Here is a 56973-nt window from a genome sequence, read left to right on the forward strand (position 1 = left end):
CTCAGCGGGAAGTTCAGGATGCTGTAGCCAAGGCCGTTGGCAACCATCCCCCGCACCACTTCGGGCTGGGATGAACGAAAGGCCGGCACGGGCCGGCTGCCTACGGCATCGAAGAGCGCGGCGAAATAGTCCCGGCTGTGCGGCAGGTCCAGCATCACGTAGGGTTCGTCGATCAGGTCCTGCAGCGATACCTTGCGCGCGCGTGCGAGCCGGTGCGTGGCTGGCAGGATCGCGTAAGGCGGCAAGGGGAGCAACGGAGTAAACGCGATGTCTTCGGTCAGATCGAGGCTATAGGTGAGCACGATGTCGAGCGAACCGTCGTGCAGGCCCTTTAATAGCTCGTCCTGATGCGCCTCGATGGTGCGAAAACTGATGCCACTGTGCTCGCTCGTAAAACGGCTGATCAGCCCCGGCATGAGCGGCGGCGCCAGAGAAACGAGGCAGCCGAGCGCAATCGATCCCGTCATCCCGCCGTCCATTTCGGTGGCGGTCATCTGCAGTTCTTCCGCAATCTTCAGCAGATTGCGTGCCTGGCCGAGAAGATCGCGCCCCGCCTGAGTGAGCGACAGGCCGCTCGCGTGATGCCGGATGAACAGCTGCACGCCGAACGAGATCTCGAGATCGGCCAGAGCGGTCGAGATGGACGGCTGCGAAATATGCAGCCGCTTTGCAGCGGCCGTGAAAGACAGGACTTCGGCAGTCACTACAAAGTACCGCAACTGGCGCAGCGAGTAACGCAGCGGCTGACTTTCCATAAGCTTCGCTCCCGGTTGACGTCCTCAGATGGATCGCATTGTGAAGTGATCAAAAATCACTGCATAGCCGAATCCAATGCTCTGCATTTTTTTAATATATTTTTCGGATTCTGCAAGCCGGCGTAGATTCCTATCCGAAAGATCACGCAGGGTGTCTGGAGGCCGCGCGAGGTCGATTCAAGCACACCGAATTTTGCTCCTTCGAAGGACTCAGCCATGACAGTCGAAATAAAGGCAACGGACACGCTCGTTGTGGGCGCAGGGCAAGCTGGCATCGCCATGAGCGAACACCTGGGCAAGCTCGGCGTCCCGCATATCGTGCTCGAGCGCGATCGCATCGCCGAACGCTGGCGCACCGGGCGATGGGACTCGCTCGTCGCCAATGGACCTGCCTGGCACGATCGCTTTCCTAACCTCGAATTCGCCGATTTCGATCCCGACGGCTTCCCGGGCAAGGAGCAGATCGCAGACTATTTTGTTGCCTATGCGAAGAAGTTCGACGCGCCGATTCGCACCGGCGTCGAAGTAAAGAAGGTCGTGCGCAATGTCGGGCGGCCCGGCTTTACCGTCGATACATCGGCCGGAACGATCGAAGCGCAGCGCGTTGTTGTCGCGACCGGGCCGTTTCAGCGGCCCGTGATTCCGCCGATCGCACCGACCTCGGATCGACTCACGCAGATCCACTCCGCCGACTATCGCAATCCGCAGCAATTGCCCGAAGGCGGCGTGCTGGTGGTCGGCGCGGGGTCGTCGGGCGTGCAGATCGCCGATGAATTACAGCGCTCGGGCCGGCGCGTTTATTTGTCGGTGGGCGCGCACGATCGTCCGCCGCGCGGGTATCGCGGACGCGACTTCTGCTGGTGGCTCGGCGTGCTCGGCGAATGGGACGCGGAAGTCATGAAGCCCGGCCGCGAACACGTGACCATCGCGGTGAGCGGCGCGCGCGGCGGTCATACGGTCGACTTCAGGCGTCTCGCGCAGCAGGGCATCACGCTAGTCGGCCTGACGAAATCGTTCAACGATACGACCGTCGCGTTCGAAGCCGATCTCGCCGATAACATCCGCCGCGGCGACGAGAACTATCTGTCGCTGCTCGATGCAGCCGATGCCTATGCTCGACGCAACGGCCTCGATCTTCCTGAGGAACCCGAAGCGCGCATCATTGGCCCCGATCCTGAATGCATGACGCATCCGCTTGCCGAACTCGATCTGGCGAAGGCAGGTGTAACGTCGATTATCTGGGCCACCGGTTATGCCGTCGATTTCAATTGGCTCAAAGTCGATACGTTCGACGAGAAGGGCAAGCCCAAACATCAGCGCGGCGTCGCGAAGGAGCCGGGCATCTATTTCCTCGGCCTGCCGTGGCTTTCGCGCCGTGGCTCCGCGTTCATCTGGGGTGTATGGCATGACGCGAAACATATTGCCGATCACATCGTCACGCAGCGCAAATACCTGACCTATTACGATACGCCGCAACAGCATGTGGAAGACAAGCGCGCGGGAAGCGCCGGAAGCGCACCTGACGAGTCGTGCGTGCGCAAGGTCAGCGAGATGGGCGTGAATTGATTTCAAAACTATCCAGTAAGGTACATCGATGAGTCAACCTACGCATACCCGTATCCGCATGTTCAACACCAAGGATACGTACCCCAATCAATCGCTCGACAATGATCTTTGCCAGGCCGTGCGTGCCGGCAATACCGTTTATGTGCGCGGCCAGATTGGCACGGACTTCGATGGCAATCTCGTCGGTCTCGGCGATCCGCGCGCGCAGGCCGAGCAAGCGATGAAGAACGTGAAGCAGTTGCTCGAAGAGGCGGGCAGCGATCTCTCGCATATCGTCAAGACGACGACCTATCTCACCGACGTGCGCTTTCGCGAGCCCGTGTATCGCGAAGTCGGCAAATGGCTCAAGGGCGTGTTTCCCATTTCCACCGGTCTCACTGTCGTGGCGCTGGGGCAGCCGGAATGGCTGATGGAAATCGACGTGATCGCCGTGATTCCCGATGGATGGGTGCCGCCGCAGGCCTGAAAGGCGTTAAAGAGACGTTAAAGGAGTGTTAAAGGAGTGTTAAAGGAGTGTTAAAGGAGAGGACATGACTTTTTCTATCGTCGGGCGTTGCGAGCGGACCGGCCAGCTTGGCATCGCGATCAGTTCATCGAGCATCGCGGTGGGCGCGCGCTGTCCGTGGGTACGCGCGGGCGTTGGCGTGGTCGCGACGCAGAACGTCACGCTGCCCGCGCTCGGTCCGCGGGTCCTCGATCATATGGAGAGTGCGAAGCTCGATCCGGCCGCAGCGCTGGATCGCGCGTTGGGCGAGAGCGAATGGAGCGAGTACCGGCAGGTGACGGTGGTTGATGCACAAGGGCGCACCGCGTTTTTCAGCGGCAAGCAAGCGCTCGGCACGTATCACGCGGTCGCGGGCAAGCAGTGCGTCGCGGCGGGCAATATGCTCTCGGGCGTTCACGTGATCGAGGCGATGATTCCCGCATTCGAGAGTGCGTCGGGTCATCTTGCCGATCGATTGCTTGCGGCGATGCATGCGGCGCTCGCGGCGGGCGGCGAAGCAGGGCCCGTGCATTCGGCCGCGCTGAAAATCGCCGGGGAGCAGAGTTGGCCGCTTGTCGATTTGCGCGTCGATTGGGCCGATGACGATCCCATCGTCAAGCTCGATGGTCTCTGGCAGGCGTATCAGCCGCAGATGCAGGACTACGTCACTCGCGCATTGAACCCGACCGCCGCGCCAAGCTATGGAGTGCCTGGCGATGAGTGAATTGACGAGCCGCGATCTGCTCGAAAGGCTGATCGGCTTCGCGACGGTCAGTCGCGATTCGAATCTGAAGCTGATCGAGTTTATTCGCGACTACCTCGCGCAACTGCACATCGAGTGCGAGCTGTTCTACAACGCGGAGCGTACGAAGGCGAACCTGTTCGCGACCATCGGGCCGCGCGATCGTGGCGGCATCGTGCTGTCGGGGCATACAGACGTCGTGCCGGTCGACGGACAAGCGTGGAGTGTCGATCCGTTCAGGCTCAGCGAGCAGGACGGGAGGCTCTACGGACGTGGTACGGCCGATATGAAGGGCTATCTGGCTTCGGCTTTAGCGGCGGTGCCGTTGTTCCTCGAGAGCGAATTAAAGATTCCGGTGCATCTCGCGTTCTCATACGATGAAGAAGTCGGATGCCTCGGCGTGAGGCCGATGCTTGCCGAGCTGGAAAAGCGGCCGCACAAGCCACTGTTGTGTCTGATCGGCGAGCCCACCGAACTTAAGCCCGTGCTTGGCCACAAAGGCAAACTCGCAATGCGCTGCCAGGTGAAGGGCGCGGCTTGCCATTCCGCTTATGCGCCGTATGGCGTCAACGCCATTCAGCATGCGGCGCGTCTGATCAATCGTCTGGAAGAAATAGGCGAGCGGCTGGCGCGGCCTGGGCATCATGACGATCGCTTCGATCCGCCGTATTCGACCGTGCAGACAGGTGTCATCAAAGGTGGCCGCGCACTCAATATCGTGCCAGCGGAATGCGAATTCGATTTCGAAGTGCGCGCGCTGCCGGGTTTCGACGCGAACCAGGTTGCCGACGATTTGCAGACGTATGCGCAAACGGAACTGCTGCCGAAGATGCGCGCAGTGAAGCCCGATACGGAAATCCGCTTTGAGTTGCTGTCCGCCTATCCCGGACTCGCGACGCCGCCAGACAGCGAAGCCGCGCGTATTCTGGCGATGCTCAGCGGCTCCCAGGAGTTTGGTACGGTCGCGTACGGATCCGAGGGCGGGCTATTCAACTTCGCAGGCATTCCTGCTGTCGTGTGCGGCCCGGGCAGCATGGACCAAGGGCACAAACCCGACGAATATCTGACGGTCGAACAACTTCACGGCTGCGATTCGATGATGAAACGCGTGGCGCGGTACGCTGTTGACGCGGGTTGATGCGTCTCGTCACGTCTCTTGCCGTCGATCAACGGGCCTAAAAACACCGAAGTCTGCCGATCGGCCGATTGCCTCGCGTTTACACGCAATTGGCCTCGGCCAAATGTTGTCGGCCGCACATACCACCATGCCGTCATTCGTACGGCTGATCACTCCTTAACCCGCCGAACGCCCAATCGCGACGTTTCTGCCAAAGCGATGGTTGGCTGCGCAACGTGTCAACTGTCGAAACGGCGGGCTTCCTGAGAACGCGTGGTCCAGCGCTCGTCTGTCGGATTCTTTATTTCGGATTTCCTCCCGCTTTCAATCGCTCAGTGAGGTAGCGAACGGTTTGCTCTCTGTGTCGCGGATACCTTAACGACACGTAAAAGGGAGGCGGCCGCGCTGAGCAATCAGCGGCGCTGCTTGAGATGACGTCCACGGTCCACGGTCGGCGTCGAGGAATGATTAATTTGGAATCCAAAATGAAAACGAAGACCCGGGGGGGGAAGGAATGGGTGCCACTGAAAGTTCTGGCGATGCTGGCGGTTAGTCTGCAAGCGGGGACGGGGGTGGCTAGTCCATCTACTGCAGGGAACGCGCCGGACGTCCTCGCAGATGGCACAGGTCTGTCATTCCGGCAAGGCGGCATCGATTCGCCCATGGGCGCAGCTGACGCTTTGGCTGCGACCGGTCAGCAGATGCCAGGCGGCGCGCGCGGCGCGGGAGTAGGCGTCGGCTCGGCTGCGAGCCCGGGGCCGGGCGCGGGCGATGGCAGCGGGTCGGGTGGGCCCGGCACGGCAGGCGTTGCGACGGACGGCGGCACGGGCGCCGGCACCGGAAATACGGGTATTGGCAGTGGGGGTGGCCTCTCTGGCCGCGTCGGTGCCAACGTGGGGGCAACCACCGCAGGAACTGCAAACGGTGGCAGAGGTGACGCTGGAACGTCGGGCGGTGGCGTGGGAGGTTCCACCGCGGGTAGTTCAAGCAGCGGTGGCGCAGGTGCTGGAAGCACGGGTAGCCAAAGCAACGGTGGCCAGCAGGGTGTCGGTGGTCAGGGCGCGGGAGCGCAGGCCGGCGGTGGCCAAGGTAGCGGTGCGCAGGGTGGCGGTGCGCAAGGTGGCAGTGCTCAGGGTAGTGGTTCGCAAGGTACCGGCGGTCAAGGTGGCAGTGGTCAGGGTAGTGGTTCGCAGGGTGCCGGCGGTCAGGGTGGCGGTGGTCAGGGTAGCGGTTCGCAAGGTGCTGGCGGCCAGGGTGGCAGTGGTCAGGGTGGCGGTTCGCAAGGTGCTGGCGGTCAAGGTGGCAGTGGTCAGGGTAGCGGTTCGCAAGGTACTGGCGGTCAAGGTGGCAGTGGTCAGGGTAGCGGCGGCCACGGTAACGGTGGTCAGGGTAACGGCGGCCAAGGAAGCGGCGGCCAAGGAAGCGGCGGCCACGGTAACGGTGGTCAAGGTAACGGCGGCCAAGGAAGCGGCGGCCAGGGAAGCGGTGGTCAGGGAAGCGGAGGCCAGGGTAGTGGCGGCCATGGCAACGGCGGTCAGGGAAGCGGCGGCCAGGGAAGCGGAGGCCAGGGAAGCGGAGGCCAGGGAAGCGGAGGCCAGGGAAGCGGAGGCCAGGGAAGCGGAGCMASGGWARCGGMGGCCAAGGTAGCGGTGGCCAGGGTAACGGAGGCCAAGGGAGCGGAGGCCAGGGTAGTGGCGGCCATGGCAACGGCGGTCAGGGAAGCGGCGGCCAGGGAAGCGGCGGCCATGGCAACGGCGGTCAGGGAAGCGGAGGCCACGGTAGCGGTGGCCAAGGTAGCGGCGGCCAAGGTAGCGGTGGCCAAGGTAGCGGCGGCCAAGGTAGCGGCGGCCAAGGTAGCGGAGGCCAAGGTAGCGGAGGCCAAGGTAGCGGCGGCCAGGGTAGCGGTGGTCACGGTAGTGGTGGCCAGGGTAACGGCGCCAACGGTAACGGAGGCCAAGGGAGCGGAGGCCAGGGTAGTGGCGGTCAGGGCAACGGTGGTCAAGGTAGCGGCGGCCACGGCAACGGCGGTCAAGGCAACGGCAACGGCGGCGGGCACGGCGGTACGCACTAGAAATCAATCGGCTGCGGGCGCCTGGAATGCCCTTGCAATGAACAGTCACACCTCGCGACTGCCTGCTCCAGGAATCCTCCCCCCTTCACGGGGCGGAGGATTTTCAGCCTGAAAAAGCGCATTCTCTCCGTGTGAAAGCGGGGCTGAGTAAACGGTGAAAATTCCCGAAAGTCACAGGTCCAGGCGACGCCTATACGGCTGGCTATCCCAACAGGGCAAGCCCATCTGCCGCCACAAAACGCGATTTCCATTAATCCGCAAAGTCGGAGCCACGTAGCCTGTGCGTGCGGCACGACCTTGTCGCTGGCATGCCCCGCTCGGTAATTCTGTCCAGGTTAATGCAGTGGACCTGATGCAGCGGGCCGACCCCGACCGAATCTTGACTTACTGATTACCGTCGAACGGGGAACATCGTGAAAGCCATGTTAGATACGACGCTGTATGTGCTCGCGCACGGACACGCCCCGCGCGGACATGCAAACATTTCACGTCCCCGCCGCGTAATGCGGAAATTGATGACAATTTTTGTTCACGCGATGATGCACAGCGACGCGAAGAAAGCGACAGCAGAAGCAAAGCGACGCAATGTAACCCTCATCATGCTGTGCTCATGATGAGCGCATTCACTTTCTGGCTGTCGAGCGTGATGGCAGGTGCTGGATTCGGTACGTCCAATCTGTTTGGAGATCTGTTCATCTGGTCGTCCGTACTGCTGCTGCTTGTGTCGATCGCACTCGATATCGAATAGCCCGGCCTGTAACCTCGTTCTCGTCGGCGACCACGAGCAGCCGTTTCGCGATCTCGTCGTGCTCAACACGTCCGCTCCAACGGCCCAAAAACTCGGCCGATGATGAAGCCCGCGAGTGCATCGAGCATGAAAGCTATTGTGCCGAAATGAATCCGCTATTTTGGCGATGAACGACCATCGTGGCCGTTCTCGACGACCCGGCTGCGCGACGCACGGCGATTACCAGCAGCGCGATCAGGACAAACGGAGCAATTTGAACATGCAGCCCGGTCGCCACCGGGTCCATCGCCAGCGGTAATAGCCACGCCGCCACGAGGACTTCCCGTTCACCGCGTAGCCAGCTTGTGCGCAAGCCAGCCAGTGCTAGCCAGCCGATTGGAAACGCTAACCATGCGAGGTCATAGTCATATATGTAAGGGCTGCAAAGGAATGTCGCTGCAAACAGGGCGGCGCCGCGCAGTTCGCAGTCAGCGCAACGGCGCCAGACGTACCACACGGCAAACACGGCGCCCGCAGCGACCAGGCCATGCACGGCGTACGCGCCGATGACGGGCGTGCCGAGTAATCGCAGGAACGCGAAGACGCTCGGCATCTTGGCCCAGGGGAGTACGCCGCTTTCGAGAAAGTGCCGCGCATCACCCAGGCTGGAAATACATCCGCTGATCGTGGCGGTCCCCAGCACGGCGGTACCGAGACCGAAGAAGCACAAGGCAGTCAAAGCGGCGGAGATCAATGTCCGCCATGCGCCGATCGCGAGTAATGCGACCGGAAATAACACGGCAAGTTGCGGCTTCAGGGTGAGCAGTCCGATGAACACGCCGGCCACGATGGGCCGCCGCCTGAGGCAAAGCATCGCGGCCCCGGCGAGCGCCGCCGTGAGGAATGCGTTCTGCCCATGAAAGACGTTCATCCACAAGCCGGGGAACGCCGCGAGACACCACCTCGCTGTCGTGTTGAAGGCGATGCGACGCAAGACCACCAGATAACAGATCAGCGTCGACAGAATGAAGGTCAAATATGCCGCCAGGTAGGGCAATAGTGCCAGTGGCAGTACGACCAGATAGAAGCTGGGTGGATAGTACCAGGCGAAGATTGACTGCGAAGCAGGCACCGCGACCTGCACGGCCTTGAATAGCGACGGGAGGTTATAGGCATCCTCAGCATGCCCGGCAAGTGCGATATGAGAGGCAGCCCAAAACGCAATAAAGTCGGCGCCGAGAGGTTTGCCTTGCGGGTCCAGCCTATCCTTCGACAGGAGCACCCAGGCAATGAAGACGACCACAATCAAACCCAGCACGATTCGTGGGTAGATTTTGATTCGCTCCCGATTCAGCCAGTGCGTACTGCGGCCCATGAACGACTCCTCCGCAATTCCTGCTTCTGCATTGATTCCACCAACGGTGGAATCGTGACAGTTTGGGGGCGTTGGAGGTGAATGTTTGTCGGGAAACGAACCAACATGGCTTCTTTTTGCGTTTAGCTCATCGCTCGCCGCAACGATGCCGCTTTCGTGTGCAACGCTTTACTCCACCTTTTCTTCGTGAAGGAGTGGCAGGAGGCGGTCGAACTCGCGGCGCACGAGGCCGTAGCACTCGCAGGCTCGGGCTTCGAGACCCTTGCGGTCGAGCACGCGGATGCGGCCGCGGCTGTGATGGATAAGGCCATCGCCATGCAGCTTGCCGGCCGCTTCGGTGACGCCTTCGCGGCGCACGCCAAGCATGTCGGCGATGAGCTGCTGCGTGACCATCAGGTCGTTCGAGGCTACGCGGTCCACTTCGATCAGCAGCCAGCGGCAGAGTTGCTGGCTGAGCGAATGATGGCGGTTACAGGCCGCAGTTTGTGCCACCTGCGTGAGCAGTACGTGCATATAGAGCAGCATGAGGCGGCGCAGGAAGTCCGAACGTGCGAAGTGTTGCCTGAGATCTTGCGCACTCATGCGATACGCAAAGCCCGTGCATTGCACCTGCACGCGATTGGGCATGGCTTCGCCGCCCGTGAGCACGGGCACGCCGGTCATGCCTTCGCGGCCGATCGCAGCGATTTCCATCGAACTGCCGTCTTGCATCGTCGAGAGTATGGAGATGATCGCGGTGGTCGGAAAATAGACGTGGTGAATGCGCTGGCCGGAATCGCAAAGCAATTGCTCGGTACGTAGATGAACGAGTTCGAGGTGCGGTGCGAGTGCGTGCCATTCGTGTGACGGCAAGGCGCCGAGCAAGTGGTTGCCGTGCAGATCCGATTGAAAGGCTAGCATGATGGTCCCCGTGCGAAGCGGCTTTTTCCGCCTCCTGTTTTGTCATTTCGGCCGCCGAACCGCTTGTTGTTGGTCGCTTCCCATCGCGGCTGCTGGCTCGTCTTGCCGACCCCGTAGGCCCCACTGCGTTCGCGATATCGGTTGTATGCGTCACGCTGTATGGCCTATTCGGCCAAGCACGGTATGTGCCAGTGCGCTGCAAACCGCGAGCGCGCGGGCTTTGGAGAGCGTTACGGCGCGAACTCGCCGACGTACCCCCGATTTTTTGTTTCAGATATGTACGACGCGTCACCCGAGCACTGCTGCCGCCCGAACTTGATTAGCTTGCAAATCATTGAATTGATTTGATTATTCTTCGTCTCGGCGGGGCGGCGCAAATGACTCCATGCTGAAACACGCTCGCCCGGAGCGCCGTCCGCATAGCCGGGACGTGCGTGGAATCGTTCGGATTTGATTCAACGTTGCACTGCAGGCGCGTCACGCTCCCCGCGCAAACACCGCCCGCTTTATCCGCTGCAACGCCGCGTAGGGCGTCACGAAATGCAGCGCGCTTTTCGCAAGCCCCGCCCAGTCCCGCCAGTTCAGTATGTTCAGATAGTGCGCTTGCAAACGCAGCGTGGACACAATCTGCCGCCGCCGTTTGGTTGCGCTGATACCGCCTTCGTTGAGCTCGTAATAAAGCCCGAGCTCAGGCAGATTCGCGCAGTCGTAGCGTTCCATCAGCCGCAAAAACAAATCGAGGTCCTCGGCGGCCGGATACTGCACGCGATAATTCCCCACCGCCAACACCGCGTCGATTCTCAGCATCACCGAAGGATGCACGAGAGGCGAGCGCAGCATGCGCGTGCGGCGCAGCGTGCGCGCGTCGGCGGCGGGGCGCAGCATGAAGAGCGGCGCGCCGGCGCGATTCACCACTTGCGTCCACGTACCGAGCGCGGCCAGCCTTGGCTCGGCTTCCATGCGCGCGCGCTGCTTCGCAAGCCGCTGCGGCGCGGCGAGGTCGCCCGAATCGATCCGCGCCGCGTAGCGGAAGCCACGCGCCGCAAGCGCTTCCACGCCAGCCTTGAGTGCCCGCTCGATGCCGCCGTTTTGCGGCATGCGCAGCACTTCGATCTGCATGCCCGGAACGTTCGGCGCAACGATCGGCGGCATGCTGCCGTCGTCGACGACTAGCGCGTACACCGGCGCGTCTTCCTCGAACGAGGCGAGCGTGCGCTCGACGTCGGCCTGGCCATTGAAGGCGGGCATCAGCACGGCCACATCGGCGAGTGCGCCGGTGCGTGCATCGGCTTGTGTGGCGGCGGGGGAATTCGTCATGAAGCCAATTTGAAGCGGATGTAGTAGAAGTTCACGCAAGCCGCCGCGAGATAGCCGAACGCGAGCCCGACAAGCGCGCCGTAGGACCCCATGCGCGGAATCGCCACGAGGTTCACGGCGAACGCCACCGCGAGCGCGAGCAGCCATTTGGCGAGCAGCACGAACTTCGCCTGATATTTGAGCACGACGAGGTTGCCGATCGCTTCGATGCCCGCGGGCAGCGAAAGCCACACAGCCCAGCGGAAGATGCTGATCGCGCCCGCATAGTCCGGCCCGAACACGTGGCCGATGATAAATCCGGCGAGCGCATCAAGGACGATTGCGCCCGCAACCATCAGCGCGGCGGTCATCGCGAAGAGGCGCATGAGGTTGCGGCGCAGTTGCGCGGTCTGCTGCACGCGATAGACGAAGGCGGGCGCGATCGTCTGCGAGAGCATGAGCGCGAGCGTGATCCAGTTTTCGTTGAGCTGCTGTGCGGCGGAGTAGCGGCCGAGATCGGCGAACGAGATGGTGCGCTCGAGCATGAGCCGGTCGAGCTTCAGGAACAGGTACATGCAGATGAGCCCGAGCCAGAATACGGTGCCCGCCGTTGCGAAATGCTTGAAGAGCGCGCGGTCCACGTGCCAGCCGAGCTTGCCGCCGTGCTGACGCCGGAAATAGAGCACGAGCGCCGCGCCGATGGCCGCCGATTCGAGCGCCCAGAGCCAGCCGAAGCTGGCGGGCGCGAAGGCCGCGCGCGCGAGCAGGAACACGAGCAGCGCCTTGACCACGGCCGTGCTCATGCTCGCGAGCAACTGCGGCTTGCTGTACGTCATGCTCTGCAGCCAGGCGTTGATCACGCCGACAAAGGGCTCGCGAAACAGCATGGTGACGGCGAGCCCGGCGAGCATCGCGCCCACGAGCGGGTCGGTCACGCCCAGCGCGATGCCGCCCCAGGTGATGACGAGCGCCGCCGCCGAGACGCCGATGCGCAGCGCGAAGGCGCTGCCGAGCACCGTGCCGAGTTCCTCGCGAGGTTTGTTCACGATGGTCGGCACGAGAATTTCGGCGCCGCAGACCCAGGTGATGGGCGCGAGCACGAGCAGCAGCGTGTTCGCGTATTGCCATTTGCCGAACACATCCGGCCCGAAATAGCGCGCGAGCACGCCGCTAATGACGATGGCCACGGCGATCTGCGTGATGCGCTCCAGGCCGAGCCACACGATGTTTGCGAACGCGCGGCGGACGTCCGGGTTCGCGTAGCGTTTGAGGCTCAGCATCGGCGGAACACGCCCGTCGTACCCGTGGCGCCTGCGTTGAGGCAGGCACGCTGCGTGCTGAGCCATGCGCCCAGGTCCCGCCCCACCAGATCCGGCGCGGTTTTTGTCGTCTGAAGGAAACGGTGAGGCATTAAAATAGGTGCGTAATCAGCAGATGACCAACAGGTAACCAACAAGAGCCCCGGCCGGACGACGGCCGACGCCAAAAAACGGCAATTATAGTTGTAACGATTCCGACTTTTCGTAACCACCGGCCCCGTCAGCCGGTGGAACCGTGTTACGAATACATTCCGACTTTCTATCGCACTGTGAGCCTCACTATGATTTCTCAATCGATTTTTAAGGCCTATGACATCCGTGGCGTCATCGGCAAGACGCTCGACACCGACACCGCACGCGCGATCGGTCGGGCGTTTGGCAGCGAGGTGCGTGCGCAGGGCGGCGATGCGGTGGTGATCGCGCGGGACGGTCGTATTTCGGGGCCAGATCTTTCGGCGGCGCTGGCCGATGGCCTGCGCGCTGCGGGCGTGGATGTTGTCAACGTGGGCATGGTGCCCACGCCGGTCGGCTATTTCGCGGCCAGCGTGCCGCTCAAGCTCGCCTCGGGCGAGCGCAGCATCGACTCGTGCATCGTGGTCACGGGCAGCCACAATCCGCCCGACTACAACGGCTTCAAGATGGTCCTGCGCGGCAAGGCCATCTACGGCGAGCAGATCCAGGCGCTGTATCAGCGCATCGTCGACGAGCGTTTCGAGTCGGGCGCGGGCACCTATGCCGACTACGATATCGCCGATGAATACATCGCGCGCATCGTGGGCGACGTGAAGCTGGCGCGCCCGATGAAGATCGTCGTGGACACCGGCAATGGCGTGGCGGGTGCGCTCGCGCCGCGTCTGTTCAAGGCGCTCGGCTGCGAACTGGTCGAGCTCTTCACCGAAGTCGATGGCACCTTCCCGAACCACCATCCGGATCCGGCTCACCCTGAGAATCTCCAGGACGTGATCCGCGCGCTCAAGGAAACCGATGCCGAAGTGGGCTTCGCGTTCGACGGCGACGGCGACCGCCTCGGCGTGGTGACGAAGGACGGCGAGATCATCTACCCGGATCGCCAGCTCATGCTGTTCGCGGAGGAAGTGCTTTCGCGCAATCCGGGCAAGCAGATCATTTACGACGTGAAGTGCACGCGCAATCTCGCGAAGTGGGTGAAGGAGAAGGGCGGCGAGCCGCTCATGTGGAAGACGGGCCACTCGCTCGTGAAGGCGAAGCTGCGCGAGACCGGCGCGCCGCTGGCGGGCGAAATGAGCGGCCACGTGTTCTTCAAGGACCGCTGGTACGGTTTCGACGACGGCCTGTACACGGGCGCGCGCCTGCTCGAGATCCTGACGCGCGTGGCCGACCCGAGCAAGCTGCTCAACGGCCTGCCGAATTCGCACTCCACGCCGGAACTGCAGCTCAAGCTCGAAGAGGGCGAGAACTTCGCGCTGATCGCGAAGCTCCAGCAGAACGCGAAGTTCACGGGCGCCGACGACGTCATCACGATCGACGGCCTGCGCGTGGAGTATCCGGACGGCTTCGGTCTCGCACGTTCGTCGAACACGACGCCGGTCGTGGTCATGCGTTTCGAGGCCGATAACGATGCAGCGCTTGCGCGCATTCAGGCTGACTTCAAGCGTGTGATTCTGGCCGAGAAGCCGGATGCGAAGCTGCCGTTTTGAGGCTTCAGTGTGCGTTTGATGCAGTCCTGAAGCTGTATTAGAAGTAGGGCTTAACGTGGCGCCGCGCGGTTTTACCGCCCGGCGCCGCACTTTTTCTGAGCCTGGCTCCTCATGGGCCTCCTGCGACGACCCCTAAATAACCCGCCTGGTGGACGGCTGATCGTTTGACTTGCTATACGGGTGTTCGCTGGCACACACCTCGTTTCGCTTTCCCCATACACAATCTCCGAACAGGTGAATCGCCACACATAACATACCGATCGGGGGCCTCTTGAAAGCCATTGTTAGCCGGGAGGTCCAGCAATCTGCTTTTTTCACGCGAGAAAGAATCGCGGTGTACAGCAGCGCGTTACTGGTCGGGCAACTCGTTGTGATCGGGGTCTGGGTTGTATCGTGCTGGCTATTGCATATTCGCAACGTGCCGCCTCCCGGTCTCGACTTCCGCGTGTTCTGGAGCGCTTCCTTTATTTCCATACATCAAGGGGCCATTGCTGCATTCAATCCAGATCTCCTGCAGACAGTCGAAAACACGTTGCTTCAGGGCACCGGAATGGAAAGCCCGTGTGCACTCTGGGTTTATCCCCCTCCGTTTCAGCTGCTCATCTTTCCGCTCGCGATACTTCCTTACCCTGCGGCGTATGCGTTGTTCTGCTGCGCCAGCATCGCGTGCTGTCTGTTAGCGTGCGCCCCAATGATGAAATCCAGGCCGCTGCCAGGGGCGACCGTCATCGCATTTCCCGGCATTTGGGTCGCCACTATTCATGGTCAGAATTCATTGATCACACTCGCGCTTGCCGCGGGCGCACTGGGATTACTCGAGAAACGGCCGATTGCAGCCGGCGTGTGTGCTGGACTTCTCGTCATCAAGCCGCAGCTCGCGCCCATATTTCCTCTGCTTTTCCTGTTGGGCCGGAACTTCAAGGCTTTTTTTGCAGCCGCAGTGACGGCAGCGGTGCTTTGCCTCGTGAGTGGAATGGTTTTCGGCATGCCTCTCTGGCTTCGCTTCTTCGAGATGGCCTCATGGTTCAACTCAGCAGTTCAAAATAACTATGCCAGCTTGTGGGACGCCATGCCTACCGTCTTCGCGATCGCGCGACACTCGGGGGCCAGTATCGGTGTCGCGTACGCGCTTCATGCTTTTGTTGCCTTGGGATCGTTGCTGTTCACGATCACGATATGGCTGCGCAAGCCGCACTCGTCGCTGGCCAAGGCAGCAGCCGTTACGTCCGCATTGTTGATACCGATTTATTTGTTGTACTACGATCTGGCTTGGCTTCTGTTGCCAATTCTTTACCTAGCCGAAGATCTTCGGAAATCGCCTCGGCCCGCGCGCGTGGAATATGTCGTTTCAGCGCTCGCCTGGCTCGCTCCTCTCGCGTCACTGATTACGTGGTTTATGCCTTTCAAGAGCCGGTGGGCAGTGGTCTTGCTGATCGGCTTGATGGTGATCATCGCCCATCGTTTCCTTCAAGAAACCCGCGTGCGGGCCCATGGCCGTGCCTGCATTACCCACACCGGGTCGTGATACAGAGTTGCTGCACTGCAAGCGATTAATGGCTTGCCATGTATGAGGAAGCCGCGTGACGGGAGGGCAAGTTGCATACAACGAACCGAAGCCTCGAAGGCCTGCGCGGTACGGCGGCGCTCCTTGTCGTGTTTTTTCACATGAAGATACTGTCCGCGTACTCTGGAGTCGTTCAGAACGGATATCTCTCCGTGGACCTCTTCTTCGTTCTAAGCGGGTATGTGATCTGTTCTGCTTACGCATCTCGCCTGACGAACAGCCGCGAGGTCTTCCGCTTCGTGGTTCGTCGCATTGGACGGCTTTGGCCGCTGCACGCCCTCTCATCCGTGCTTTTCTATGGCCTGCTTTCCTTGCACGCAGTCATGTCGCATCAACCAGTCGTGGTACCTACGCCAGCGGAATTCGTTTCGCTGCTCACGATGACAAACGGGTTCAATCTCTTTGACCACAACATCGGGAACAGTGTCAGCTGGAGCGCAGGGGACGAGATTTACGTCTACGTCGTCTTCGCGGTGACATGCATGGCACTGCGCGTGCGGGTGTCCGTGCTGTTTGCTGCCTTCGCGATTTTAGGAGCCCTGATAGCCTTTCGGATCAACGCCGAATATTGCTTTACGCATGGCGCTTGCTACGACATGACCTACTCTTTCGGCTGGGCCCGCTGCCTGGCTGGCTTTTTCATTGGCGCACTGGTGGCTCGGCATGGCGACGCCCTACATTTCCTGACGTCGAAAAAATGCCAGGTGATCGCCGCGATTAGTGCGCTGGTGCTGCTTCAGATTGCAGCCGTTGTACCGCCATTGGCGTTCGGGGCGCCGATTATCTTCGGCCTGCTCGTCGCCTCGTTAGCGCGAGACAGTGGGCCCGTAGCCAGCCTGCTGCGCACGCGAGCGCTGCAATACCTTGGAGAGGTATCTTATGCACTGTATCTAAGCCATGCCGTCTTTCTGGTCTACTTTGTGAACCTGGTAGACGTTCCGGGGCGCCATGTGGCATGGCAGGCAGGCTGTTGCGCAGGCTTCTTATTTGCCTCCTTTGCGCTCGCACATTTCTTGCATCGATACATTGAGGTTCCGCTACGGGAGCAGATCTACGCTTTTGCGGAAAGAATGCCTGTCATCAGGGGCCGAAACGAGACCGGGTTGACAGCGAACGACTGACTAATCTCCTTCTTCCAAGCATAGTTTCACCGCCCGATCGGCGGTTGGTCATTCAACTGCGATTCGGGTGTTCGCTGTCACACATTCTGTTTCCGGGAAAAGCCCCAGAATTTACGTCTGAGGAATCCGCCCGCAGCGGGAGACCAACTTGCATAGAACGAATCGAAGCCTCGAAGGCCTGCGCGGGGCAGCAGCGTTGCTCGTCGTGCTCTTTCATCTGGGCCAGGTGTCACACGTCCCCGGTGTCATTCGAAACGGCTATCTCGCGGTTGATCTTTTTTTCGTGCTAAGCGGATTCGTCATCTGTTCAGCATATGGGGAGCGCCTGGAAACGGGGCATGACGTGTGGCGCTTCGTCGTGCGCCGCTTCGGACGGCTGTGGCCGTTGCATATCTCTACCGCAGTCCTCTTTTATGTGATCGGCGGATTGCCGCTGATCCTCACCCGCAGCGGCGTATTCGCACCAACGGGCGCGGAAGCTCTGTCAATTGTCACAATGACTCAGGGTCTGAGTATCGTCATCCACTCGTTCGGCAACCCGAACGCATGGAGTACCAGCGACGAGTTTTACGTCTACCTCCTGTTCGCGGCCATCAGCCTGGGTGCACGCCGCCACGTGCAGATTGCTTTCGCAATTGCTTTTGCAGCTGTCGGCCTTGCCATTGCCATATATGTCGACGCCGGGACATGCATATCTAACCGCCATTGCATGGATCTGGCTTCTAACTTCGGATGGGCGCGATGCATTTGCGGTTTCTTTATCGGCGTATTGATTGCTTTTTCACGGGAGCGCCTCCGGTCGCTAGGTACACCGAGGATTCAGGTAGCAGCGGCAATCTGCGTTCCTGCGCTCATGAAGGGCGCATACGCAATTCCGTTGTTGGCTTTTGCGGCACCTCTTGTGTTCGGCACGCTCATCGCGGCTCTCATTTCCGATGACGGACCACTAGCGACTCTCCTCCAGGCACGCCCCATGCAATATCTCGGCAGGACTTCCTACGCCATGTATCTCAGTCATGCCGTATTCGTTATGCCGCTCGCGGAATGGCTTTTGCATGGCAATTATAGAATTGGGTATCAGCTTACTGGTGCGGTGGCGTTCCTGTTCGCGTCTCTAACACTGACCCACTTTATGCACAAGTACGTAGAAATCCCGTTTCGTGACCGGATTTATGCATGGGTGGACTCGCGTACTCGTGAGAACGCGGCGCCGCTTTTGCGTGAGTGCTCCGACGACTATGGGCGTCGTGTCGAAAATTGATTGGATGATCATGATCTGGCCGCCGCCGTGGCCCAAGGGCGGCACGTCGGCATCTGCGCATCGGACCTCTCGATAACCCGCTGGGTGCACCGACTGAGAGGCGGCTCTGGCGATCGCGCCGCATCTGCGTCGCTATCTCCTGGTGTTGGGTTCCGATATCGACATAAATTCGGACACGTTTGCAAACGTACGTCAGTAAGGACGGCACGTGGATGGCGAACCCGCACGTGGCTGATTTGCCTGCGGTGTGTGGGTTCGCGAACGATCCTGCAGCTATTCCAGCTGCCGCGCGGCTAGCGAATCCCTCATACTTGAAGATACAAGCTATCGCGAGGCACGACCGGCACGAGGCGCGCCACCTGACAAAAGGGTGGGGCGCCATGACCTGCCGGCCCAAGCGTCGCGCATTTCAAGGAGCGACGGGGGATGCCGCGGATCATCAGGTTTGGAATCGCTGGGGTCATTGCGACCGGCGTTCACGTCTCGGTCGCCTGGTCGGTGTTCAACTGGCTAGTTCGCGACTCCACTGTCGCCAATGTTGTGGCATTCGTTGTCGCCAACATCGTCTCGTTTCTGCTTCAGACGCTGTGGAGCTTTTCCTCGCGTCCGACTATCGCGCGCTTCATGCGCTTTGCCACGGTCTCGATCGCGGGTTTTTTGGCCGCTGCACTGATTCCCTTGCTGTGCGGTCGGCAGACGATCTGGCTGCCGACCTTCGCTGTCATCATCTGCATTCCTGCGCTGTCTTATGTGTTGCATGCGCGATGGACCTATCAGGCGGCCTGACCATGCACGACGATTTCGTTCAATCTCGCTCCCGGCTGCTGCATCGAGCGCCCCGCTGGCTCGACGCGCAACGTATCCGCGCCTACGCGGCGTTCGTGCTACTGGTCAATATCGGTTACTTTTCCCTGAGGATATGGCTTGGGGCGATCGACCCGGTGCCCAACGTCAGTCCGCCCGGTTGGGATTTCGCCGTATTCTGGAGCGCGTCCTGGCTCGCGTTGCACGGTCCAGCCGTCAATGCGTTCGACACCGCCCTGATCGAGCCGATCGCCTTGCCGCTTCAAAACATGCTGCCGTCGGCATTCGTCACCCCGTGGACCTATCCGCCGACGTTCCTTCTCGTCATGCTTCCGGCAGCGTTGTTGCCATTCCAGGTGTCGTGCGTCGCCTATCTCCTGGCCGGGACTGCCTTCGCGTTCAAGGCGTGTGCACGCATTTTGCCGCCGGTGCGGGACCTGTCCTGGTGGCTGCCGGTCGTCGCGTTTCCCGCGATCTGGGTGACGGTAGGCGCCGGGCAGAACTCGTTTTTGACGTTTGCACTGATGGGACTCGGCCTCGTCTGTCTCGAGAGGCGGCCATGGCTCGCAGGAATTTTATTCGGTCTGCTCGCTATCAAGCCGCAACTCGGACTCATGATCCCCGTTGCGCTGGTGTTCGGCAGGAATTGGCGCGCGTTCATATCGGCGGCGCTGAGCGTAGGCGTGTTTTGCGCGCTCTCGGGGTTTGTGCTTGGGTTCGGCACGTTCGCTCGATTCGCCGAGGCGCTCCCCGCGTTTAGCCAGTTCGTCGTTCAGTATTCGGATCGCTGGCCGCGCGGGATTTTGACGGTGTTCGGCACGGCACGTCATTTTGGCGTGGCGGTGCCGACCGCATATCTGCTTCACGCGATCATGGCTGCACTGGCCGCGAGTGCCGTTGCCTGGCTTTGGGCCACGCGCGCGAGTTTCGAGTTGCGCGCGTCGGCGCTCGTACTCGCTACGCTGCTGGTTCCGACCTATCTGATGCCCTACGACTTGCTATTGTTGGGCTTACCGATTTTGTGGCTGGTGCGAGACGGCACCCGCAACGGTTGGATTCGGGGCGACGCCGTCGCGATGGTGAGTGCGTGGCTGTCACCGGTCGTCTCTTATACGCCCGGAGGTTGGGCGGCCGGCGCTTATGTGCCGTTCATCGTTTTTGCACTGCTGCTGGTAGTGATGCGGCGCTATGTGGTCCAACGAGCCGTAAGCGCTAATACGTGTGCCTGCATGGTTGAGGCCGAAGAGCATAGCAGCACGGTCAGTCGGCTTTGACTTCGCAGCCACATTATCCGGTTGATTTATCAGAATGACGGCAGCGATCTTCGGCGCCATCTCGCGATAGCGTGGCCGTGGCCCGGTCAATACCGGCGTCAGACCATGCGTAGATACGATCGCGGCAAGGGACTTCGATATATCGGTGCAGGAGATGGGCAAGGGCAAATGAGGCGGAGAGAAGTACAGCAATAGCAATCAATTGAAATCCACCAGCGTACTTGCTTTGGTTTAGCCAAGGGGTGAACGGAAGGACAATTACGCCATGACCTAAATACAAGGCGTAGGAAATTCTCCCGAGATACTGCATGGGGCGAGTCTGGAGGATGGTTGCCAGCGGCCCGCGGTCGCTAATGAGCGACGCGATAAGTGCAGCGAACACGAGAGGAGCCGCGAAGGCTGCGAGAGGAAATTCAGACGTGCTAGCGAGGAACACAAGGCTGCCAATTGCCAAAGCGATCTGGACGGCTGGTGTGTCAAACCACCGGAGATGGGTTCGCGAGCGAGCAAGCAGCGCGCCGACAAAGAATCCTGCAATGCATCGTGCCCAGCCGAAGGAGGAATGCAGATCCATGCAGTGCTGGATCGAAACGCAAGTTCCTGCGTCGACGTAAAGGACAATCGCAAATCCTGTGGCAGCAGCTATAGCGAAAGTGATTCGACGCCAGCGTCGCATGCCCAAACAGATTACCGCAAAGAGCAGATACACGTAGAACTCATCGCCGGTGCTCCAGGCAACCAGATTGCCAATGTCGTGATTGGGAAAAGCCAGTCCCTGGGTCATGGTCACGATCGCCATCGATTCGCCGCCTGTTGGCATATGGGGTGGCCTGCCACAGAGCGCGAAAATCATGCCTAAAAATGCGCAAGCGAGAATGGCAGAAACAAAATGTAGCGGCCACAATCGTCCGCTGCGACGGACGACGAAGCGCCATACGTCATGCCCTGTTTTCAGCCGGTCTGCATAGGCAGAGCAAATCACAAACCCGCTCAGTACAAAGAAGAGGTCAACCGCGAGATAACCGCTGCGGGTGATTGCTGAGAAGGGCGATAAACGGCCGATGTGGAAGAATACGACGAGCAGTGCAGCGGCGCCCCGCAGGCCTTCGAGGCCCCGATTTGTAGTTTTCAAGCCGGCCTCCGCTTTTTTTACTGTGGGAGCTTTCAAGGATGCGCGCTGTATGCCTTGCGTGGCCGCACAAGGCGTGCATAAGAATAGGCCGTTGCCGGGATTCCGATCAGTGTGACCTGCAAAATAAACCATGCCGCGCTGCACAGCGCAATAGCGCTCGCGCGTCAGCACATTTTCCGTCCTGCCGCATCAGCCGCACGGTTGACCTCGGATACGACACGCCTCGCCTTCCGCCCCCGTCGATAGCGACCCACGATCGACGCATAGTCACCGGCCAGCTGCCCGGACCTGCGACGCACTGGGCCCGCGAACCAATTCCAGCGTCGCGCCCCTGGTATGGGCTTCCGCACGTTCGACCGGCAAGGTGCTGATCTTGCTACGCGACTCATAGCGCCGGCGCACGAGGTAGATGGGCCGCTCTTTCGACTCGTCGTAAATGCGCCCGATGTATTCGCCAATGACACCGATGCCGGTCAACTGAATGCCGCTCATGAACAGCACGACGGAGATCAGGGAAGCGTAACCGGGGACCGGATTGCCGAACAGCAACGTGCGAGCGACCATAAAACCGCCGTAGCAAAACGCCAGTGCTGCTATCGCGCAGCCAATATACGTCCAGCTGCGCAAAGGCACGGTGCTAAAGCTCGTAATCCCTTCCAGGGCGAAATTCCACAGGCGCCATCCCGAGAACTTGGTTTTGCCTGCAGTGCGTGGCGTGCGTTCATAGTCGATGGTCACCGAATTGAACCCGACCCACGCAAACAGACCCTTCATGAACCGATGACGCTCCGGAAGGCTGCGCAGTGCATTCACCACCTGACGATCCATCAGCCTGAAGTCTCCAACGTTCTCGGGAATCTTGAGTTCCGAGAGTGCGTTGTGAACGCGATAGAACAACGCGGCGGTCGTGCGCTTCAGGAAAGAATCGCAGGCGCGGCTCGCGCGTCGGGCGAGCACGACTTCGGCGCCTTCGCGCCAACGCTCGATCATCTGGGGGATCAACGAAGGCGGATCCTGCAAGTCCGCATCGATGACGATAACCGCATCGCCAGCTGCTTCGTCGAGACCTGCCGTGAGCGCCGCCTCCTTGCCGAAATTGCGCGAGAGATCGATTACCCGCACACGCCTGTCGCGCTGGCTCACGCGGATCAGTCTTTCAAGCGTGGCATCGCGGCTGCCGTCGTTCACGCAGACAATCTCGAAGCGGATCGATTCGACCGATTCCATCGTCGCTATGATTTGCGTGAAAAAAGCCTCGACACCGTCTTCCTCGTTGTAGAACGGGGCAACGATGGAGACGAGAGGGTTCGAGAACGCGGATCTGGCGCGGCGCGTTTCCTCTGCGATAGGCCTGTTCATGACGTTTACTCCCTTGTTACAACGAGGTCGCGGTAATGGCGATGGCCCGCGCGCTGCGCTCGCGCGCAATCTGCGCGACCAGCATCCAGAGCGTGGCAATCGAGATGAGTGGGGTGAACGGGACGTGTAGATTCGACACGAGCGTGAGTCCCGCGATGGGCGCGAGCCAGAGTACGGCCAGCCATTCACGCTGTCCACGCTGGAAACCGTGTTCTTTCGCGTGAGCGATAATCCATGCGATGAGGATTCCATACCATGCGAGATCGTAATCGTAGAGGTACGGGCTCACCATCAAGCTGGCGCAAACGAGCACGGCGGCGCGCAGACCGAAGGCGCTTGGGCGGCCCCATGCATAGCAGACGGCCGAGGCGGCGCATACGACGGACAGGGTTTGCGCGGCGGCTGCGAGGGCAGTGGGCGCATGGAGCAGCTTGAACGCTGCGAACAACGTGGGTACTCGAAACAGCAGTGCCCGTCCGGTTTCGACGTAGCTGTTGGCGAGCGCCACGTTGTGAAGGAATGCAACGAACGTTTCACTGCCGAACGCCAGTACCGCGAGCGCCATCGAAATCGCCACGCCTGCGGCCATCGCGCCCAGTGCGCGCCATGAGCGTGAAGCGAGCAGCGCAAGCGGAATCAGCACGGCAAGCTGCGGCTTCATGGCAACGAGTGCAAAGCACAGCCCGGCGAGTATCGGACGGCGGCGCAGCAGAACCAGACCGAGCCCCACCAGCGATGCCGTAAGCAATCCGTTTTGGCCGGACGTCAGCACGAGCGCGGAACCCGGGAAGGCGATCGCGATGAGCGCGGTGCGCGGGTGGGGCACGATTGTCGTGGTTACCTTGACGAACAGCGCGAGCGTGCCGAACAGGAAGATGGGTGCCGCAAGCGTGAACGGCAGCAGCGCCAGGGGATAGACGAACAGCAGAAATGTTGGCGGGTAGAGCCAGGGGAGGACGCCGACGGGGCGGCCGGCCACATGCTCCTCGATGGGCGTCAGGATGCTGAGGTTATAGGCATCCGCCGCATGTCCCTGCAGGGCAAGATGCGAGGCGCTCCAGAACGGCAAGGAGTCCACGGCGAGCACGCTCATCTGTGGATCCTTCAGCCACACCAGGTGATACAGGTAAGCCAGCGCAACCCCAACGTAGTAGATGAGTGCGGCAAGCGGATAGATCCACAGGCGTTGTCCGCTCAACCAGTGCGAGCGGTGCGTTCCGCTATCGGGAGACTGAACGGGCGCCATCTTGGCGGTGCCGGTCAGTTCACGAAGAGTCGTCTGGTTCATTGAGTGGCCTCTCGTGTAATGGAATGGGTGCGTTCGATGCGCGCGCGGCGCAGCACCACGAGCAGCATGAGCAACAGAATGACCGGGCCGACTTGCGGCAGCCTGAGAACCTGATTGAAGAACTCGTACGCGGGCAGGAGCCAGGCGAGAAGCAGCACGGGCTGTTCGCCGGCCAGCCATCCACGACGCAATCCTGTTGCGAGCAGACCGGCGCACGCCAGTCCGAGCCACGTCAGTTCGTAGTGCCAGACGTAGGGATTGACAATCAGCGTGGCAGTCGCGAGCGCAGCCGCGCGCATGGCGGTGTCGCCCGTCGTGCGCCAGACTTTCCATGCGCTGCAGACGGCGATGACGGCAACGACTGCTTGCGCGAGTCTCGCCACGATCAGCGAAGCGTCCATGAGCCGGAGCGAAGCGAACACGGACGGAGAAGCGAGCCAGAAACGGACGTCGTGCTCGAGAAGGAACTCGCGTGCCATTCCGACGTTTCCGGCGAAGAGCCGAAGCGAAGCCGGCCCGCAAAGTATCACGCTTGCAAGAGCAAGGAGCACGGCCGTCACGGCGGCGTATCCAAACACCTTCCACGCCCGTGCCGCGACCAGAACGAGTGGGAACAAGATGCCCAGTTGCGGCTTGATAGCTAGCAGTCCGATGCAAATTCCGGCGACCACGGGGCGCCGGTCGATCGACGCGATGGCAAACGCGGCGAGCGCTGCCGTAATCAAACCGTTCTGTCCGAAGATGGCGCACACCAATACGCAGGGCATGGCGAGCACGATGTAGCGGGCCGTTGCGATGCCGAGCGCGCCCTGTGCGAGCCCGGAAACGCGAACGGTTGCGCAGACATAAGCCGAAGCGCTCGCGGCAAGGAATGCAACGTACGCAAGCGGAAGCGGCAACAGCGCGAGCGGCGTGACGAATAGCAGAAACGTGGGGGGGTAAAGCCAGGGGATAAACGCGCTCTTGGGCAGGCCGCCCGTTGCTGCGACCACGATCCGGGAGAACGCCGAGTAGTCGAAGACCGCGGCGGCCTGGCCGTGCAGGACCGCGTGGCTGGCCGACCAGAACACGCGCAGATCTGAGCCTGGACTCCATCCGCCTGTGTCGGAAAAGCCGCGGGTCACCACCGCCCATAGGACCACGAAGCCTACGCCTATGACAAGGATGGCGGTGCTGTAAGCGATGAGTCGCTCCCGCGAAAGCCAGGAGCACGCTATCGAGTGCGAACGTGTGGCATTCCACTCTAGTGGTCGCATTTTTTTCAGCCCCCGCTGAATTTTTCGGATTGGCGGCACCGCCGCCGTTTTTTTTGCCCCGTACACGCCAGTGGTGCGATGGATGGCAGTCCTGGCGTGTTGCGGGATTATGGTGAGCAGGGCGTTTTCTGGGCAACACGGAGTGCGTCGCCAGCGTTCGGGAGCGAACACTGGCGTGGGAGCGGATCGAACGCGATGAAAGCGCGTGTCATTTATTTCGATCTGCTGGCCGAAGTTGCAGGTGCGCGAGACCGGGTGCGAACGCGGAGATGAGGGGGCGCGGGGCGCGTTCGTTAAGCGAGGTGCCGCACATGTCGAAGGTCAAAGTTACCGAAATTGAGCGCCGGCGTACGCGTCATTGTTGCGGGTGTGTCCGAGCGCACAAAGGGATCGATTTGGCTCGCGTAGAACTGCGCCTGAGGCTACGGCGCTGAGCCAGTGACGTAGTCCCACCTGCCCTCAAAACCACATGGAACGGGGGTTTACCATGTTCACATCCATTCGGAGATCAAAATGAACAAGATCATCGCTCAGGCAAAGAACTTTGTTCGCGACGAAAACGGCATTACCGCTCTCGAGTACGGCATCCTGGCAGGCCTGATCACCGTCCTGCTGATCGCCAGCATCGCAACGATCGGCTCGGTGCTCAAGAACGTGTTCTCCGACATCGCCTCGGCCGTCTAGCGGACGCGTTTGCGAGTGTGTTTGCAACGCGCGCCACACTCGCCCACTTTCACAACAAACAAACGTTGAAGCTGGAACTGCTCGAGACCGCATTCGGAAACGTCTGGAAGCCGGGCGTCCTTCGAGCAGCGTCGTGTGCCATGGGGAGGGTCCGCGACGTGAAGCATTTCCGAATGCGGTTTTGCAATCAAGAGCAGGGGCGGGAAATGGTTTCAGGCGTGGTCGATCGCACAAAGCTATTAATTTGAGTCGCGTAAAACTGCACCCGAGACTAGTCCGCGAGGTCGAGTGACGTAGTCCCACCACCCTCAAAACCACATGGAACGGGGGTTAACGATGTACACATCCATTTGGAGATCAAAAATGCAAAACATCATCGCTCAGGCAAAGAACTTTGTTCGTGACGAAGACGGCATTACGGCTCTCGAGTACGGCATCCTGGCAGGTCTGATCACCATCTTGCTGATCGCCAGCATCGCAACGATTGGCTCGGTGCTCAAGAACGTTTTCTCCGACGTTGCCGTAGCGGTCTAACCGATGCATGGGCGAGTGGGTTTGCTGCGCGCGACACACTCGCCCAGTTTCACCAGAAGCGGACCTTTGTAACTGGAAATACTCGAGACCGGATTCGGAAACGCCTGATGACCAGGCGTCCCTGGAACAGCGTCGTGTGCCGTGAGACAGGGCCCGCGCCACAAAGCTTTCCGAATAGGGTTTTGCAGTTGAAGGGCAGTCTCAGGAAATGACTTCAGGTGTTGCCGATCGCACAAAGCTATTGGTTTCAAACGGGTACAAAGTGCGAACGCGATTACTGAGCTGCCCACAGTGATGTAGTCCGACCAGCCCTCAAACCCACAGGGAACTGGGCTCAGCAGTTCACTTTCAAGGAGATCGAAATGCAAAGGATCATCGCTCTGGCAAAGGGCTTCGTTCGCGACGAAGAGGGTATTACGGCTCTGGAGTACGGCATTCTGGCGGGGCTGATCACGGTCCTGCTGATCGCCAGCATCGCGACCATCGGTTCGGTGCTCCAGAACGTGTTTTCCGACATTGCCGCTGCGGTCTAAAAAAATCTGGGTCGGGGGAGCGGACAAATGGATTTCACAATACTTTCGGTTTCCTTGCCGCCGCAACCCGTTCCGCTGTGCGTGATCGCCCTCGTGATACTCGCTGCCAGCACGGACATCGTCAGCCGCCGGATTCCGAACCTGCTGATCATGCTGGGGCTCGTGTCGGCGCTCGCGGTCCAGATCGCGCTGCGCGGAGCGCTCTCGGGCAGCGCGATCTGGCTGAGCGGCGCGGCGACCGGGTTCGCGCTTTTGCTGCCGTTCTACCTGCTCCGGGGCATGGCTGCCGGCGACGTCAAGTTGCTGATGATGCTCGGCGCCTGGCTCGGGGCGGCTGCAACAGTCGATATCGCAGTGAACACCTTCATTATCGGTGGAGTGTGGTCACTAGGTGTCGCCTTGATGCGAGGGCGGTTGGTCCGGCTGATCGGAAACGTCGCGGCGTTGCTCGCGGGGTCCGGCCGGTTCATGCGCGCACCGGGTTTGTCGCCTGGTGTGCAGGTGGCGCGGGAGTCGGTTGGGTCGATTCCGTATGGTGTGGCGATCGGCGCGGGAACTGTAGCGGCGTTGTTTGCCATGGTGCACTAAAGCGCTGGCCGCAGCGCAGTGTCTGGCGGTAACGTGCCCCGGCGGCGACTTTACGGGGTTCGAAAGAGATCGAATTTTCTCGACAGTATATGGGGGTTGACATGAAAAACGGCCGCGCGCTTGCCATGCTCGCGATTGCCCTGCTGGCCGGTTTGGCCGCAGTGGTCTTCGCTTCCAAATGGTTGCTTCAGACGTCCTCGGGGGCCACGGTACCCGTTGCCGTCGCATCCGACGACATCAATCTCGGTCAGCCAATCAATGAAACGATGATCCGAACGGTCAACTGGCCAAAGGACAGCCTCCCACCCGGAACATTCAGTGCACCGAAGGACCTTGACGGTCGAGTCGTGCGCGCGAGCCTCACGCGTGGTGAACCGGTGCTCGATTCGAAGCTGGCGCCCGTGGGCACGAAAGGCGGTTTGTCCGCTGTGATTGGCGAGGGGCGTCGAGCGATTACGGTGCGCGTGAACGACGTGGTGGGCGTGGCCGGCTTTGCGTTGCCGGGTAACTACGTCGACGTGATCGTCAACACCCAGGAGCCGCAGAAGAAGACTGACGCGCAAGATCAGAGCATCTCGAAGATCGTGCTCGAAAAGATCCTGGTGCTCGCCGTCGCGCAGCAGGTCAACCGCGACGACACCGCGCCGAAGGTCGTGAACGCCGTGACCCTCGAGGTGACGCCTGAGCAGGCAGAGAAACTCGATCTGGCGCGAAGCGTGGGGACGCTCTCACTCGTCCTGCGCAACCAGGTGGACGACAAAAAGCTCGTCACGGACGGTGTGACCAAGCAGACGCTGCTGGGCCAGGCTGTGCCGCTGCCGGCGCCGGTGCCCGAGCCGGCCCATCCGGTGCGGGTGAAGTACGTGGCCCATGCGCAGGTCAAGCGTGATTGCGTCGGCGTTCTGTCGGGCGTCACGGGTAGTCAGGAGTGTTTCTGAAGCATCGCAGGGCGGCCGTCCAAGCCCGGAGTTGACCACCCGGGACAGGTTGCGATAGCGGCGAAGCCGCTACTAGAACGCTGGTAAAACACGGGGTATAACGATATGGATACCAAAGTAAAGGTGGGGTCCACGGGGGCCTGCAAGGACATCGGTACGTGGCGCGTTGCGACGCTGGCCTGGGTGTGCGCGGGGTTGGTGAACGCGACGCCTGGCTGGGCGCAGGAGCAGGCCGGGAACGGGGCGCAGGAGAAGTCCGCTTCGACTGCCCAGGTTCCGATGGGCAAGGGCGGCCCCGTGCAGATGACCATCAGCATGGGACCTGCACAGGGCGCCAACGGCGCGCCCAAAGCCGTGGCGGGACCGCTGCGCGGACCGAGTTGCGTCGGGGCCATTCGTGGCGAGAGCAATGTGGTCGTGCCGCTTGGCAAGTCGACGCTTGTGCCGATCGACGAGCCGGTGCGAAATCGCACGATCGGCAATCCGGAGATCGCGCAGGCGACCATGGTTTCGCCGCAGACGCTCTACGTGGTTGGCCAGTCGGTCGGGACCACCAACATGATCATCCAGGGCAAGAGCGGTGCGTGCCAGGTGATCGACGTGATCGTCAGCGCCGACTCGGGCGGCCTCCAGACCGCGCTCGCGCAACTCATGCCGCAAGAGCGCGATATCCGGGTTTCCACGGCTGCCGACAACATCGTGCTCGCCGGTCATGCGTCTAGCGCACAGGCGGCGCAGCAAGCGGTGGAAATCGCCAAGGTGTTCGGCGTGAGCGGCGGCAACGGATCGAAGTCGGGCGGCGTGATCAACATGCTGAGCGTCGACGCGCCGCAGCAGGTCATGCTCGAAGTGAAGGTCGCCGAAGTCGACAAGACCCTGATCGATCAGCTCGGTTCGGCAATCAATATCCAGGGCGGCTTCGGGTCGTGGACGGGCGCGCTCGTGAGCAATCTCCTCGCGGGCGTCTCGAGCGCATTCCTGGCGTCCAAGGCGAACAACAGGCCGTTCAACCTCGCCGTGGATGCGCAGAAGACCGACAACCTCGTGAAGATCCTCGCGGAGCCGAACCTCGTCACCATCAGCGGTCAGGAAGCTACTTTCCTCGCCGGCGGCAAGATCTTCATCCCCGTGCCGCAAAGCGGCGGCGGCAATACCGCCACGGCGATCACCCTGCAGCAAGAGGAGTTCGGCGTGGGGCTCAAGTTTACGCCGACCGTGCTTGGTAACGGCCGCATCAATCTGAAGGTGGCGCCGGAAGTCTCGGAGCTGTCGCCCACGGGCGTCACGTTGAGCGCCTCGAACGTGAGCGGCGTAAGCATCCTGCCGCTCATCACGACGCGGCGCGCTTCCACCACGGTCCAGATGGCCGATGGCGAGTCGTTCGCGATCGGCGGGCTGATCAACAACAACATTACGGGCTCGCTCAAGGCAGTGCCAGGCCTCGGTGAAATTCCGGTGCTGGGCGCGCTGATGCGCAGCACCTCGTTCCAGCACGACCGCTCGGAGCTGATCTTCATCATTACGCCGCACCTCGTGAAGCCCGTGAAGAGTATCGCGCAACTTCAGATGCCTACCGACAGCTTCTCGGAGCCCCTCGAGGCCGACGTGTACGCAACGGGCAACATGGAAGGCCGCGCCAAGCGCAACGAGGGACGCTTTGCACCAGCGGCACCCGCACCGGTAGCACCCGCGGGCCCACAGGCCACGCCGGCAACGCCCGCCGCACCTGCGTCGGCGCCGGGTGTGCCCGCAGCGCTGCCCGCACCGCAGGTCTCTTCGCGTCGCGAGGCGCCGGCGTCCTCCGGGCCGGTGCCCGAGGAAACGGTTGCACAGCCGGTCGCTACACAGCAAGTGAGCGTGCAGTCCCTCGCGCCGTCAGCGGGCGATGACAGCGCAGCGCGTGCGCAGCGCATCGAGCACGAAGCCGCCAGCATCGCGTCGAATCCAACCGTCGTTCATTGACCCGGCGATCAGGAGACCAGCATGAAACTCGATACTTTCGCATTCTTTCGCCGGGCTCTGCTGATTGCGCCGCTTGGCGTTGCGCTCGGCGGCTGCATGACCAGCTCGCCCATCTGGGAAGCGCATTTCGGCGAAGCGGTGCACCACTCGACGCAAGCGCAGATCATCGACCCGGACGCGGCCATGCACGTCAGCTCGCAGCCGGGGGTGGACGGCAAGGCCGCCGCAGCGGCGATGGACCGCTACGACAAGTCCTTCACGCAACCGAAGGAGTCCACATCGCCCTACACGATTGGCGTGAGCTCGGGGCAATAAGCCGGGTCACGCACGACAGGCCGGAGAACGAAACCAAACCGGGCATACGATCATGATCGACATACTCATTACTTCCACGGACACCGAGCGGCTCGCGCAGATCATGCGCGTGATCGCGGGATGCGGTCCCTACCGCACGACGCGTACCGTCGGCACGCCGTTCGATCTCGTCGAGCGTGGCGACACGCTCGATGCATTCGATGTCCTGATCGTCGATGCAAGGGGATTGCAGGAGGCGCAGCTGCCTTCCGTGACGGAGCTGTGCCGCCGTCGCGAACGGCTCTTGTGCATGCTGCTGATTCCCGAGGCGTCGCCGGACGCGCTCATTGCGGCGATGCGCGCGGGTTTCCGGGACGTGATCACCGGGCCGCTGGACCCTGTGGCGATAGGCGATGCGCTGCAGCGCGCGATCGGTCAGCGCGCGCAGGGCAGTGCTCGCTCCACGCGCATCGTGTCGTACATGTCGTGCAAGGGCGGCGTGGGGACGAGCTTCATCGCGGCGAACGTGGCGCACATCATCTCGCAGACGCAGAACCAGCGCGTGCTGCTGATCGATCTGAACCAGCTCTACGCGGACGCCGCGTTTCTCGTGACGGAGCAGACGCCGCCCTCGACGCTGCCCCAGTTGTGCGCGGAAGTGGACCGCATGGACGTGGCGTTCTTCGATGCGAGCGTGATACATGCCGGCGAGAACTTCGACATCCTGGCGGGCGCGGGCGACCCGATCAAGGCGGGCGAAATGCGTCAGGACCGGCTCGAATGGGTGCTCGGTGTCGCGATGCCACGTTACGACTGCGTGGTCATCGATCTCGGGCAGACCATCAATCCGCTTTCCATGCTTGCACTGGACCGCAGTGACGAGATTCACATCGTCTTGCAGGCAAGCATGCCGCACCTGCGGGCGGGCCGCCGCCTGCAGGAGATCCTGCAATCGCTCGGCTATGGGCCTGAGCGCATCCGTGTGCTGCTCAACCGCCAGACCAAACACGGCGAGCGCGTGCGCGAGGCCGCCGAAAGCGTGCTTGGCGTCAAGCCGTTCCAGGTCATTCCGGACGACGCGCGTGCCGTATCCGAAGCGGTCAATCAGGGTTTGCCGATTGCCGTGGCGGCGCCCGGCAGCGCGGTGACGCGCAGCCTGCGCACGCTGGCGGCGAGCGTTGCGGCCGCGAATGCCACGGACACGACGCGGCGCGGCAAAAGCGACTCGTTGTTCGCACGCCTGATCGGTCGTCAGGCGCCGGCCAAACTCGGCATGATGTAAAGGAGAAAAAACATGTCTCTTCGCGAGCAAATCTTTGCGCAGCGCTTCGAGCCGACGATCGTCGAACGTGCCGACTCCAGCGTGAGCGCCGGCGCCGGTATCGGCGCTTCAACTGCAACCTCCGCACCTGCCAGGGTGAAAACCGAGGCGTATCAGAAGCTGAAGTACGAAATCCACCAGGCGGTGCTCGAACGCGTCGAGCTCGAGCGTCTTTCGCGCATGCCTCAGGAGCAGATCCGCAGCGAGATCAGCGCGCTCGTCGGTCGCATACTCGAAGATCAGAAGGCGCTCGCGAACGACATCGAGCGCAGGCAGCTCGCCATCGACGTGTATGACGAGATGTTCGGATTCGGTCCGCTCGAGCCGCTGCTGCGCGACCCCACGGTCTCGGACATTCTCGTGAACACGTGGCGCCAGACGTTCGTGGAGCGCCGCGGCAAGCTCGAACTCACCGACGTCAACTTCTACGATGACGCGCACCTCATGAAGGTGATCGAGAAGATCGTCTCGCGGGTGGGACGGCGCATCGACGAGTCGAGCCCGATGGTGGACGCGCGCCTGCCCGACGGCTCGCGCGTGAACGCCATCATTCCACCTTCGGCCGTGGATGGGCCGCTTGTCTCGATCCGGCGGTTCGCGGTCTCGCCGCTGCAGGTCTCGGATCTGATCGAGCTGCAGACGCTCACGCCGCCCATGGCCCAGGTGCTGGAGGGGCTTGCGCGCGCCAAGGTCAACATTCTCGTGTCGGGCGGCACGGGCAGCGGCAAGACGACGCTGCTCAACGTGCTCTCAGGCTTCATTCCGAACGACGAGCGCATTGTCACAATCGAGGATGCGGCCGAACTCCAGCTGCGCCAGGATCACGTGCTGCGGCTCGAAACGCGCCCGCCGAATATCGAGGGGCGCGGCGAGATCACCCAGCGCGCGCTCGTGCGCAACGCGCTGCGTATGCGCCCCGACCGCATCATCCTTGGCGAAGTGCGCGGCGCGGAAGCGCTCGACATGCTCAACGCCATGAACACAGGCCACGAAGGATCGCTTGCGACGATCCACGCCAACACGCCGCGCGACGCGCTCACGCGGCTCGAAAACATGATCAGCCTGGGCGGTCTTTCGTTGCCGCCGCGCACGATGCGTCATCAGATCTCGTCGGCAATTTCGGTGGTCGTGCAGGCCGCGCGCCTCACCGACGGCCGCCGCAAGATCATGAGCATTTCGGAGCTGACCGGCATGGAAGGCGACATCGTCAACATGCAGGAAATCTTCACGTTCAAGCGCACTGGCATGGATTCGAACGGCAACGTGCGCGGCTACTTTTGCGCGACCGGCGTGCGGCCGAAGTTCTGCGAGCGCTTTGCGGCGTTTGGCGTGAACGTGCCGGACCAGATTTTCGAACCGGGCCGCCGTTTCGAAACGGCCTGATGTTCTCGACGTTCTTGCGGGGGAGCGTGGCATGAGCACAACTTTCTTTCTGGCGATCCTGCTGCTCTTCGTGGCGGTAGTGCTCGCAGCCCAAGGCGCGTGGGAATGGTGGAACAGCCGGCATGGCGCCGTCGCGCGCCGTCTCGAAGCGCGCCTCGAGGCCGTGGCCACGGGGGGCACGGGACGCAAGGAGACGATGTCCATCCTGAAGTCGCAGCGGCTCGATGGGTCGACGCTTTTCGGGCGCGCCTTGCTGCTCGTGCCGAAGATCCGCTCGTTCGAGGCATGGGTGCAGCAGTCGGGCGTCTCCTGGACAGCAGCGCGCATCATCGCACTCTGTGCGGTGATGCCGGTTTTCGTGCTCGTCGTGGGACTCTTCGTTCGCGTGCCGTTTGCGGTGCTGGCGGCGGCCGCGGGCGCCTCTGCGCTGCTTCCGTTGCTGTACGTGAGTCGTCGACGCGCGAAGCGACTGCTGCGCTTTCAGAAGCAGTTGCCGGATGCCTGCGACATGCTCGCGCGCGCGCTGCGCTCGGGTCATGCGTTCACGGGGGCCATCGACATGGTCGGCACCGAGTTCGCGGACCCGATGGGTGCGGAGTTCCGCATCACGTTCGACGAAATCAACTATGGCGTCTCGCTCAACGACGCGTTATTGGGGCTTGCCCACCGCGTGCCGGTGGGGGACCTGCGTTACTTCGTCATCGCCGTGCTGATCCAGCGCGAGACCGGCGGCAACCTGGCAGAGCTGCTGGACAGCATTGCGAGCCTTGTGCGCGAGCGCTTCAAGCTGTTCGACAAGGTGCGCGTGCTCGCCGCGGAAGGGGTGCTCTCGGCGCGGGTGCTGTGTCTGCTGCCCGTGTTCACAGCCGGGGCCATTGCGTTCCTCAATCCCGACTTTCTCGAGGTGCTGTGGAAGGACCCGACAGGCGTGATGTTGCTCGAAGGCGTTTCGGTGCTGATGGTGATCGGCACGATATGGGTGCGCCGCATTGTGCGCATTCACGTCTGAAAAAGCCAAGCTTCGCGCCAGCAGAAAATTCGAAAAGGGGGAGCCATGTTAGCGCTCGATACGACGCGGTTGATGTTGCTGGTCTGTCTCTTTGCCGGTGTGTTCGGCCTGAGTTTGGGCGCCATGTATCTCTTCGCGCCCAAAACCATGCGCAGGCGCATCGAACAGGCGGGCGGGGGCGGCACGCCTGCTCCCAGTGCTCAGCCGGACGGTGGAGACGAGCCCTGGTACGAAAAGCTCGTGCACGTCACGGAGCCGCTTTCCAAGCTCTCGGCGCCCAAGGAGGGCTGGGAGGTTTCGGCGTTGCGCGTGCGTTTGATGAACGCGGGCTGGCGCTCGCCGGGCGCCGTGGCGACCTACTTTGGGACCCGCACGGTGCTGGCGCTGCTCTTGCCCACCATGGCGGCCATGTGGATGCTCGGCGGCGGGGGAGCGAGCTCGGTCACGAGCTTCGCGGTGGTGCTCGTGAGCCTGGTGAGCTTCGGCTACTACCTGCCGGCCTTCATTCTCGGACGCGCGGTGGCGCGCCGCAAGCGCATGATTTTCGAGGACTTCCCCGACGCAATCGATCTGTTGACCGTCTGCGTCGAAGCGGGGCTCGGCCTCGATGCTGCGCTGATGCGCGTCGCGGAAGAGATCAAATTGCGCAGCGCGGTGGTCGCGAGCGAGATGGAGCTCACGCTGCTGGAAATGCGCTCGGGGTATGCGAAGGAAAAGGCGCTGCGCAACTTTGCCCTGCGCACGGGTGTGGAAGATGTCGATTCGTTCAGCACGATGCTCATTCAGGCGGAGCGTTTCGGGACGAGCATCGGCGATTCGCTGCGCGTGCTCTCAGACACGCTACGCACGCGCCGTCGCATGCTTGCAGAGGAAAAGGCCGCGAAAATCGCGCTCAAGCTGCTGTTTCCGCTGATGTTCTGCATCTTTCCCGCGCTGCTGGTGGTGCTGATGGGGCCGGCGATGCTGCATATCTACCGGACCATGCTTCCGGCTATGAGCGGCTAACTGGCGGCCGTAACGGACGATGTGGCAGGACCTGGCCCGGTATGGGCGATTTGATCGGGGGACCTATGGAATCAGCAAAGACCGGCGCGCTAAGCCTTCAGTTACGCGCGGGACGAGGAAGAAGGGGGGCGGTGAGCCCCGTGCGTGGGCGCCTGTGGCGCGCGCAGCGCGGGGTGGCCATGGTCGAGTTCGCCGTCGTGCTGCCGGTGCTGCTGATATTGCTGTTCGGCATCGTCGAAATGGGCTTGTTCCTTTACGACAAAGCCGTCGTCACCAACGCCAGCCGGGAGGGCGCGCGCGCCGGAATCGTGCTGAAGAGTCCGAAGGCCACCTCAACCGATGTGCAGAACGTCGTGACGAACTACACCTCGAACTACCTGCTTACGTTCGGCTCGCAAAATACGCCAGTGGTCACTACGTCCGGCACCGGCGGCACGTTCGGTCAACCGCTTACGGTGACCGTCTCCTATCAGTACAGCGGACTGGCTTTGGGACGGATGGTGGCCCCCATCACGGGGCCGATTACGCTGACCGCCACCAGTGTCATGAATAACGAATAAAGGGGACGATCATGCGCACGGGGAGCAAAGGGAAACAGAAAGGGGCAGTGGCCGTCACGGTCGCTGTGTTCATGGTCTTCCTGCTGGGAACCGCGGCGCTCGCCATCGACATCGGTAATCTGATGGTCGCTCGCAACGAGCTCCAGAACGCGGCCGATGCGGCTGCGCTGGCAGGCGCGGGTTGTCTGAAACCGCGCAGTGAGTGCGGCAATACCAGCGCGACCCAGCCGGATTTTACGACGGCGTCGGCTACAGCCTCGACGTTCTCTACGTCGACTTCGACCAACAAGGTCCAGGGTGCCTATGTGCAAGCCAGCACGGTAGCGACTGGATACTGGAACGCCACGGGCACGCCATATGGCCTCGAGGCGCTGCCGTTCACACCGGGCGCGAACGACCTGCCTGCCGTGCAGGTGAAGATCCAGAAAGACGGGTCAAACGCGAACGGATCAGTGTCGGGCTTTCTGGGTGGCGTGCTCGGGGTCAATATTCTGAAAGCCAGTGCAGTGGCGACGGCCGTGCTCTCTTCGCCCGGCAATGTGGGGCCAGGCGGGTTGTTTCCACTGGCGATGTCGCAGTGCTTGTACGACACCTACTGGAATTCGTCGACCGATTCACCGCTGACTTCGCCCACCACCGGCACCGTGTCCGGTTTCTCGGACCCGCAGATCGCGGGACAGCCGTACATCTTCCGGATAGGGTCCAGCTACCACTATGGGACTTGCCAATCCGGCCAGTGGACGACGTTCAATGTCAATGACAACAGTGCCAGCTATGCAAGGACCTTGTTGAGTAGTGGAAACAGCACCGGCTTCTCCGTCGGTGGTTCACCGGGGACGTGGATCCAGACGGGTACGGAAAACACGCTCTTTAACAATACTTCAACGTGTAGCGCTGCGGGTAACGGGCAATGCGCGTGGGTGACGGTGGTTGTGGTGAACGATCCGACGACGAGCGGGTTTCAGCCTGTCACGGCATTTGCGTGCCTGCACATTCTCGATGCGAGTAACGGCGCGAATCCCTATGTGCTCGTGCAGATGAGCAACGACATGAGTCATTGCGAGACACCCAATTCGGGAGGGGTTGGGCCGGGTTACGGTGCTTACACGCCGCCGAGACTGGTCCAGTAGAAAGATTTTCTGCAGCGCAGGCGGCGTTCTTCGACCTGCATGCCCGGCAACTCGGGCGCGGCGATCGGCGCCGCGCCCTTTTCCTTGCTTGCGGCCTTCTTCTTCGATGCCCTTTAGGCGCCGATTCCAGCATCCATATCCGCACTTTCTTCCCGCTTTTTCGCTTAACTTCGTTTGACGCGCTAAAATTGCGGACCTTTTAATCAGTCCGCCTATTTCTGCCTTGAGCGTGCAAAAGATCCTCATCGTGCGCGTGTCGTCGCTTGGCGACGTCGTCCACAACATGCCCGCCATCGCCGATATCCGGCGGCGGTATCCCGACGCCCAAATCGACTGGCTCGTCGAAGAAGGTTTCCAGTCGCTCGTCGAGCTCGTGCACGGCGTGCGCCGTGCGATTCCGTTTTCGCTGCGCCGCTGGCGCAAGGGGCTCTTCTCGGCGGCCAACTGGCGCGAGATTGGTGCGTTCCGCCGCGCGCTCGCCGCCGAGAAGTACGACCTCGTGATCGACTGCCAGGGGCTTATCAAGACCGCCTGGGTCGCGAGCTGGGCGCGCGGGCCGCTCGCCGGCCTCGGCAATCGCACCGACGGCGCGGGCTACGAATGGCCGGTGCGTCTGTTTTACAACCGCTCGATCCGCATCGAGCCGCGCACGCACGTGGTCGAGCGCACGCGCCAACTGGTTGCGGGCGCACTGGAGCTGCCGCCGCCGCAGCCCACCGACGACATCGAGTTCGGCCTCGACACCTACCGCGCGGCGCAGGCGCTCGCGGCGGTCGGCTTGAATCTTCCGGTGCCCTATGTGGTGTTCGTGCACGCCACTTCGCGCGCGGACAAACAGTGGCCCGATACGCACTGGATCGAGCTTGGCCAGGCGCTCGTGCGCCGCGGCGCCTCGATCGTGCTGCCATGGGGCAGCGAGGCCGAGCGTGCGACGAGCGAGTGTCTTGCCAAGGAATTTGGCGAGGCGGCCATCGTGCCGCCGAGGCTTTCGCTGCCGGCCGTGGTCGGCCTGATCGATGGCGCGGCGGCCACGGTCGGCGTGGACACGGGTCTCGTACATATCGCGGCGGCGCTCAAGCGCCCGACGGTCGAGTTGTACAATTTCGCGACCGCCTGGCGCACCGGCGGCTATTGGTCGCCGAAGGTCGTCAATCTCGGCACGGCGGGGCAGCCGCCCACGCTCGCGCAGGTGAAGGGCGCACTGGCGGGCTTTGGTCTGCTCTGATCAGGCTGCGGCGCCTGGCGTCACAGCCTTGTGTCACATTAAGTCGCATCAGGTCGCATCAAGGCACGTGAAGACACGTCAAGGCGCGCTACGCGGCACGCGCGGTATAAGGGTCGGCGCCGGGCATCCCGCCAGGCAACCCGATCCATCGCTTCCCAGGGGCGACCATGAACGAATCCCAGATTATCGAAGTCACATCCGCCGACTGGCACGGCCAATATCTTTCGCAGCCGCGCGAGACGCTGCTCGATGCTGTCGAGCAGGGCAAGGTCCTGTATTTTCCGAAGCTCGAGTTTCCGATCGAAGGCGGCGAGCGCGCGCTGCTCGATCCGGCAATCGCCGATCCCAAGCGCAAGAACATCAGCCTCGACCCGAACGGCGGCGCGCTGCGCGGCGTGCTGGGCGACACGGTTACGCAGTCGGCGGTGCGCGCGATGGTCGCGCGCTATCAGGCCTGCGCGCGCACGCTTGTCGACGGGCTCTTTCCCGAGTACACGGGCAAGCTGCGCGTCGCGCCCACGAGCCTGCGCCTTCATCAGGTGGAAACGCGCCAGACCTCGTGGCGCAAGGACGATTCGCGCCTGCACGTGGACGCGTTTCCGTCGCGCCCGAATTATGGCGAGCGCATCCTGCGCGTGTTCACCAACGTGAACCCGCACGGCGTGCCGCGCGTGTGGCGCGTGGGCGAGCCGTTCGAAGACATGGCGCGGCGCTTCCTGCCGCACATCAAGCCGCAGATGCCGGGCTCGGCGTGGCTGCAGAACCTGCTGCACATCACCAAGTCGCCGCGCAGCGAGTACGACCATCTGATGCTGAACCTGCACGACAGCATGAAGGCCGATCTCGACTATCAGAAGACGGCTCCGCAGGAGACCATCAACTTTCCGCCGGGCTGCGTGTGGGTCTGCTTCTCCGATCATGCGTCGCATGCGGTCATGTCCGGCCAGTTCATGATGGAGCAGACCTTCTTCCTGCCGGCGAAAGACATGGTGCATCCGGAATGGGCGCCGCTCGGCATTCTCCAGCGCATCAAGGGCAAGGAACTCGTTTGAAGCCGGGCTTGAATTTCATCGCGGGTTCGCTCGCTTGGGCGGGCATGATGCCTCGCATCGCGGAGGCCCGATGCTGAGGGCCGTCTATCGCGCGGCCTGGTGGCTGATCGCGCCGCTTGCGGTGCTGCGTCTTTTCGTTCGCTCGCGGCGCGAGCGCGGCTATCGCGAGCATATTGGCGAGCGGTTCGGTTTTGGCATCGGGCGCGTGCCCGAGGACGACGCGCCGCTCATCTGGGTGCATGCGGTGTCCGTGGGCGAGACGCGCGCGGCGCAGCCGCTCGTCGACGCGCTGCTGGCGGCGCGCCCCGACGCGCGCATCCTGCTCACGCACATGACGCCCGGCGGGCGCGCGGCGGGCGAGCAGCTATTCGGCGATCGCGTGCTGCGCTGCTATCTGCCGTACGACATGCCGCATGCCGTGCGGCGCTTCCTGCGCGCCTGGCGTCCGTCGCTCGGCCTCGTGATGGAGACCGAGGTGTGGCCGACGCTCATCGACGAATGCAAGCACGCCGACGTGCCGCTCGTGCTCACGAACGCGCGCATGTCGGCGCGTTCGTTCAAGCGCGCGGCGAAGTTCGGCGCGCATGCGCGCGAGGTGTTCGGCGGCTTCACGCGCGTACTCGCGCAAAGCCCGGCGGATGCCGAGCGCCTCTCCGCACTGGGCGCGCGCAATGTGAGCGTGCTTGGCAATCTGAAGTTCGATATGGCGAGCCCCGCCGCGGTGGTGGCGCGCGGGCGCGACTGGCGCCGCGCGATCGGGTCGCGGCCCGTATGGGTGGCGGCGAGCACGCGCGAAGGCGAAGAGGAGTTGGTTCTGCAGGCGTTCGCGACGCTGGGTGTAGAAGACGCGCTGCTGATTCTCGTGCCGCGCCATCCGCAGCGCTTCGACGAGGTGGCCGCGCTTGTCGCGCGCAAGAATCTCAAGCTCGAGCGGCGCTCGCGATGGGTCCAGAATCCGGCTCCAAATCCGACGCCAACTGCTTCGAAGGTGGGCTCCGCCGCGCCGCATGAAGGCGTGCGCGCGTTGCCGCAGGACGTGAACGTGCTGCTTGGCGATTCGATGGGCGAGATGGGCGCGTATTACGCCGCCGCCGATCTTGCGTTCATCGGCGGGAGCCTGTTGCCGCTCGGCGGCCAGAATCTGATCGAGGCGTGCGCGGTGGGCGTGCCCGTTTTGATCGGCCCGCACGTGTTCAACTTCACCCAGGCCACCGCCGACGCCGTGGCGGCCGGCGCGGCGCTGCAGGTTCAGGATCCCGCCGATCTCGCGCGTGCGTTGCGCGAGCTCTTCAACGACAAGCCGCGCCGCGTGGCGATGGCCGCGGCAGCAGCGGCGTTCGCGGCGCGCCATCGTGGCGCCACGGACCGTACGGTGGATGTGCTCGCGACACTGTTGCCCGAGCATGCGTCGGCGTCGTTCGATCTCTGAGTTTGGTTCGGGCGGTAGCGGTTGGCGCGGTCGCCCCCCGCATTGGCCCGACAAGCTCAGCTCTTCAGCAACCCCTGCTTTTCAATAAACGCAATCACCTGCTCGAGGCCCTCGAGCGCCTTCAGATTGCACATCACGAACGGCCGCTCGCCGCGCATTTTCTTCGCATCCGAGGCCATCACGTCGAGGTTCGCGCCCACGAGCGGCGCGAGATCGGTCTTGTTGATGACGAGCAGGTCCGACTTCGTGATGCCGGGGCCGCCCTTGCGCGGAATTTTCTCGCCGCCCGCCACGTCGATCACGTAGATCGTGAGGTCCGAAAGTTCGGGGCTGAAGGTGGCCGCGAGGTTATCTCCGCCCGACTCGATAAAGACGATGTCCGCGTCGGGAAAGCGCGTGAGCATCTGGTCGACGGCTTCGAGGTTGATCGACGCATCTTCGCGGATCGCCGTGTGCGGGCAGCCGCCCGTCTCCACGCCCATGATGCGCTCGGCGGGCAGGGCGCCCGCTACCGTCAGCAGGCGCTGATCTTCCTTCGTGTAGATGTCGTTGGTGATGGCGACGAGGTCGTAGCGCTCGCGCATCGCCTTGCAGAGCATTTCGAGCAGCGTGGTCTTGCCGGAGCCCACCGGGCCGCCCACGCCGACGCGCAGCGGCGGCAGTTTCTTCGTGCGTCTGGAATGCGAATTCATGGTTCGTGTGCGTGTGTGTGTGTTCAGTCAGGCGGCTAGGAGCGGAACAGCCGCGAGTATTGCGATTCGTGCCGCGCACTCAGAATGCCGAGCTGCGGCGCGAAAGTGTTGAGCGCGTCGGGCGGCGTGGCGAGCGCGCGCGCGATCGCGCTTTCGATGGCCGGCCGCAGCGCGACCACGATGCGCTGCCCCGCGAGCTGCCCGAGCGGCACCGCCTTGAGCGCGGCGGCCACCTGGTTCTCGACCCAGCTGAACGCATAGGCCGCGAGCGCGGCGTCGGCAGACGCGTCGTGCGCGAAGGCCGCGAAGGCAAATGCGGTGGGCTGCGCGATGGGCGTCATGCGTTCGAGCGTCTCGCGTCTTGCCGCGTCGCCCCATTCGAGCTGGGCGCAAAGCTGGCGCAACGACCAGCCCATTTGCGACGTCTCGCGGCGCAATTCCGCCGATTCGCGGCTCGCGACGAATTCCTCGTTTGCTTCGATCAACGCGCGGGCGTCGTGGGTGCGCCAGCGTTCGAGCTGATGCGCGATGAACGGCAGCTCGCCAGGCGCGAGCACGTTCGCGAGGCCGCCCGCGATCCAGTGCGCGGCGTCGTCTGCGTTGGCGATGAGCCCGGCGTCGATGGCCGCTTCGAGCCCCTGCGAATAGCTGAACGCGCCGATCGGCAGCGCCGGCGACGCGAGATGCAGCAGCGCGGTGAGCTCAGCGATGTTCATGGCTGTGGTCGTGCGCGTGGCCGTCGCAATGACCGTGATCGTGGCCGCAGTCCGCGCCGTGTGCGTGGTCGCCATGGTCGTGACGGTGTGCATGGCCGTGCGCGTGCCCATGATGTTCGTCGAACACGCTTTGCGCGAGCGCGTAATCTTCGGCGAAGGTTTCGTCATGGCCATGCCGATGACCTCCGCCATAAGCGCCGGCTTCGGGCTGGAACGGCAACTCGGCGCGCTCGACCTGCGCACCCAGGCGCTTGAGCATGTCTTCGAGCACCGGATCGGCTTCGAGCTTGAGTTCGTCGATGCCCACTTCCACGGGCGTATGGCGGTTGCCGAGGTGATACGCGGCGCGCATGAGCGTGAGGCGCTCGGGCGCGCGCACGCGCAGCACGCTTTGCGGCGCGGCGATCACGCGCACGAGGCCGCCATCGTCGGCGACCAGCATGTCGCCGTCGCGCAGCACCGTGCCGCGCGGCAGCACCACGCCCACTTCCTCGCCCGAATCGAGCGTGGCCGCGAAGCGGCTCTTGCAGCGCGCGTCGTACGCGAGGGTGAGCGTGGGCGCGCGCTTGATCAGCACGGGCGCGAGCTTCGCGTTGAGTCGTTTGTCTATCGTGCGCATGTCGGCTTGGCGTTTCAGGCTTCAGAACAGGAAATAGCGTTGCGCCATCGGCAGCACCGTGGCGGGCTCGCAGGTCAGCAACTGGCCGTCGGCGATCACCTGATAGGTCTCGGGATCGACGCTGATCGACGGCTGCCACGCGTTGTGGATCATGTCGGCTTTCGTGACGTTACGGCAGTTGCGTACCGCCACTATGCGCTTTTGCAGGCCGTAGCGCTCGGGCATGCCTTTGTCGAGCGCAAGCTGCGAGACGAAGGTGAGCGAGGTCTGCGTGAGCGCGCGCCCGCGCGTGCCGAACATCTCGCGATAATGCACGGGCTGCGGTGTGGGAATCGAGGCATTCGGGTCGCCCATCTGCGCCATCGCGATCATGCCGCCCTTGAGGATCATCGCCGGTTTGACGCCGAAGAACGCGGGGTCCCAGAACACCAGATCGGCCCACTTGCCTGGCTCGATCGAGCCGAGTTCGTGCGCGATGCCATGCGTGATCGCCGGGTTGATCGTGTACTTCGCGACGTAGCGCTTCACGCGGAAGTTGTCGTTGCGCGCGCCGTTTGTCCCCCCTTGGCCACCCCCGTCCTCGGGCAGCGCGCCGCGCTGGACCTTCATCTTGTGCGCGGTCTGCCAGGTGCGAATGATGACCTCGCCCACGCGGCCCATCGCCTGGGAATCCGAAGAGAGCATCGAAAGCGCGCCAAGGTCGTGCAGGATGTCTTCGGCGGCGATGGTCTCGCGGCGGATGCGCGACTCGGCGAACGCGATGTCCTCGGCAATCGACGGGTCGAGGTGATGGCACACCATCAGCATGTCGAGATGCTCGTCGAGCGTGTTGATCGTGTACGGGCGCGTGGGATTGGTCGACGAGGGCAGCACGTTGGCCTCGCCGCACACCTTGATGATGTCGGGCGCGTGGCCGCCGCCCGCGCCTTCGGTGTGGTACGTGTGAATCGTGCGGCCCTTGAACGCGTTCACCGTCGCCTCGACGAAGCCGCCTTCGTTGAGCGTGTCGGTGTGAATGGCCACCTGCGTGTCGGTGGCGTCGGCCACGGTGAGACAGTTGTCGATGGCCGCGGGCGTCGAGCCCCAGTCCTCGTGCAGCTTCAGGCCGATCGCGCCCGCGGCGATCTGCTCTTCGGCGGGCTCGGGCAGGCTCACGTTGCCCTTGCCGAGAAAGCCGAGGTTGATCGGCCAGCCGTCGGCGGCCTGCAGCATGCGCTCCATGTGCCACGGGCCCGGCGTGCAGGTCGTGGCGTTGGTGCCGGTGGCGGGGCCGGTGCCGCCGCCGATCATCGTCGTGACGCCCGAGGCGAGCGCCTCGTCGATCTGCTGCGGGCTGATGAAGTGGATGTGCGTGTCGATGCCGCCCGCGGTCACGATCTGGCCTTCGCCGGCGATCACTTCGGTCGAAGCGCCGATGGGGATCGTCACGCCCGGTTGCACGTCGGGGTTGCCGGCCTTGCCGATGCGCCAGACGCGGCCGTCCTTGATGCCGATGTCGGCCTTCACGATGCCCCAGTGGTCGACGATCACGGCGTTGGTGACGACCGTGTCGGCCACCTCGGCCGCGAGACGCTGCGACTGGCCCATGCCGTCGCGGATCACCTTGCCGCCGCCGAACTTCACTTCGTCGCCGTAGACCGTGTAGTCGCGTTCGATCTCGATGAGCAGAGCAGTGTCGGCGAGACGCACGCGGTCGCCGGTCGTGGGGCCGAACATTTCCGCGTAGGCGCGGCGGCCGATCTTCAATGTCATGTCGGAATCCTGATGAATTCGGAGGCGGGCGCAGCGCTCAGAGCGGGCCCATCACCTTGCCGTTGAAGCCGTAGACGGCGCGCTCGCCTGCGAATGCGACTAGCTCGACGGTGCGCTCCTGGCCGGGCTCGAAGCGCACGGCGGTGCCCGCCGCAATGTTCAGGCGAAAGCCGCGCGCGGCTTCGCGCTCGAACGCGAGCGCTTCGTTGACTTCGTAGAAGTGGTAGTGCGAGCCGACCTGCACGGGGCGGTCGCCGGTGTTCGCGACGGTGACGGTGACGGTTTCGCGGCCCGCATTGAGCTCGATTTCGCCGTCGTCGATCAGCATTTCGCCGGGGATCATGGGCGGCACTCTCAAGGAATCGGATGGTGGACGGTCACGAGCTTCGTGCCGTCGGGGAAGGTGGCCTCGACCTGAATGTCGGGGATCATCTCGGGCACGCCTTCCATTACGTCGTCGCGCGTGAGCAACGTGGTGCCGTAATGCATGACCTCGGCGACGGTCTTGCCGTCGCGGGCCGCTTCCATCAGTGCGGCGCTGATGAACGCGACCGCTTCCGGATAGTTGAGCTTGAGACCGCGCGCGCGACGCCGTTCGGCGAGCAGCGCGGCGGTGAAGATCAGGAGCTTGTCTTTCTCGCGTGGCGTGAGCTTCATCGTTTTTAATAAGTTGGAACGGCTAACCGGGTGCCAACCACCGGGGCACGATCGTGCGGCGTCAGCTTACGGGAGCGAGGTTACGTACAGCTTGCAGATCGTGGGGATCAGGCAGACGTGGCGACGCAGGCATTACGCAAGGTGTATGCCAATGATGGGGCGCGTTGAATGCACCTTCGCGCGGAATGGTCGCACCGTGTTGAGGCGTCGATGCGCCTCGATGGCGCATAGGCGCGCCGATATGGTGCGTGAGAGAGGAGCCCGGCCGGATTCAGGTCGTCCAGAGACGCAGCGGCGCCGCCGTCACGCCGTGCACGATCGGGCGCAACTGCGTCCAGCACTGCGCGAGCGTTTGCTGCAGCGGTTCCATCGAGCGCGCGATGACGCGCACCAGCAGCACGCCTGGCACGACGCAGGTTGCGCCCGCGCGCAGCGCGTCGTCGAAGCGGAGCGTGGCCGCGAGATCTTGCGCGAGCGCCTCGTTGCAGGCCGGGCCAACGGCCCACAGCATGCCGAACGCCGGAAAGCCCGCGAGGCCCTGGGGAGCGTCGCGCAGCGGGTCGGTGGCGTCCACGAGGGCGCGTTCGAACCAGAGGAGTTGTTCCTCCGCGCCGGGTGCTGCAGCGCGCGCGACCCGCACGATCCGCATTAGCGAGCGCACCATGCCGGCCGACCAGCGCTCGCCCGCTGCCTGGCGGCCGAGTTGCATGGCGTCCCAGCCGATTGCCGTCGCGCTTTCGGCGAGCGTGAGCGAGAAGTCGAGTTCGGCGTGCGCGTGATCGAAAACGAGATTGTTCTGCGGCAGCCAGTCGAGCCTGGCGTTGGCGCCCACGCGCAGCTTGATGCGCTGGCGCGCCACGCGCCCATTGGACTTGTACCACTTGGTGGCGCCCGGCGTGGTGAGCACGGCGTGAGCGCCGTCGCCGACATTAACGTCGATGTCGAGCCGGTCGCCGCCCGCGATTCCCGCGGGCGGATGCACGATCACGGCATGACAGATCGCGTCGCCTTCGGGATAGAGCGGTCGTTGCACGCGCAACGGTCCCGTGTGCAGCCGGTGTGCGAGCGTCGTGCGCTCGCCGCGAAGCTCGAAGCCGAGTTCGAGTTTCGCGGCCCATTCGTGATGAATCGTGTTGCGCGAGGCGGTGCTGACGGGGCTGGCGGGCGCGGCGAGATCTTTGTGAAGCGACATGCTGAAAATGTGAGGCAGGTGTGGACGGCGACTGGACGCGCAGGGCAGCGCATCACGCGCCGGCCATGCTGCTTCACGGGATCGGCGGGCGATCAGCGGGTGATCAGCGGTGATCAGTAGGTGGGCACCTTCGGATCGACCTGGCGCGACCACGCGTCGATGCCGCCTTGCAGGTTGAAGACCTTCGTGAAGCCGCGCGATTCGAGGAACATCGCCACCTGGGCGCTGCGCGCGCCGTGGTGGCAGACGCAGACGATCTGCGCTTCGTCGTCCAGTTCTTCGCTGCGGGCCGGAATCTGGGCCATCGGGATCGAGACGCTGCCGGCGATGCTGGCGGTCTGGATTTCCCACGGCTCGCGCACGTCGAGAAGCACGGGGGCGGCGCGCGAGGTGTCGGCGAGCCATTCGGCGAGGGCGGGAGCGGTCAGATTCTGCATGTGAGACTCATTCGTAAAAATAGGACGAGCCGCTTGTGCGGCCCGCCGGGAACACAGGGGGCTCAAAACCAGGGTTCAAAACCAGGGCTTAAAACTTGAAACGCGAGGGCTGCACCGCGTTCTCGAGCGGCTCGACATACGTTTCGAACACGGTCGCGATGCGATATTGCTTCTCGTCCATGCGCGTGATGATCTGCGCTTCCATGACGGGCGCGTCGCCGACGAAAGCGGCCAGACGCCCGCCCACCTTCAATTGTTCGAGCAGCTCCTGCGGCACCACCGGCATGCCGCCCGAGACGCAGATCACGTCGTAGGGCGCATTCGCGGCCCAGCCGCGCGAGCCGTCGCCCTGCGCGACTTCGGCGTTGAGCACGCCATTTTTCACGAAGTTGGCGCGCGCGAACTCGGCGAGCTCCGGGTCGATCTCCACGGTCAGCACCTTCTGCGCGCGATGCGCGAGCAGCGCCGCCATGTAGCCCGAACCCGCGCCAATCTCGAGCACGCTCTCGTGCTTTTTCACCGCGAGCTCCTGGAGCACGCGCGCTTCGACGCGCGGCGCCAGCATGTGCTGACCATTGGGCAGCGGCAATTCGAGGTCGGCGAACGCGAGTTCGACATAGGCCGCTGGGACGAAGTGTTCTCGCTTGACGATCGAAAGGAGATTCAGGACGTCCTGGTCGAGCACTTCCCAGGGGCGAATCTGCTGCTCGATCATGTTGAAACGCGCTTGTTCGATGTTCATGGTGACTCGGCGTTATGGTACGGATGCGGTTCGGATTCTGTGCAGATGGCCAGGCCTCGGACAACCAGCAAACACACGCTGAAAACGGTGCCAGGCAACCGCGAGATTGTACCAAAGGGCTTTCGCGTGGAGCCTTGCCGGCGGCGCTGGAAATGCGCAGGCGGATCAGTATTTGTCCTGGCTCGAACGCGTGGCGTGGCCCGTCTGGCCATTCGGATGAATTGAGCGTATTGCGTCGGACAGCGAAACTCGAAGCGTGTTTAACCCGCTTCAAAGGAATGGTATGTCTTGCGTAATACAGATGAATTACAATGCGGCTTCGAACATCACGCGAAGGAGTTGGGGGATGAGCGCAAGCGCATTGGTACAGGTCCGCATTGATCCGGCACTCAAGGAGCGCGCGTCGACGGTGCTCGAAAACATGGGGCTCACCGTTTCGGACGCGGTGCGCATCCTGCTCACGCGCGTCGCGAACGAAGGTGCTTTGCCGTTCGACTTCGCGGTCGATCCGGCCACGCATGATGCGTGGTTCCGCGCGAAGGTGCGCGAGGCGCTCGAAGATCCGCGGCCGGGCATCGACGCGGACGAGGTGGAGGCGCTTTTCGCGAGGCGGCGCGCGGCGGCAGTGGGCAACGCATCCGGGCCGGCGCGGGACGGCCAGGCCCCGCGAGCGCCTCGTGGCGGGCGGCCCCGGCTCGCGCATGCTCGCAAGAGCAAGACTTGAGGCTCGAATGGTCGCCGCTCGCGCTGGCCGACCGCGAAGCGATATTCAGTTTTACCGAGGCCCGGAGCTCGCGAACAGCGGTGGTCACGGACGAGCGCATCGCAGCCTCTGTCCGGCGGCTGCGGCTCTTTCCCGAGATCGGCCGCGTTGGCCGAATGGCGGGCACGCGCGAACTGGTCGTGCAAGGCGCGCCGCTCATCGTGATCTACCGGATCGAGCGTCACACGATGATCAAGGTCTTGCGCGTGCTCCACAGCTCGCGGCGATGGCCCGCCGTTGCCGGCTAGCAAATCTACCGGCAACCAACGGCATCACTGCGCGAGATACACGAACTTCCCGCCGCGTATCGTGCCCATCACGCTCGCGCGCTGGTCGAGGCCCACGTGGTCCCTTTCGCTGGTGTTGACGACGCCGTTGGGCACGACCAGTTCGTGGGCGCCTTCGAGCTCCCGGCGCAGCGCCACGCGAAACGCCTCGGTGCCGGGCTGGGCGGTCTTGAGCGCGCGCTTCACCGCATCCTCCAGGCGCGGGTAGACGCCGGCTGCGTCGCCTGCGAACTGCGTGACCGTGCCCGGGCCGTATTTCGCCTCATAAGCGTCGACGAATGCGAGCGCGGCCTTGTGCGCCGGGTGGTCCGCCGGCAGCGTGCGCGCGACCACCACGGGCTGCGTCGGGAACAGCGTGCCTTCCACGTCCTTGCCGCCAAGCTTGATGAACTCAGGCGTGGCGATGCCATGCGTCTGATAGATCGCGCCCTTGTAGCCGCGCTCGACCAGCGTGCGCTGCGGCAGCACCGTAGGCGTGCCCGCGCCGGCGATCAGCACGGCGTCGGGTTTCGCGGCTATCAGCTTGAGGATCTGGCCGGTCACGCTGGCGTCGGTACGGTTAAAGCGCTCGGTCGCCACGATCTGGATGTTGCGGTCCTTCGCGAACTTCGTGAACTCGTTGAGCCAGCTGTCGCCGTAGCTGTCGGCAAAACCGATGAAGCCCACCGTCTTCACGCCGTGCGCCACCATGTTGCGCGTCATCACATCGGCCATGGCGGCGTCCGTCTGCGCCATCTTGAAGGCCCACACGCGCGCGCCTTGCTGCGGCTCAACCACCGAGCCTGAGCCTACCAGCGTGATCATCGGCGTCTTGGCTTCGGCCACGGGATCGAGCGCGGCGAGCGCGGCCGGCGTGATGTTCGGCCCGACGATCACGTCGACGTGATCCTCGTTGATGAGCTTGCGGATGTTGCGCACCGCCGCGCCGGGGTCGGAGCCGTCGTCGAGCACGATGTAGTCGGTCTTCTGGCCAGCGATTTCAGCGGGCCACATCAGCATGGCGTTCTTGCTCGTGATGCCGATGGCCGCGGCGGGGCCGGTGCTCGACAGATCGATGCCGACCTTGAGGTCGGCGTGCGCAGCGGGGGCGAACGCGGCAGTGGCAAGCGCGGCGGCCGCCGCGAGCGGGCGCAGCGAGACCAGCGGCGAAAAACTCAGGAACGAATTCAGGCGCGATTGCAGCTTCATGCGATGGGTCTCCAGGAGGATATGAAGCGAGAAGTGTTGTTGTAGTGTTGTTGCGTCGTGGTTTCTTCCGGCGCCCGCACCGTGACGGTGGGCAAATCAAAGCTCGTAGGTCTCGTGCTCGCCCTTGAGCGCCTGCTCGATCAGCTTGCGGTTCAGGCTCGGCGAGAGCAGCTCCACCAGCGTATAGACGTAGCTGCGCAGATACGCGCCCTGTTTGAGCGCCACGCGTGTCACGTTGCTGCCGAACAGATGGCCTACCGGCACTGCGCGCAGATGGCGGTCGCGTTCGGCGTTGAACGCGATGTCGGCCATGATGCCTACGCCCAGGCCCAGTTCCACATAGGTCTTGATCACGTCCGCGTCGATGGCTTCGAGCACGATGTCGGGCGAGAGGCCGCGCAGGCGGAACGCGTCGTTGATCTTGGTGCGGCCCGCGAATGCGTTGTCGTAAGTGATGAGCGGAAATTGGGCCAGATCGTCGAGCGAGAGCGGTTTGCGTTCGAGCAGCGGATGGTCCGGCAGCATCATCGCCACGTGGTGCCAGGTGAAGCAGGGCAGCGACACCAGTTCCTTGTAGCCGGAAATGGCCTCGGTCGCGATGCAGAGGTCGGCCTGGTCGTGCAGCACCATCTCCGCTACCTGCGTGGGGCTGCCTTGCAGAATCGAAAGGTGCACCTTCGGGAAGCGCCGCTTGAATTCGGCGATGGCGGCCGGCAGCGAGTAACGCGCCTGGGTGTGCGTGGCGGCGATGGTCAAGTTGCCCTGGTCCTGCGCGGCGTAGTCCTTGCCTACGCGCTTGAGGCTCTCCACCTCCTGCAGGATGCGCTCCACCGAGGCCAGGATGATGCGCCCCGGCTCCGTGAGCGAGCGCACGCGCTTGCCGTGGCGCGTAAAGATTTCGACCCCGAGTTCATCCTCCAACTCGATGATGGCCTTCGAGACGCCCGGCTGGCTTGTATACAGGGCCTTGGCCGCCTCCGTGAGATTGAAATTCTGGCGCACGGCCTCGCGCACGAAGCGGAACTGGTGGAGGTTCATATATAACCCACTGGCATATCAAGCTGATTTTTAGATCGTTTGAAATATAAGGCGAGTTTATTACCATTCCTCCAAGTTTTTCAATATGGATATCTGTTTTGGTCATTAGCAAAGGAATGGTGCAGTTCGAACGCGCCGTCCGGAAGCCGGATCAAGACGGTCGAATCGAATCGGAGCGCGCGGCGTAACCGGAACGCTGCGAATGAACAACCCTGGGGTCCCCGAATGTACCAATACGATCAGTACGACCAGACCATCGTTGACGAACGCGTCGCGCAATACAGTGACCAGGTTCGCCGGCGCCTCTCGGGCGAATTGAGCGAGGAAGAATTCCGCCCGCTGCGCCTGCAGAACGGCCTGTACTACCAGCGCCACGCGTACATGCACCGCATCGCGATTCCTTACGGCAACCTGCGCAGCGACCAGTTGCGCATGCTCGCCACCATCGCGCGCGAGCACGACCGCGGCTACGGCCACTTCTCGACGCGTTCGAACATCCAGTACAACTGGATCAAGCTCGAGGAAACGCCGGAAATCCTGCGCAAGCTCGCCTCGGTGCAGATGCACGGCATCCAGACCTCGGGCAACTGCATCCGCAACATCACCGCTGACCAGTTCGCGGGCGTCGCGCCCGACGAAGTCGTCGATCCGCGCCCGTGGGCCGAGATCATGCGCCAGTGGTCGACGTTCCACCCCGAGTTCGCGTGGCTGCCGCGCAAGTTCAAGATTGCGGTCTCCGGCTCGAAGGAAGACCGCGCCGCGGTGCAGATCCACGACCTGGGCGTCTACCTCGAACGCAATGAGAAGGGCGAAGTGGTCGCCAGCATTCTCGCGGGCGGCGGTCTCGGCCGCACGCCGATCATCGGCGCAATCATCAAGCGTGATCTGCCGTGGCAGCATTTGCTGACCTACTGCGAAGCCGTGCTGCGCGTGTACAACCGCTACGGCCGCCGCGACAACCTCTACAAGGCGCGCATCAAGATTCTCGTGAAGGCGCTCTCGCCGGCGAAGTTCGCCGAGCAGGTGGAAGAGGAGTGGCAGCACTTGAAGGACGGCCCCTCGACGCTCACGCAGGAAGAGCTCGATCGCGTCTCGCAGCACTTCGTGCCGCCGACCTACGAAAAGCTCGCCGACACCGATGCGTCGTACGAGAAGCATCTGCTGGAAAGCCGCGCATTCGCGCGCTGGGTCGAGCGCAACGTGCGCCCGCACCGCGTGCCGGGCTACGCGTCGGTCACGATCTCGCTCAAGCCGCGCAACATCGCGCCGGGCGACGCCACCGATGCGCAAATGGAAGCCGTGGCCGACTGGGCAGACGAGTACTCGTTCGGCCAGATCCGCGTCTCGCACGAGCAGAACCTGATTCTCGCCGACGTCAAGAAGCGCGACCTCTACGCGCTCTGGGAAAAGGCGAAGGCGCAAGGCTTTGCCACGGCGAACATCGGCTTGTTGACGGACATCATCGCGTGCCCGGGCGGCGACTTCTGCTCGCTCGCGAATGCGAAGTCGATCCCCATCGCGCTTGCGATCCAGGAGCGTTTCGACAACCTCGATTTCGTCCACGACCTCGGCGACCTGTCGTTCAACATCTCGGGCTGCATGAACTCGTGCGGTCACCATCACGTCGGCAACATCGGCGTGCTGGGCGTCGATAAGGACGGCTCGGAGTGGTACCAGGTGTCGCTCGGCGGCGAACAGGGCAATGGCGCCAACGGCGCGCGCCTTGGCCGCGTGATCGGCCCGTCGTTCTCGGCTGAAGAGATGCCCGACGTGGTGCAAAAGGTGATCGACACGTTCGTCGAGCACCGCATCGACGGCGAGCGCTTCATCGACACGTACGACCGCATCGGCATGGCGCCCTTCAAGGAGCGCGTGTACGCATCGCGCCAGCCGGCCCACGCCTGAACGCAACGAGACACGAGAGCAAGAGCAATGACATTGATCATCAAAAATCGCGAGATCGTTGAAGACAACTGGCAAGTCGTGCGTGCCGCCGAAGACGGCGCGCTGCCTGAAGTGTCCGCGCTGCCGGCCGGCAAGGTGCTGGTGCCGCTCGCGCTGTGGCAGGCGCAACGCGACGCGCTGGTCGCTTCGCGCGCCAAGGACGAACTCGGCGTGTGGCTCGCGCCGGACAGCGAACCGGCCGACATCGCCGGCGACTTCGAGAAGATCGCGCTGATCGGCGTGGACTTCCCGGTGTTCCGCGACGGCCGCGGCTATTCGATCGGGCGTCTGTTGCGCGAGCGTTTTGGCTACAAGGGTGAGCTGCGAGCGATCGGCGACGTGCTGCGCGACCAGTTGCGTTTCTACGAGCGCTGCGGTTTCGATTCGTACGCCGTGCGCGCCGACAAGGACATCAAGGACGCACTGAACGCGTTCACGGAGTTCACCGTGCAGTACCAGGGCGCGTTCGACGAGCCGTCGCCGCTGTTTCGCCGCCGCCTCGCCCAGCAAGCACAACAGGGCGCCGCAGCATGAGCGCCGCTTCGGACACCGCAGTTGACGCTTCGGCCAACGAAATCACGGCGGAATTGCAGGCGAAGATCGAGCGCCTCGACGCGCTGCTCGATTCGATCGCCGCGCGCCACGCGAACGTGAAGCTCGCGAGCAGCCTCGCAGCCGAAGACATGCTGCTCACCCACGCGATCCTCTCGCGCGGCGTGAAAATCGGCGTCTTCTCGCTGAACACGGGCCGCCTGCATGCGGAAACGCTCGCCATGATCGACCGCGTGCGCGAGCGCTACGGCTACGAGATCGAGCAGTTTCATCCGCAACAGGATGCTGTCGATGAATACGTCGCGCAGCACGGCCTGAATGCGTTTTACGAGAGCATCGATCTGCGCAAGCGCTGCTGCGAGATCCGTAAGGTCGAGCCGCTGAACCGCGCGCTTTCCGATGTTTCGGCCTGGGTCACGGGCCAGCGTCGCGAGCAGTCGGTCACGCGTGCGGAACTGCACGAGGAAGAGCAGGACGGCGCGCGCGGCATCGCCAAGTTCAATCCGCTCGCGGACTGGACCGAGGCCGAAGTGTGGGCGTATCTGCGCGCCTTCGACGTGCCCGTGAACCCGCTGCACGCGCGCGGCTACCCGAGCATCGGCTGCGAGCCCTGTACGCGGGCCGTGCGTCCGGGCGAAGACAGCCGGGCGGGCCGCTGGTGGTGGGAGTCGCGCGACACGAAGGAATGCGGGCTGCACATCACGTCGGTTTCCGCGATTCCGGTCGTGCAAGCGCCGGCCGCCGGGGGCACCAAGTAGGATTAAAAGTTGGCGCGCGAGGGGATTTCCCAGTGCGCGCCGTCGTAGAGCAAGCATGCAGCGTCGTATGGCGAGTGCCGCGCGGCGCGAATCTCCGAAGGATCTCACTATGAGCACGACGCTCGAACCCACTGTGAACGCGCCGCTGAACGTCACCGCCAACCGCATGGACCATCTCGACTGGCTCGAAGCCGAGTCGATCCACATCCTGCGCGAACTCGTTGCCGAGTGCAGCAAGCCTGCGCTGCTGTTCTCGGGCGGCAAGGACTCGGTGGTGGTGCTGGCGCTCGCATTGAAGGCCTTCGGCCTCGGCGCGAATCGCAAGACCTCGCTGCCGTTCCCGCTCGTGCACATCGACACGGGCCACAACTACGAAGAGGTGATCGACTTCCGCGATCGCCGCGCTGCCGAAATCGGCGCCGAACTCGTGGTGGGCCACGTCGAAGATTCGATCAAGAAGGGCACCGTGCGCCTGCGCCGCGAAACCGATTCGCGCAATGCCGCCCAGGCCGTCACGCTGCTCGAAACCATCGAGCAATACGGCTACACGGCGATGATTGGCGGCGCGCGCCGCGACGAAGAGAAGGCCCGCGCGAAGGAGCGCATCTTCTCGTTCCGCGACGAATTCGGCCAGTGGGACCCGAAGGCTCAGCGTCCGGAACTGTGGAGCCTCTACAACGCGCGCCTGCACAACGGGGAGCACCTGCGCGTGTTTCCGATCTCGAACTGGACGGAACTGGACGTGTGGCAATACATCGAGCGCGAGAAGCTCGAACTGCCGTCGATCTACTACGCGCACCAGCGCGAGATCGTGCGCCGCAACGGCCTGCTCGTGCCGGTCACGCCGCTCACGCCGATGAAGGATGGCGAAGTCAGCGAAATGGCGCAGGTGCGTTTCCGCACGGTGGGCGACATCAGCTGCACGTGCCCGGTGGAAAGCGATGCCGACAACGTCGAGAAGATCATCGCCGAGACGGCCGTGACCGAAATCACGGAACGTGGAGCTACGCGCATGGACGACCAGGCGTCGGAAGCCGCGATGGAACAGCGCAAGAAGCAAGGTTATTTCTAAAGAGCACGCAGAGGAAGAAACGAATATGGTTCGCATTGAGCAACCCGCGCATCAACCTGAAGACCTCGGCGTGCTGCGCTTCATCACGGCCGGCAGCGTGGACGACGGCAAGAGCACGCTGATCGGCCGCCTGCTGTACGACAGCAAGGCGGTTTTGAGCGACCAGCTTTCGGCGCTCTCGCGCGCGAAGAACAAGCGCACCGTGGGCGACGAGATCGACCTGTCGCTGCTCACCGACGGCCTCGAAGCCGAGCGCGAGCAGGGCATCACGATCGACGTGGCGTACCGCTACTTCGCCACGGCCCGCCGCAAGTTCATCATCGCCGACACGCCGGGCCACGAGCAGTACACGCGCAACATGGTCACGGGTGCTTCCACTGCCCACGCCGCGATCATCCTGATCGACGCCACGCGCGTGACGGTCGAGAACGGCGTGACGCAACTGCTGCCGCAAACCAAGCGCCACAGCGCGATCGTCAAGCTGCTGGGCCTCCAGCACGTGATCGTCGCGATCAACAAGATGGATTTGGTCGACTACAGCGAAGCCACCTTCGACCTGATCCGCGACGCCTATGTGGCCCTCGCGCGCCAACTCGGTCTCGCGAACGTGCGCTTCGTGCCGGTTTCGGCGCTCAAGGGCGATAACATCGTGGCCGCGAGCGAGCGCATGCCGTGGTATGCGGGCGAGCCGCTGCTCGACGTGCTCGAGGCGCTGCCGGTCGAGCAGGCCACCGGCGACGCGCTGCGCTTCCCGGTTCAGTGGGTCGCGCGCCAGGACGGTTCGAGCGCCGACGACTTCCGCGGCTACATGGGCCGCGTCGAAGCGGGCGAAGTGAAGCTCGGCGACGCCATCACCGTGCTGCCGGCCGGCCGCGCGGCCACGGTGGCCGAGATCATCGCGCCGGTGCCGGGCGGCACCGCGCAAGTCGACCGCGCGTTCGCGGGCCAGACCGTCACGATCCGCCTTGCCGAAGACGTGGACGTTTCGCGCGGCGACACCTTCGTGCCGGCCTCGGACGACACGCAGCCGGCGAAGAAGCTCGAAGCGGACCTCTGCTGGTTCGACGAAGAGCCGCTCTCGCTGCAGCGCAAGTACCTGCTCAAGCAGACCACGAGCACGGTGTTCGCGAAGATCGGCGCGGTCAAGGAAGTGCTCGACGTGCATACGCTCTCGCACGCCACCGACCGCCACAACCTCGCGATGAACGACATTGGCCGCGTGGCGCTCACGCTGCAAAAGCCGGTCGTCGCGGACCTGTATGATGTGCACCCCGGCACCGGCGCGTTCGTTCTCATCGACGAGGCGACGCATCACACGGTGGCCGCAGGCATGATTCGCGCGGTTGCCGCCTGACGCGGCACGGCGCGAACGTGGCAGCGCGCCGCCGCCAGGGTTTGAAGGCGTTAAGGCGTCCAAAGGCGGCGCGCCGACACAGGAGTCAACGAGGCAAATGGGCAAGGTTTATCTGATTGGCGCCGGACCGGGCGCGGCGGATCTCATCACGGTGCGCGGCGCGCGCCTGCTCGCGAAAGCGCAGGTCGTGCTGCACGATGCGCTCGTCGAGCCGGCAATGCTGGATTACGCCCCGCAGGACGCGAAGTTCATCGCGGTGGGCAAGCGTTGCGGACAGCGCTCGACGGCGCAGCATTTCATCAACAAGCAGATCGTGGACGCGGCGCGCGAGCATGACGTAGTGGTGCGCCTGAAGGGCGGCGATCCGATGCTGTTCGGTCGCGCCGACGAAGAGATGCGCGCGCTCGAAGCGGCGGGCATCGAGTACGAGATCGTGCCGGGCATCACGGCCGCGCTGGCAAGCGCCGCCACGCTGC

Annotated in this window: 56 protein-coding genes and 1 pseudogene (2 of these 57 only partly in view); 37 read left to right on the plus strand and 20 right to left on the minus strand. The window is 63.1% G+C overall.

All coding sequences use genetic code 11. The features are described 5' to 3' along the window. On the minus strand, nt 1-755 hold the 5' portion of the coding sequence (locus tag NH14_RS11015; RefSeq protein WP_035526463.1) for a LysR family transcriptional regulator. The gene continues 172 nt to the left of window position 1, outside the view; only the first 755 of its 927 coding nucleotides appear in the window; its start codon is at nt 753-755; its stop codon lies beyond the left edge, outside the window. Nucleotides 756-971: 216 nt separating this feature from the next. Here NH14_RS11015 and NH14_RS11020 point away from each other — a divergent pair, with 216 nt between their 5' ends. The 7 genes from NH14_RS11020 to NH14_RS33845 all read left to right on the plus strand — a co-directional run bounded on the left by NH14_RS11020 (nt 972) and on the right by NH14_RS33845 (nt 7483). After that, the gene (locus NH14_RS11020) at nt 972-2321 is read left to right on the plus strand and encodes a flavin-containing monooxygenase (protein ID WP_035526460.1); all 1350 of its coding nucleotides are present in this window, start codon (nt 972-974) and stop codon (nt 2319-2321) included. 28 nt (nt 2322-2349) lie between these two features. Further along, entirely contained in the window at nt 2350-2787 is a 438-nt protein-coding gene (locus NH14_RS11025; RefSeq protein ID WP_035526458.1) for a RidA family protein, read from the plus strand. Nucleotides 2788-2851: 64 nt separating this feature from the next. Then, complete coding sequence (locus tag NH14_RS11030; RefSeq protein WP_035526456.1) at nt 2852-3529, plus strand: DUF1028 domain-containing protein; 678 nt, start codon at nt 2852-2854, stop codon at nt 3527-3529. After that, entirely contained in the window at nt 3522-4685 is a 1164-nt protein-coding gene (gene argE, locus NH14_RS11035; protein WP_035526971.1) for an acetylornithine deacetylase, read from the plus strand. Before NH14_RS11030 ends, argE begins: the two co-directional genes overlap by 8 nt. Before the next feature lie 903 nt (nt 4686-5588). Then, complete coding sequence (locus NH14_RS11040) at nt 5589-6311, plus strand: hypothetical protein (RefSeq protein WP_168727139.1); 723 nt, start codon at nt 5589-5591, stop codon at nt 6309-6311. 53 nt (nt 6312-6364) lie between these two features. Beyond that, complete coding sequence (locus NH14_RS11045) at nt 6365-6847, plus strand: hypothetical protein (RefSeq protein WP_168727140.1); 483 nt, start codon at nt 6365-6367, stop codon at nt 6845-6847. 501 nt (nt 6848-7348) lie between these two features. Then, nucleotides 7349-7483 carry a hypothetical protein gene (locus tag NH14_RS33845; RefSeq protein WP_269151817.1) on the plus strand — a complete coding sequence of 45 codons (135 nt, stop codon included), beginning with the start codon at nt 7349-7351 and terminating at the stop codon, nt 7481-7483. 133 nt (nt 7484-7616) lie between these two features. Here the strand turns inward: NH14_RS33845 and NH14_RS11050 are convergent, their stop codons facing one another. The 4 genes from NH14_RS11050 to NH14_RS11065 all read right to left on the minus strand — a co-directional run bounded on the left by NH14_RS11050 (nt 7617) and on the right by NH14_RS11065 (nt 12313). After that, nucleotides 7617-8837 (minus strand): glycosyltransferase family 87 protein, encoded by a 1221-nt coding sequence (locus NH14_RS11050; protein WP_052148094.1) that lies wholly within the window; start codon nt 8835-8837, stop codon nt 7617-7619. Nucleotides 8838-9005: 168 nt separating this feature from the next. After that, a complete protein-coding gene (locus NH14_RS11055) occupies nt 9006-9737 on the minus strand; it encodes a Crp/Fnr family transcriptional regulator (RefSeq protein WP_035527541.1) in 732 nt (243 codons plus the stop codon). Nucleotides 9738-10214: 477 nt separating this feature from the next. Further along, nucleotides 10215-11054: a glycosyltransferase gene (locus NH14_RS11060; RefSeq protein ID WP_035527539.1), complete on the minus strand. Its 840-nt coding sequence runs from the start codon at nt 11052-11054 to the stop codon at nt 10215-10217. Then, a complete protein-coding gene (locus NH14_RS11065; RefSeq protein WP_035527536.1) occupies nt 11051-12313 on the minus strand; it encodes an oligosaccharide flippase family protein in 1263 nt (420 codons plus the stop codon). Before NH14_RS11065 ends, NH14_RS11060 begins: the two co-directional genes overlap by 4 nt. Nucleotides 12314-12633: 320 nt before the next feature. Here NH14_RS11065 and NH14_RS11070 point away from each other — a divergent pair, with 320 nt between their 5' ends. The 6 genes from NH14_RS11070 to NH14_RS11095 all read left to right on the plus strand — a co-directional run bounded on the left by NH14_RS11070 (nt 12634) and on the right by NH14_RS11095 (nt 20052). Continuing rightward, complete coding sequence (locus NH14_RS11070) at nt 12634-14028, plus strand: phosphomannomutase/phosphoglucomutase (protein WP_035527533.1); 1395 nt, start codon at nt 12634-12636, stop codon at nt 14026-14028. Nucleotides 14029-14299: 271 nt separating this feature from the next. After that, the gene (locus NH14_RS11075; protein ID WP_202031617.1) at nt 14300-15553 is read left to right on the plus strand and encodes a glycosyltransferase family 87 protein; all 1254 of its coding nucleotides are present in this window, start codon (nt 14300-14302) and stop codon (nt 15551-15553) included. Nucleotides 15554-15624: 71 nt separating this feature from the next. Beyond that, complete coding sequence (locus NH14_RS11080; protein WP_052148093.1) at nt 15625-16713, plus strand: acyltransferase family protein; 1089 nt, start codon at nt 15625-15627, stop codon at nt 16711-16713. A gap of 148 nt (nt 16714-16861) precedes the next feature. After that, nucleotides 16862-17974, plus strand: a complete 1113-nt coding sequence (locus NH14_RS11085; RefSeq protein ID WP_161790847.1) for an acyltransferase family protein — start codon at nt 16862-16864, stop codon at nt 17972-17974. A 426-nt stretch (nt 17975-18400) separates the two neighbouring features. Continuing rightward, nucleotides 18401-18760, plus strand: a complete 360-nt coding sequence (locus NH14_RS11090) for a GtrA family protein (protein WP_052148091.1) — start codon at nt 18401-18403, stop codon at nt 18758-18760. Nucleotides 18761-18762: 2 nt separating this feature from the next. Then, complete coding sequence (locus tag NH14_RS11095; RefSeq protein ID WP_035527530.1) at nt 18763-20052, plus strand: glycosyltransferase family 87 protein; 1290 nt, start codon at nt 18763-18765, stop codon at nt 20050-20052. A gap of 13 nt (nt 20053-20065) precedes the next feature. Here NH14_RS11095 and NH14_RS11100 read toward each other — a convergent pair whose 3' ends face one another. From NH14_RS11100 to NH14_RS11115, 4 genes are all read right to left on the minus strand, one after another. Beyond that, a complete protein-coding gene (locus NH14_RS11100) occupies nt 20066-21355 on the minus strand; it encodes an acyltransferase family protein (protein ID WP_152617163.1) in 1290 nt (429 codons plus the stop codon). Nucleotides 21356-21451: 96 nt separating this feature from the next. Continuing rightward, the gene (locus NH14_RS11105) at nt 21452-22543 is read right to left on the minus strand and encodes a glycosyltransferase family 2 protein (RefSeq protein ID WP_052148089.1); all 1092 of its coding nucleotides are present in this window, start codon (nt 22541-22543) and stop codon (nt 21452-21454) included. Nucleotides 22544-22559: 16 nt separating this feature from the next. Then, on the minus strand, nt 22560-23831 hold the full coding sequence (locus NH14_RS11110; protein WP_052148088.1) for a glycosyltransferase family 87 protein: 1272 nt from the start codon (nt 23829-23831) through the stop codon (nt 22560-22562). Then, nucleotides 23828-25258, minus strand: coding sequence for a glycosyltransferase family 87 protein (locus NH14_RS11115; protein WP_152617161.1), 1431 nt, complete (start codon nt 25256-25258; stop codon nt 23828-23830). Before NH14_RS11115 ends, NH14_RS11110 begins: the two co-directional genes overlap by 4 nt. A gap of 342 nt (nt 25259-25600) precedes the next feature. On the opposite strand from NH14_RS11115, the gene NH14_RS11120 reads away from it, so the two are divergent. From NH14_RS11120 to waaA, 16 genes are all read left to right on the plus strand, one after another. Next, nucleotides 25601-25771: a Flp family type IVb pilin gene (locus NH14_RS11120; protein WP_084225499.1), complete on the plus strand. Its 171-nt coding sequence runs from the start codon at nt 25601-25603 to the stop codon at nt 25769-25771. A 363-nt stretch (nt 25772-26134) separates the two neighbouring features. Beyond that, nucleotides 26135-26305 carry a Flp family type IVb pilin gene (locus tag NH14_RS11125; RefSeq protein ID WP_084225497.1) on the plus strand — a complete coding sequence of 57 codons (171 nt, stop codon included), beginning with the start codon at nt 26135-26137 and terminating at the stop codon, nt 26303-26305. 362 nt (nt 26306-26667) lie between these two features. After that, a complete protein-coding gene (locus NH14_RS11130) occupies nt 26668-26838 on the plus strand; it encodes a Flp family type IVb pilin (RefSeq protein ID WP_084225495.1) in 171 nt (56 codons plus the stop codon). A gap of 27 nt (nt 26839-26865) precedes the next feature. Further along, nucleotides 26866-27426, plus strand: coding sequence for an A24 family peptidase (locus NH14_RS11135; protein ID WP_035527528.1), 561 nt, complete (start codon nt 26866-26868; stop codon nt 27424-27426). 101 nt (nt 27427-27527) lie between these two features. Beyond that, the gene (cpaB, locus tag NH14_RS11140; RefSeq protein ID WP_035527526.1) at nt 27528-28364 is read left to right on the plus strand and encodes a Flp pilus assembly protein CpaB; all 837 of its coding nucleotides are present in this window, start codon (nt 27528-27530) and stop codon (nt 28362-28364) included. Nucleotides 28365-28469: 105 nt separating this feature from the next. Beyond that, nucleotides 28470-30326, plus strand: coding sequence for a type II and III secretion system protein family protein (locus NH14_RS11145; protein WP_084225493.1), 1857 nt, complete (start codon nt 28470-28472; stop codon nt 30324-30326). A gap of 21 nt (nt 30327-30347) precedes the next feature. Further along, the gene (locus NH14_RS11150; RefSeq protein ID WP_035527523.1) at nt 30348-30641 is read left to right on the plus strand and encodes a hypothetical protein; all 294 of its coding nucleotides are present in this window, start codon (nt 30348-30350) and stop codon (nt 30639-30641) included. 52 nt (nt 30642-30693) lie between these two features. Next, nucleotides 30694-31902: a CpaE/TadZ family protein gene (locus NH14_RS11155; protein WP_035527520.1), complete on the plus strand. Its 1209-nt coding sequence runs from the start codon at nt 30694-30696 to the stop codon at nt 31900-31902. A 12-nt stretch (nt 31903-31914) separates the two neighbouring features. Further along, the gene (locus tag NH14_RS11160) at nt 31915-33324 is read left to right on the plus strand and encodes a TadA family conjugal transfer-associated ATPase (RefSeq protein ID WP_035527517.1); all 1410 of its coding nucleotides are present in this window, start codon (nt 31915-31917) and stop codon (nt 33322-33324) included. Between the two features lie 31 nt (nt 33325-33355). Further along, nucleotides 33356-34333 (plus strand): type II secretion system F family protein, encoded by a 978-nt coding sequence (locus tag NH14_RS11165; RefSeq protein ID WP_035527514.1) that lies wholly within the window; start codon nt 33356-33358, stop codon nt 34331-34333. Between the two features lie 45 nt (nt 34334-34378). Then, nucleotides 34379-35338, plus strand: a complete 960-nt coding sequence (locus tag NH14_RS11170) for a type II secretion system F family protein (RefSeq protein WP_035527512.1) — start codon at nt 34379-34381, stop codon at nt 35336-35338. 131 nt (nt 35339-35469) lie between these two features. Beyond that, nucleotides 35470-35898 (plus strand): TadE/TadG family type IV pilus assembly protein, encoded by a 429-nt coding sequence (locus NH14_RS11175; protein WP_244143440.1) that lies wholly within the window; start codon nt 35470-35472, stop codon nt 35896-35898. Between the two features lie 11 nt (nt 35899-35909). Further along, the gene (locus tag NH14_RS11180; RefSeq protein WP_035527509.1) at nt 35910-37028 is read left to right on the plus strand and encodes a pilus assembly protein TadG-related protein; all 1119 of its coding nucleotides are present in this window, start codon (nt 35910-35912) and stop codon (nt 37026-37028) included. 223 nt (nt 37029-37251) lie between these two features. Continuing rightward, complete coding sequence (gene waaC, locus NH14_RS11185) at nt 37252-38253, plus strand: lipopolysaccharide heptosyltransferase I (RefSeq protein WP_176329242.1); 1002 nt, start codon at nt 37252-37254, stop codon at nt 38251-38253. A gap of 167 nt (nt 38254-38420) precedes the next feature. Beyond that, nucleotides 38421-39305, plus strand: a complete 885-nt coding sequence (gene kdoO / locus NH14_RS11190; RefSeq protein WP_035527506.1) for a Kdo hydroxylase KdoO — start codon at nt 38421-38423, stop codon at nt 39303-39305. Nucleotides 39306-39375: 70 nt separating this feature from the next. Further along, on the plus strand, nt 39376-40734 hold the full coding sequence (gene waaA, locus NH14_RS11195; protein WP_035527503.1) for a lipid IV(A) 3-deoxy-D-manno-octulosonic acid transferase: 1359 nt from the start codon (nt 39376-39378) through the stop codon (nt 40732-40734). Nucleotides 40735-40790: 56 nt separating this feature from the next. Here waaA and ureG read toward each other — a convergent pair whose 3' ends face one another. The 9 genes from ureG to NH14_RS11240 form a co-directional block, all read right to left on the minus strand. Then, complete coding sequence (gene ureG, locus NH14_RS11200) at nt 40791-41426, minus strand: urease accessory protein UreG (RefSeq protein ID WP_035527500.1); 636 nt, start codon at nt 41424-41426, stop codon at nt 40791-40793. Nucleotides 41427-41461: 35 nt separating this feature from the next. Then, the gene (locus NH14_RS11205) at nt 41462-42142 is read right to left on the minus strand and encodes an urease accessory protein UreF (RefSeq protein WP_035527497.1); all 681 of its coding nucleotides are present in this window, start codon (nt 42140-42142) and stop codon (nt 41462-41464) included. Beyond that, nucleotides 42129-42761 (minus strand): urease accessory protein UreE, encoded by a 633-nt coding sequence (gene ureE, locus NH14_RS11210; RefSeq protein ID WP_035527492.1) that lies wholly within the window; start codon nt 42759-42761, stop codon nt 42129-42131. Before ureE ends, NH14_RS11205 begins: the two co-directional genes overlap by 14 nt. A 21-nt stretch (nt 42762-42782) precedes the next feature. After that, nucleotides 42783-44513: an urease subunit alpha gene (gene ureC, locus NH14_RS11215; RefSeq protein ID WP_035527490.1), complete on the minus strand. Its 1731-nt coding sequence runs from the start codon at nt 44511-44513 to the stop codon at nt 42783-42785. A 37-nt stretch (nt 44514-44550) separates the two neighbouring features. Further along, nucleotides 44551-44856: an urease subunit beta gene (locus NH14_RS11220; RefSeq protein ID WP_035527488.1), complete on the minus strand. Its 306-nt coding sequence runs from the start codon at nt 44854-44856 to the stop codon at nt 44551-44553. Nucleotides 44857-44867: 11 nt separating this feature from the next. Further along, on the minus strand, nt 44868-45170 hold the full coding sequence (gene ureA / locus NH14_RS11225; protein ID WP_017773123.1) for an urease subunit gamma: 303 nt from the start codon (nt 45168-45170) through the stop codon (nt 44868-44870). A gap of 271 nt (nt 45171-45441) precedes the next feature. Beyond that, nucleotides 45442-46362 (minus strand): urease accessory protein UreD, encoded by a 921-nt coding sequence (locus NH14_RS11230; protein WP_035527485.1) that lies wholly within the window; start codon nt 46360-46362, stop codon nt 45442-45444. Nucleotides 46363-46475: 113 nt separating this feature from the next. Next, nucleotides 46476-46799, minus strand: a complete 324-nt coding sequence (locus tag NH14_RS11235; protein ID WP_035527482.1) for a rhodanese-like domain-containing protein — start codon at nt 46797-46799, stop codon at nt 46476-46478. 88 nt (nt 46800-46887) lie between these two features. Next, nucleotides 46888-47541: a protein-L-isoaspartate O-methyltransferase family protein gene (locus NH14_RS11240; protein ID WP_035527479.1), complete on the minus strand. Its 654-nt coding sequence runs from the start codon at nt 47539-47541 to the stop codon at nt 46888-46890. 346 nt (nt 47542-47887) lie between these two features. Between NH14_RS11240 and NH14_RS33465 the strand changes: the two are divergent. Together NH14_RS33465 and NH14_RS11250 are read left to right on the plus strand one after the other, a co-directional pair. After that, a pseudogene (locus tag NH14_RS33465) lies at nt 47888-48178 on the plus strand (type II toxin-antitoxin system RelB/DinJ family antitoxin); the annotation flags it as partial. 83 nt (nt 48179-48261) lie between these two features. After that, entirely contained in the window at nt 48262-48552 is a 291-nt protein-coding gene (locus NH14_RS11250) for a type II toxin-antitoxin system RelE/ParE family toxin (RefSeq protein ID WP_035527476.1), read from the plus strand. Between the two features lie 24 nt (nt 48553-48576). Here NH14_RS11250 and NH14_RS11255 read toward each other — a convergent pair whose 3' ends face one another. Both NH14_RS11255 and NH14_RS11260 read right to left on the minus strand, forming a co-directional pair. Further along, a complete protein-coding gene (locus NH14_RS11255; protein WP_084225487.1) occupies nt 48577-49779 on the minus strand; it encodes an ABC transporter substrate-binding protein in 1203 nt (400 codons plus the stop codon). Between the two features lie 96 nt (nt 49780-49875). Further along, nucleotides 49876-50817 (minus strand): CysB family HTH-type transcriptional regulator, encoded by a 942-nt coding sequence (locus NH14_RS11260; protein WP_035527474.1) that lies wholly within the window; start codon nt 50815-50817, stop codon nt 49876-49878. 225 nt (nt 50818-51042) lie between these two features. On the opposite strand from NH14_RS11260, the gene NH14_RS11265 reads away from it, so the two are divergent. From NH14_RS11265 to cobA, 6 genes are all read left to right on the plus strand, one after another. Beyond that, nucleotides 51043-52722: a nitrite/sulfite reductase gene (locus NH14_RS11265; protein ID WP_035527472.1), complete on the plus strand. Its 1680-nt coding sequence runs from the start codon at nt 51043-51045 to the stop codon at nt 52720-52722. A 27-nt stretch (nt 52723-52749) separates the two neighbouring features. Continuing rightward, nucleotides 52750-53295 carry a DUF934 domain-containing protein gene (locus NH14_RS11270; RefSeq protein WP_035527470.1) on the plus strand — a complete coding sequence of 182 codons (546 nt, stop codon included), beginning with the start codon at nt 52750-52752 and terminating at the stop codon, nt 53293-53295. Further along, the gene (locus NH14_RS11275; RefSeq protein ID WP_035527469.1) at nt 53292-54071 is read left to right on the plus strand and encodes a phosphoadenylyl-sulfate reductase; all 780 of its coding nucleotides are present in this window, start codon (nt 53292-53294) and stop codon (nt 54069-54071) included. The genes NH14_RS11270 and NH14_RS11275 overlap by 4 nt, the downstream gene beginning before the upstream one ends. A 109-nt stretch (nt 54072-54180) precedes the next feature. Then, nucleotides 54181-55143: a sulfate adenylyltransferase subunit CysD gene (gene cysD, locus NH14_RS11280; RefSeq protein WP_035527655.1), complete on the plus strand. Its 963-nt coding sequence runs from the start codon at nt 54181-54183 to the stop codon at nt 55141-55143. Between the two features lie 25 nt (nt 55144-55168). Beyond that, nucleotides 55169-56497, plus strand: coding sequence for a sulfate adenylyltransferase subunit 1 (locus tag NH14_RS11285; RefSeq protein WP_035527466.1), 1329 nt, complete (start codon nt 55169-55171; stop codon nt 56495-56497). Nucleotides 56498-56594: 97 nt separating this feature from the next. Next, nucleotides 56595-56973 carry the beginning of a uroporphyrinogen-III C-methyltransferase gene (gene cobA / locus NH14_RS11290; protein ID WP_035527464.1) on the plus strand. Its footprint extends 395 nt past the window's final position, so only the first 379 of its 774 coding nucleotides appear in the window; it begins with the start codon at nt 56595-56597; its stop codon lies beyond the right edge, outside the window.

The sequence above is a fragment of the Paraburkholderia sacchari genome (assembly GCF_000785435.2).
Taxonomy (GTDB): Bacteria; Pseudomonadota; Gammaproteobacteria; order Burkholderiales; family Burkholderiaceae; genus Paraburkholderia; species Paraburkholderia sacchari.

Coding starts and splice junctions, on each gene's coding strand:
- NH14_RS11130 (WP_084225495.1), top strand. CDS start 26,668: ATGCAAAGGATCATCGCTCTGGCAAAGGGCTTCGTTCGCGACGAAGAG.
- waaA (WP_035527503.1), top strand. CDS start 39,376: ATGCTGAGGGCCGTCTATCGCGCGGCCTGGTGGCTGATCGCGCCGCTT.
- NH14_RS11270 (WP_035527470.1), top strand. CDS start 52,750: ATGACATTGATCATCAAAAATCGCGAGATCGTTGAAGACAACTGGCAA.
- NH14_RS11255 (WP_084225487.1), bottom strand. CDS start 49,779: ATGAAGCTGCAATCGCGCCTGAATTCGTTCCTGAGTTTTTCGCCGCTG.
- NH14_RS11150 (WP_035527523.1), top strand. CDS start 30,348: ATGAAACTCGATACTTTCGCATTCTTTCGCCGGGCTCTGCTGATTGCG.
- NH14_RS33845 (WP_269151817.1), top strand. CDS start 7,349: ATGAGCGCATTCACTTTCTGGCTGTCGAGCGTGATGGCAGGTGCTGGA.
- NH14_RS11060 (WP_035527539.1), bottom strand. CDS start 11,054: ATGACGAATTCCCCCGCCGCCACACAAGCCGATGCACGCACCGGCGCA.
- NH14_RS11235 (WP_035527482.1), bottom strand. CDS start 46,799: ATGCAGAATCTGACCGCTCCCGCCCTCGCCGAATGGCTCGCCGACACC.
- NH14_RS11030 (WP_035526456.1), top strand. CDS start 2,852: ATGACTTTTTCTATCGTCGGGCGTTGCGAGCGGACCGGCCAGCTTGGC.
- NH14_RS11265 (WP_035527472.1), top strand. CDS start 51,043: ATGTACCAATACGATCAGTACGACCAGACCATCGTTGACGAACGCGTC.
- ureE (WP_035527492.1), bottom strand. CDS start 42,761: ATGCGCACGATAGACAAACGACTCAACGCGAAGCTCGCGCCCGTGCTG.
- ureA (WP_017773123.1), bottom strand. CDS start 45,170: ATGAAGCTCACGCCACGCGAGAAAGACAAGCTCCTGATCTTCACCGCC.
- cysD (WP_035527655.1), top strand. CDS start 54,181: ATGAGCACGACGCTCGAACCCACTGTGAACGCGCCGCTGAACGTCACC.
- NH14_RS11120 (WP_084225499.1), top strand. CDS start 25,601: ATGAACAAGATCATCGCTCAGGCAAAGAACTTTGTTCGCGACGAAAAC.
- NH14_RS11065 (WP_035527536.1), bottom strand. CDS start 12,313: ATGCTGAGCCTCAAACGCTACGCGAACCCGGACGTCCGCCGCGCGTTC.
- NH14_RS11155 (WP_035527520.1), top strand. CDS start 30,694: ATGATCGACATACTCATTACTTCCACGGACACCGAGCGGCTCGCGCAG.
- NH14_RS11045 (WP_168727140.1), top strand. CDS start 6,365: ATGGCAACGGCGGTCAGGGAAGCGGCGGCCAGGGAAGCGGCGGCCATG.
- NH14_RS11230 (WP_035527485.1), bottom strand. CDS start 46,362: ATGTCGCTTCACAAAGATCTCGCCGCGCCCGCCAGCCCCGTCAGCACC.
- NH14_RS11125 (WP_084225497.1), top strand. CDS start 26,135: ATGCAAAACATCATCGCTCAGGCAAAGAACTTTGTTCGTGACGAAGAC.
- NH14_RS11135 (WP_035527528.1), top strand. CDS start 26,866: ATGGATTTCACAATACTTTCGGTTTCCTTGCCGCCGCAACCCGTTCCG.
- NH14_RS11050 (WP_052148094.1), bottom strand. CDS start 8,837: ATGGGCCGCAGTACGCACTGGCTGAATCGGGAGCGAATCAAAATCTAC.
- NH14_RS11205 (WP_035527497.1), bottom strand. CDS start 42,142: ATGAACATCGCTGAGCTCACCGCGCTGCTGCATCTCGCGTCGCCGGCG.
- NH14_RS11055 (WP_035527541.1), bottom strand. CDS start 9,737: ATGCTAGCCTTTCAATCGGATCTGCACGGCAACCACTTGCTCGGCGCC.
- NH14_RS11090 (WP_052148091.1), top strand. CDS start 18,401: ATGCCGCGGATCATCAGGTTTGGAATCGCTGGGGTCATTGCGACCGGC.
- NH14_RS11160 (WP_035527517.1), top strand. CDS start 31,915: ATGTCTCTTCGCGAGCAAATCTTTGCGCAGCGCTTCGAGCCGACGATC.
- ureG (WP_035527500.1), bottom strand. CDS start 41,426: ATGAATTCGCATTCCAGACGCACGAAGAAACTGCCGCCGCTGCGCGTC.
- ureC (WP_035527490.1), bottom strand. CDS start 44,513: ATGACATTGAAGATCGGCCGCCGCGCCTACGCGGAAATGTTCGGCCCC.
- argE (WP_035526971.1), top strand. CDS start 3,522: ATGAGTGAATTGACGAGCCGCGATCTGCTCGAAAGGCTGATCGGCTTC.
- cpaB (WP_035527526.1), top strand. CDS start 27,528: ATGAAAAACGGCCGCGCGCTTGCCATGCTCGCGATTGCCCTGCTGGCC.
- NH14_RS11070 (WP_035527533.1), top strand. CDS start 12,634: ATGATTTCTCAATCGATTTTTAAGGCCTATGACATCCGTGGCGTCATC.
- NH14_RS11105 (WP_052148089.1), bottom strand. CDS start 22,543: ATGAACAGGCCTATCGCAGAGGAAACGCGCCGCGCCAGATCCGCGTTC.
- NH14_RS11145 (WP_084225493.1), top strand. CDS start 28,470: ATGGATACCAAAGTAAAGGTGGGGTCCACGGGGGCCTGCAAGGACATC.
- NH14_RS11220 (WP_035527488.1), bottom strand. CDS start 44,856: ATGATCCCCGGCGAAATGCTGATCGACGACGGCGAAATCGAGCTCAAT.
- NH14_RS11240 (WP_035527479.1), bottom strand. CDS start 47,541: ATGAACATCGAACAAGCGCGTTTCAACATGATCGAGCAGCAGATTCGC.
- NH14_RS11275 (WP_035527469.1), top strand. CDS start 53,292: ATGAGCGCCGCTTCGGACACCGCAGTTGACGCTTCGGCCAACGAAATC.
- NH14_RS11110 (WP_052148088.1), bottom strand. CDS start 23,831: ATGAACCAGACGACTCTTCGTGAACTGACCGGCACCGCCAAGATGGCG.
- NH14_RS11170 (WP_035527512.1), top strand. CDS start 34,379: ATGTTAGCGCTCGATACGACGCGGTTGATGTTGCTGGTCTGTCTCTTT.
- NH14_RS11180 (WP_035527509.1), top strand. CDS start 35,910: ATGCGCACGGGGAGCAAAGGGAAACAGAAAGGGGCAGTGGCCGTCACG.
- NH14_RS11285 (WP_035527466.1), top strand. CDS start 55,169: ATGGTTCGCATTGAGCAACCCGCGCATCAACCTGAAGACCTCGGCGTG.
- NH14_RS11095 (WP_035527530.1), top strand. CDS start 18,763: ATGCACGACGATTTCGTTCAATCTCGCTCCCGGCTGCTGCATCGAGCG.
- NH14_RS11025 (WP_035526458.1), top strand. CDS start 2,350: ATGAGTCAACCTACGCATACCCGTATCCGCATGTTCAACACCAAGGAT.
- NH14_RS11020 (WP_035526460.1), top strand. CDS start 972: ATGACAGTCGAAATAAAGGCAACGGACACGCTCGTTGTGGGCGCAGGG.
- NH14_RS11165 (WP_035527514.1), top strand. CDS start 33,356: ATGAGCACAACTTTCTTTCTGGCGATCCTGCTGCTCTTCGTGGCGGTA.
- kdoO (WP_035527506.1), top strand. CDS start 38,421: ATGAACGAATCCCAGATTATCGAAGTCACATCCGCCGACTGGCACGGC.
- NH14_RS11260 (WP_035527474.1), bottom strand. CDS start 50,817: ATGAACCTCCACCAGTTCCGCTTCGTGCGCGAGGCCGTGCGCCAGAAT.